This window comes from Curtobacterium sp. MMLR14_010 (assembly GCF_001865015.1).
Lineage (GTDB): Bacteria > Actinomycetota > Actinomycetes > Actinomycetales > Microbacteriaceae > Curtobacterium.
The window spans coordinates 17887-75557 of the sequence record NZ_MJGV01000090.1; the positions used below are offsets into that span (position 1 = coordinate 17887).

The 57671-nt window shown below is 72.1% G+C and carries 50 protein-coding genes and 1 tRNA gene (1 of these 51 running past the window's edge); 12 read left to right on the plus strand and 39 right to left on the minus strand.

The window, feature by feature from the left end; translation table 11 throughout:
* Positions 1 to 37 precede the first annotated feature (37 nt).
* Entirely contained in the window at positions 38 to 1360 is a 1323-nt protein-coding gene (locus tag BIU98_RS17170) for a threonine/serine exporter family protein (RefSeq protein WP_175481412.1), read from the minus strand.
* A gap of 204 nt (positions 1361 to 1564) precedes the next feature.
* Between BIU98_RS17170 and BIU98_RS17175 the strand changes: the two genes are divergently transcribed.
* Positions 1565 to 2665 carry a fatty acid desaturase gene (locus BIU98_RS17175; protein ID WP_071279288.1) on the plus strand — a complete coding sequence of 367 codons (1101 nt, stop codon included), beginning with the start codon at positions 1565 to 1567 and terminating at the stop codon, positions 2663 to 2665.
* A 161-nt stretch (positions 2666 to 2826) separates the two neighbouring features.
* Here the strand turns inward: BIU98_RS17175 and BIU98_RS17180 are convergent.
* The 7 genes from BIU98_RS17180 to BIU98_RS17210 all read right to left on the minus strand — a co-directional run bounded on the left by BIU98_RS17180 (position 2827) and on the right by BIU98_RS17210 (position 10031).
* Positions 2827 to 2903: transfer RNA gene (locus BIU98_RS17180), tRNA-Leu, on the minus strand.
* A 74-nt stretch (positions 2904 to 2977) separates the two neighbouring features.
* Entirely contained in the window at positions 2978 to 4447 is a 1470-nt protein-coding gene (locus tag BIU98_RS17185; RefSeq protein ID WP_071279290.1) for an NAD(P)/FAD-dependent oxidoreductase, read from the minus strand.
* Positions 4448 to 4489: 42 nt separating this feature from the next.
* Entirely contained in the window at positions 4490 to 5038 is a 549-nt protein-coding gene (locus BIU98_RS17190) for a DUF501 domain-containing protein (RefSeq protein WP_071279293.1), read from the minus strand.
* 83 nt (positions 5039 to 5121) lie between these two features.
* Positions 5122 to 5667: a septum formation initiator family protein gene (locus BIU98_RS17195; RefSeq protein ID WP_083393358.1), complete on the minus strand. Its 546-nt coding sequence runs from the start codon at positions 5665 to 5667 to the stop codon at positions 5122 to 5124.
* A gap of 634 nt (positions 5668 to 6301) precedes the next feature.
* Complete coding sequence (eno, locus tag BIU98_RS17200; RefSeq protein WP_071279296.1) at positions 6302 to 7594, minus strand: phosphopyruvate hydratase; 1293 nt, start codon at positions 7592 to 7594, stop codon at positions 6302 to 6304.
* Between the two features lie 98 nt (positions 7595 to 7692).
* Positions 7693 to 8946 carry a histidine--tRNA ligase gene (gene hisS, locus BIU98_RS17205; RefSeq protein WP_071279298.1) on the minus strand — a complete coding sequence of 418 codons (1254 nt, stop codon included), beginning with the start codon at positions 8944 to 8946 and terminating at the stop codon, positions 7693 to 7695.
* 290 nt (positions 8947 to 9236) lie between these two features.
* Positions 9237 to 10031, minus strand: a complete 795-nt coding sequence (locus BIU98_RS17210; RefSeq protein WP_071279301.1) for a MazG family protein — start codon at positions 10029 to 10031, stop codon at positions 9237 to 9239.
* Between the two features lie 133 nt (positions 10032 to 10164).
* Here BIU98_RS17210 and nhaA point away from each other — a divergent pair, with 133 nt between their 5' ends.
* Complete coding sequence (gene nhaA, locus BIU98_RS17215) at positions 10165 to 11343, plus strand: Na+/H+ antiporter NhaA (RefSeq protein ID WP_071279304.1); 1179 nt, start codon at positions 10165 to 10167, stop codon at positions 11341 to 11343.
* A 231-nt stretch (positions 11344 to 11574) separates the two neighbouring features.
* Here the strand turns inward: nhaA and mfd are convergent, their stop codons facing one another.
* The 15 genes from mfd to BIU98_RS17290 all read right to left on the minus strand — a co-directional run bounded on the left by mfd (position 11575) and on the right by BIU98_RS17290 (position 29799).
* Positions 11575 to 15174, minus strand: coding sequence for a transcription-repair coupling factor (mfd, locus tag BIU98_RS17220; protein WP_071279307.1), 3600 nt, complete (start codon positions 15172 to 15174; stop codon positions 11575 to 11577).
* Between the two features lie 118 nt (positions 15175 to 15292).
* The gene (pth, locus tag BIU98_RS17225) at positions 15293 to 15877 is read right to left on the minus strand and encodes an aminoacyl-tRNA hydrolase (protein ID WP_071279309.1); all 585 of its coding nucleotides are present in this window, start codon (positions 15875 to 15877) and stop codon (positions 15293 to 15295) included.
* Positions 15878 to 15909: 32 nt separating this feature from the next.
* On the minus strand, positions 15910 to 16542 hold the full coding sequence (locus BIU98_RS17230) for a 50S ribosomal protein L25/general stress protein Ctc (protein WP_071279312.1): 633 nt from the start codon (positions 16540 to 16542) through the stop codon (positions 15910 to 15912).
* Positions 16543 to 16816: 274 nt separating this feature from the next.
* A complete protein-coding gene (locus tag BIU98_RS17235; RefSeq protein ID WP_071279315.1) occupies positions 16817 to 17782 on the minus strand; it encodes a hypothetical protein in 966 nt (321 codons plus the stop codon).
* A gap of 40 nt (positions 17783 to 17822) precedes the next feature.
* Complete coding sequence (locus BIU98_RS17240; RefSeq protein ID WP_071279318.1) at positions 17823 to 18479, minus strand: response regulator transcription factor; 657 nt, start codon at positions 18477 to 18479, stop codon at positions 17823 to 17825.
* The gene (locus BIU98_RS17245) at positions 18476 to 19762 is read right to left on the minus strand and encodes a sensor histidine kinase (protein ID WP_071279320.1); all 1287 of its coding nucleotides are present in this window, start codon (positions 19760 to 19762) and stop codon (positions 18476 to 18478) included. Before BIU98_RS17245 ends, BIU98_RS17240 begins: the two co-directional genes overlap by 4 nt.
* Before the next feature lie 77 nt (positions 19763 to 19839).
* On the minus strand, positions 19840 to 20760 hold the full coding sequence (locus BIU98_RS17250; RefSeq protein ID WP_071279323.1) for a hypothetical protein: 921 nt from the start codon (positions 20758 to 20760) through the stop codon (positions 19840 to 19842).
* Positions 20761 to 20785: 25 nt separating this feature from the next.
* The gene (manD, locus tag BIU98_RS17255; protein WP_254788007.1) at positions 20786 to 22168 is read right to left on the minus strand and encodes a D-mannonate dehydratase ManD; all 1383 of its coding nucleotides are present in this window, start codon (positions 22166 to 22168) and stop codon (positions 20786 to 20788) included.
* Entirely contained in the window at positions 22165 to 23442 is a 1278-nt protein-coding gene (locus tag BIU98_RS17260) for a mannitol dehydrogenase family protein (RefSeq protein WP_071279326.1), read from the minus strand. Before BIU98_RS17260 ends, manD begins: the two co-directional genes overlap by 4 nt.
* Complete coding sequence (locus tag BIU98_RS17265) at positions 23439 to 24326, minus strand: sugar phosphate isomerase/epimerase (RefSeq protein ID WP_071279329.1); 888 nt, start codon at positions 24324 to 24326, stop codon at positions 23439 to 23441. The genes BIU98_RS17260 and BIU98_RS17265 overlap by 4 nt, the downstream gene beginning before the upstream one ends.
* Positions 24323 to 25543 (minus strand): Gfo/Idh/MocA family protein, encoded by a 1221-nt coding sequence (locus tag BIU98_RS17270; RefSeq protein ID WP_071279331.1) that lies wholly within the window; start codon positions 25541 to 25543, stop codon positions 24323 to 24325. Before BIU98_RS17270 ends, BIU98_RS17265 begins: the two co-directional genes overlap by 4 nt.
* Positions 25540 to 26376, minus strand: coding sequence for a sugar phosphate isomerase/epimerase (locus BIU98_RS17275; protein WP_071279334.1), 837 nt, complete (start codon positions 26374 to 26376; stop codon positions 25540 to 25542). Before BIU98_RS17275 ends, BIU98_RS17270 begins: the two co-directional genes overlap by 4 nt.
* 89 nt (positions 26377 to 26465) lie before the next feature.
* A complete protein-coding gene (locus BIU98_RS17280; protein WP_071279337.1) occupies positions 26466 to 27416 on the minus strand; it encodes a carbohydrate ABC transporter permease in 951 nt (316 codons plus the stop codon).
* Complete coding sequence (locus BIU98_RS17285) at positions 27413 to 28459, minus strand: carbohydrate ABC transporter permease (protein WP_071279340.1); 1047 nt, start codon at positions 28457 to 28459, stop codon at positions 27413 to 27415. The genes BIU98_RS17280 and BIU98_RS17285 overlap by 4 nt, the downstream gene beginning before the upstream one ends.
* A complete protein-coding gene (locus BIU98_RS17290) occupies positions 28459 to 29799 on the minus strand; it encodes an ABC transporter substrate-binding protein (RefSeq protein WP_071279343.1) in 1341 nt (446 codons plus the stop codon). The genes BIU98_RS17285 and BIU98_RS17290 overlap by 1 nt, the downstream gene beginning before the upstream one ends.
* A gap of 168 nt (positions 29800 to 29967) precedes the next feature.
* Between BIU98_RS17290 and BIU98_RS17295 the strand changes: the two genes are divergently transcribed.
* Both BIU98_RS17295 and uxaC read left to right on the plus strand, forming a co-directional pair.
* A complete protein-coding gene (locus tag BIU98_RS17295) occupies positions 29968 to 31026 on the plus strand; it encodes a LacI family DNA-binding transcriptional regulator (RefSeq protein ID WP_071279346.1) in 1059 nt (352 codons plus the stop codon).
* A complete protein-coding gene (gene uxaC / locus BIU98_RS17300) occupies positions 31023 to 32462 on the plus strand; it encodes a glucuronate isomerase (RefSeq protein ID WP_071279349.1) in 1440 nt (479 codons plus the stop codon). The genes BIU98_RS17295 and uxaC overlap by 4 nt, the downstream gene beginning before the upstream one ends.
* 123 nt (positions 32463 to 32585) lie before the next feature.
* Here uxaC and BIU98_RS17305 read toward each other — a convergent pair whose 3' ends face one another.
* A complete protein-coding gene (locus BIU98_RS17305) occupies positions 32586 to 33113 on the minus strand; it encodes a gluconokinase (RefSeq protein WP_071279352.1) in 528 nt (175 codons plus the stop codon).
* Between the two features lie 112 nt (positions 33114 to 33225).
* Between BIU98_RS17305 and gndA the strand changes: the two genes are divergently transcribed.
* A complete protein-coding gene (gene gndA / locus BIU98_RS17310) occupies positions 33226 to 34683 on the plus strand; it encodes an NADP-dependent phosphogluconate dehydrogenase (RefSeq protein ID WP_083393367.1) in 1458 nt (485 codons plus the stop codon).
* A 160-nt stretch (positions 34684 to 34843) separates the two neighbouring features.
* Complete coding sequence (locus BIU98_RS17315; protein WP_071279354.1) at positions 34844 to 35314, plus strand: BLUF domain-containing protein; 471 nt, start codon at positions 34844 to 34846, stop codon at positions 35312 to 35314.
* A gap of 17 nt (positions 35315 to 35331) precedes the next feature.
* On the opposite strand, the gene BIU98_RS17320 is transcribed toward BIU98_RS17315, so the two are convergent.
* A complete protein-coding gene (locus tag BIU98_RS17320; protein WP_139200817.1) occupies positions 35332 to 36015 on the minus strand; it encodes a hypothetical protein in 684 nt (227 codons plus the stop codon).
* Between the two features lie 123 nt (positions 36016 to 36138).
* Between BIU98_RS17320 and BIU98_RS17325 the strand changes: the two genes are divergently transcribed.
* Entirely contained in the window at positions 36139 to 37704 is a 1566-nt protein-coding gene (locus BIU98_RS17325; RefSeq protein WP_083393360.1) for a molybdopterin-dependent oxidoreductase, read from the plus strand.
* On the opposite strand, the gene BIU98_RS17330 is transcribed toward BIU98_RS17325, so the two are convergent.
* The 10 genes from BIU98_RS17330 to BIU98_RS17375 form a co-directional block, all read right to left on the minus strand.
* Entirely contained in the window at positions 37685 to 38530 is an 846-nt protein-coding gene (locus tag BIU98_RS17330; protein WP_368073051.1) for a putative protein N(5)-glutamine methyltransferase, read from the minus strand. The genes BIU98_RS17325 and BIU98_RS17330 overlap by 20 nt on opposite strands.
* Positions 38527 to 39504: a ribose-phosphate diphosphokinase gene (locus BIU98_RS17335; protein WP_071279358.1), complete on the minus strand. Its 978-nt coding sequence runs from the start codon at positions 39502 to 39504 to the stop codon at positions 38527 to 38529. Before BIU98_RS17335 ends, BIU98_RS17330 begins: the two co-directional genes overlap by 4 nt.
* Positions 39505 to 39589: 85 nt before the next feature.
* Positions 39590 to 41017 (minus strand): bifunctional UDP-N-acetylglucosamine diphosphorylase/glucosamine-1-phosphate N-acetyltransferase GlmU, encoded by a 1428-nt coding sequence (gene glmU, locus BIU98_RS17340; RefSeq protein WP_071279360.1) that lies wholly within the window; start codon positions 41015 to 41017, stop codon positions 39590 to 39592.
* Positions 41018 to 41479: 462 nt separating this feature from the next.
* On the minus strand, positions 41480 to 42859 hold the full coding sequence (locus BIU98_RS17345; RefSeq protein ID WP_071279362.1) for an MFS transporter: 1380 nt from the start codon (positions 42857 to 42859) through the stop codon (positions 41480 to 41482).
* 197 nt (positions 42860 to 43056) lie between these two features.
* A complete protein-coding gene (locus BIU98_RS17350; RefSeq protein ID WP_071279364.1) occupies positions 43057 to 44097 on the minus strand; it encodes an NAD(P)-dependent alcohol dehydrogenase in 1041 nt (346 codons plus the stop codon).
* Positions 44094 to 45566 (minus strand): ROK family transcriptional regulator, encoded by a 1473-nt coding sequence (locus BIU98_RS17355; protein WP_071279366.1) that lies wholly within the window; start codon positions 45564 to 45566, stop codon positions 44094 to 44096. Before BIU98_RS17355 ends, BIU98_RS17350 begins: the two co-directional genes overlap by 4 nt.
* An 8-nt stretch (positions 45567 to 45574) precedes the next feature.
* Positions 45575 to 46609 carry a sugar phosphate isomerase/epimerase gene (locus tag BIU98_RS17360; protein WP_254788009.1) on the minus strand — a complete coding sequence of 345 codons (1035 nt, stop codon included), beginning with the start codon at positions 46607 to 46609 and terminating at the stop codon, positions 45575 to 45577.
* A complete protein-coding gene (locus BIU98_RS17365; protein ID WP_071279368.1) occupies positions 46606 to 47703 on the minus strand; it encodes a Gfo/Idh/MocA family protein in 1098 nt (365 codons plus the stop codon). The genes BIU98_RS17360 and BIU98_RS17365 overlap by 4 nt, the downstream gene beginning before the upstream one ends.
* The gene (locus BIU98_RS17370; RefSeq protein WP_071279449.1) at positions 47688 to 48380 is read right to left on the minus strand and encodes a ThuA domain-containing protein; all 693 of its coding nucleotides are present in this window, start codon (positions 48378 to 48380) and stop codon (positions 47688 to 47690) included. Before BIU98_RS17370 ends, BIU98_RS17365 begins: the two co-directional genes overlap by 16 nt.
* Before the next feature lie 53 nt (positions 48381 to 48433).
* Entirely contained in the window at positions 48434 to 49615 is a 1182-nt protein-coding gene (locus tag BIU98_RS17375) for a Gfo/Idh/MocA family protein (RefSeq protein WP_071279370.1), read from the minus strand.
* Positions 49616 to 49712: 97 nt separating this feature from the next.
* On the opposite strand from BIU98_RS17375, the gene xylA reads away from it, so the two are divergent.
* The 4 genes from xylA (at position 49713) to BIU98_RS17395 (ending at position 54244) form a co-directional block, all read left to right on the plus strand.
* Positions 49713 to 50906 (plus strand): xylose isomerase, encoded by a 1194-nt coding sequence (xylA, locus tag BIU98_RS17380; RefSeq protein WP_071279372.1) that lies wholly within the window; start codon positions 49713 to 49715, stop codon positions 50904 to 50906.
* Positions 50899 to 52365 carry a xylulokinase gene (xylB, locus tag BIU98_RS17385; RefSeq protein WP_254788011.1) on the plus strand — a complete coding sequence of 489 codons (1467 nt, stop codon included), beginning with the start codon at positions 50899 to 50901 and terminating at the stop codon, positions 52363 to 52365. The genes xylA and xylB overlap by 8 nt, the downstream gene beginning before the upstream one ends.
* An 80-nt stretch (positions 52366 to 52445) precedes the next feature.
* The gene (locus BIU98_RS17390; RefSeq protein WP_071279374.1) at positions 52446 to 53435 is read left to right on the plus strand and encodes an acetylxylan esterase; all 990 of its coding nucleotides are present in this window, start codon (positions 52446 to 52448) and stop codon (positions 53433 to 53435) included.
* Positions 53436 to 53521: 86 nt separating this feature from the next.
* Positions 53522 to 54244: a VIT1/CCC1 transporter family protein gene (locus tag BIU98_RS17395; RefSeq protein ID WP_071279377.1), complete on the plus strand. Its 723-nt coding sequence runs from the start codon at positions 53522 to 53524 to the stop codon at positions 54242 to 54244.
* Between the two features lie 2 nt (positions 54245 to 54246).
* Here BIU98_RS17395 and BIU98_RS17400 read toward each other — a convergent pair whose 3' ends face one another.
* The gene (locus BIU98_RS17400) at positions 54247 to 54813 is read right to left on the minus strand and encodes a GrpB family protein (RefSeq protein WP_071279379.1); all 567 of its coding nucleotides are present in this window, start codon (positions 54811 to 54813) and stop codon (positions 54247 to 54249) included.
* Positions 54814 to 54841: 28 nt separating this feature from the next.
* Complete coding sequence (locus BIU98_RS17405) at positions 54842 to 55441, minus strand: TetR/AcrR family transcriptional regulator (RefSeq protein WP_071279382.1); 600 nt, start codon at positions 55439 to 55441, stop codon at positions 54842 to 54844.
* 106 nt (positions 55442 to 55547) lie between these two features.
* Here BIU98_RS17405 and BIU98_RS17410 point away from each other — a divergent pair, with 106 nt between their 5' ends.
* On the plus strand, positions 55548 to 56207 hold the full coding sequence (locus BIU98_RS17410; RefSeq protein WP_071279385.1) for an NAD(P)-dependent oxidoreductase: 660 nt from the start codon (positions 55548 to 55550) through the stop codon (positions 56205 to 56207).
* A 37-nt stretch (positions 56208 to 56244) separates the two neighbouring features.
* On the opposite strand, the gene BIU98_RS17415 is transcribed toward BIU98_RS17410, so the two are convergent.
* Both BIU98_RS17415 and BIU98_RS17420 read right to left on the minus strand, forming a co-directional pair.
* A complete protein-coding gene (locus tag BIU98_RS17415; RefSeq protein ID WP_071279388.1) occupies positions 56245 to 57174 on the minus strand; it encodes an SDR family oxidoreductase in 930 nt (309 codons plus the stop codon).
* A gap of 97 nt (positions 57175 to 57271) precedes the next feature.
* A protein-coding gene (locus BIU98_RS17420) for a helix-turn-helix domain-containing protein (protein ID WP_071279391.1) crosses the window boundary here: on the minus strand, positions 57272 to 57671 show its end. The gene runs 443 nt beyond the window's last position; the window shows 400 of its 843 coding nt (coding positions 444–843); its start codon lies beyond the right edge, outside the window — the gene reads right to left on this strand; it ends in the stop codon at positions 57272 to 57274.

Here is a 57671-nt window from a genome sequence, read left to right on the forward strand (position 1 = left end):
GGGGGGGGGGGGGGGGGGCGCGTGCGCGTGCGCGCCGTCAGTGCGTGGGGGCCGTGCGGGCGAACAGGCCCGGCAGCAGGCCACCGATCTTCGTGCCGACGCACAGGCTGACGAAGGTCGCGAGGGGCGTCGCCAGGGACTGCGGGTCGGCGGTGGCCACGGCGACCAGCCCGACGGTGCCCGGCACGAGCAGCAGGAACGCCGGCAGGAACGACACCGTCGCCGGGATCACCGGCACCAGCCGCTCCAGTCCACGGGTGGCGACGAACAGCACGGCCGCCGCGGTACCCGTCGCGACGACGCTCCCCACGAGCGGCGCCAGCCCGGACACGAGCGCGTACGCCCCGATCATGACCACGATCGAGGCGGCCGTGAGCTTCCACCCGGCGCCGAACACCAGGCCGATGCCGACCGCGAGCACCGCGACGGCCACCCACGACAACCAGTAGGCGGGCACCGACTCCCACCCGGCTCGGTCGGTCCCGACGCCGGCGACCTGCCCCACGAGCGCAGCGGACCGCGGGTCGACCCGCAGGCCGGTGACGGCGCTGCCCGCGGCGATCCCGGCGGCCATGAACCCGAGCATGATGAGCCCCTGCATCAGCCGCGCCGACCCGGTCACGATGTCGGCGGCGGTGAGCTCGAGGAGCGCGTTCGTGATGAGCGCGCCCGGCACGAACACGGCGACGGGGGCACACACGGCGAAGAGCGGGACGTGGTCGAAGCCGGTGCCGGCGGCGACGAGCCCGACGACCGCGGTCGACACGAACGCGGCGAGGAACGGCACGACGGCGACGGCCTCGCGGAACCGGCGGAGCAGCAGCCCGATGACCCCGACGACCGCGCCCACGCCGAGCACGACCAGGACGGCCCACCACGGGCAGCGGAAGACGACGGCGAGCCCGGCGGCGGTCAGGGCGTTCCCGGCGATCCACGGCAGCGGTGCCGGTGGACGGGTGTTCGCGCGGATGGCCCGGACACGCGCCGGGATCTCGGCGAGGGCGATCGACCCGCTCTCGAGCCCGAGGACCAGCCGGTTCGCCCGCGCCGCCTGCCGGAACGAGAGCTCGATGCCCTCGGCGTTGACGATCGTCGCCGAGCCCGTCGCGGTCTCGCTGACGATCACGAGTGCGGGCAGCACCCCGACGGCGAGTCCGGGGCCGATGCCTGCGGCCGCGCGTGCCTTCTCGAGGGCGGACCGGACGTCGGTGACGGAGCTGCCGGCGTCGAGCAGCAGGGCCCCGAGGGTGCCGAGGAGCATGCCGACGGGGACGGACTCGCCGTCGATCGTCTCGACGTGCGCCTCGGGCTGCCGGAGGACGCCACGGAGGTTCGCCAGTGCGCTGCCCAGTCCGACCACACCTGCATGGTAGCGAGGACCGGGGCCTGCGCCGACGGCCCTCCCGACGTCGCCACGAGGGGTCCCGACCCGGATGACCACATCACGCGGAACCGCCTCGCCCTTGACGGTCGCTGTCCAGGTTCGACCCCTAGGTTTCCTAGCAACCGCACACGCGGGAACTCGAGAGTACGGCCGAAGGGCTGTTCCTGATGGAAGCAGCCCATGTCTTCATCGACCCTGTACCGACCCACCACTCCCCGCACGCCGGGCGCCGCCTCCGGCACGTCCACGTACAAGGACCTCCTCGAAGAGGTCCGCGCAGCCGGGCTCCTGGAACGCCGTGTCGGCTTCTACTGGACCGTCTTCGCCGTGCTGGTCGCCCTCGTCGCAGCGTGCTTCGTCGCCGTCGCGATGCTCGGTGGCTCGTGGTTCCAGCTCATCCCGGCCGCCGTGCTCGGGGCGCTCTTCACGCAGTTCGCGTTCCTGTCGCACGAGGCCGCACACCGCCAGGTCTTCGCCTCGCGCAAGTGGAACGACAACGCCGGCCGCATCCTCGGCACCTTCATCGTCGGCCTGTCGTACACGTGGTGGATGAACAAGCACAACCGCCACCACGGCAACCCGAACACCATCGGCAAGGACCCGGACATCGCGCAGGACACGGTCTCCTTCATCGAGGAGGACGCCGCCCAGCGCCGCGGCCTGCTCCGCGCACTCACCCGCGTGCAGGGCTGGGCGTTCTTCCCGCTCCTCACGATGGAGGGCGCGAACCTGCACTTCCTCGGCGTCCGTGCACTCGTCACCGGCCAGCACATCAAGGGCTCCGGTCGCGACCGCATCATCGAGGGCATCCTGCTCGTCGCCCGCTTCGGCCTGTACTTCTGGGCGATCTTCACCCTCATGCCGTTCCCCGTCGCCGCCGCCTTCCTCGGCGTGCAGCTCGCCGTGTTCGGCGTCATGATGGGCGGCTCGTTCGCGCCGAACCACAAGGGCATGCCGGTCATCGCCGAGGGCGCCCGCATCGACTTCCTCTCCCGCCAGGTGCGCACCTCGCGCAACATCACCGGCGGGGTCTGGGCCGACCACCTCTTCGGTGGCCTGAACCACCAGGCGGAGCACCACCTGTTCCCGAACATGGCGCGCCCGAACCTGCGCAAGGCCAAGCCGATGGTGAAGGCCCACTGCGCCAAGCACAACATCCCGTACACCGAGGCCAGCCTCGGCAAGTCGTACGCGATCGTCGTCGCCTACCTCAACCGGGTCGGCCTCGCAGCACGCGATCCCTTCACCTGCCCCATGGTGACCGGCTACCGCCTGTACTGATCAACGACCCGAACTGACCAACGACCTGCACGACGAAGCGGCGCTGCCCCTTGGGGCGGCGCCGCTTCGTCGTTGCCGGAGACGGTCGGGTCCCGACCACCAACGGGCTGGAGGCTCCCCGCACGTCGCGAGTGGAGCCTCCAGTCCGCATGGACCGACGTTGGTACCCCCGGAGGGACTCGAACCCTCACCTCAGCGATTTTAAGTCGCGTGCCTCTGCCAGTTGGGCCACGGGGGCGAGTCGCATCAGCCTAGCGACGACGACAGGCGGCCACCGCGAGAGGTGACCGCCTGTCGTCGCTGCGCTCGGGACTACTTCGAGTCGGCCTTGATCGGCTCGGCGTCCTTGGAGACGTCCTCGGCCGGCGTGGCGTACGCCGGGCCGGCGGCACCGGCAGGGGTGCCCTCGGCCGGTGCTGCGGCGTCGACGGCCTTGGGCTCGTCGGCGGTGGCGGGCTTCGGGCGGGAGGCCCAGGCCTCGAACGCGGCACGCGGGGTCTCGCGGTCGTCGAGCGACGCGATGTCGCGGCCGAGGAAGAACCCACCAACCCAGTCGCTCACGACGCGGATCTTGCGCTCCCACGACGGCATGGCCAGACCGTGGTAGCCGCGGTGCGCGCCCCAGGCGAGGAAGCCCTTCATCGCGAACTTGCCGGACTGGAACACGCCGATGCCGACGCCGAGCCCGGCGACTGCACCGAGGTTCTCGTGCTTGTACTCGACCGTGGCCTCGTTGCGGAGCACCGCGACGAGGTTCTTGGCGAGCTGCTTGGCCTGGCGGACCGCGTGCTGGGCGTTCGGGACGCACATGCCGCCGACGCCACCACCGGTGAGGTCGGGGACGGCCGCGACGTCGCCGCAGGCCCACGCGTCGGGGATGATGGTGCCCTCGTCGACGATGCGCAGGTCGGGCTGGACGGTGATCCGGCCGCGGGGCTCGAGCGGGAAGTCGGTGCCCTTCACCATCGGGTTCGCCATGACGCCGGCGGTCCAGATGATGAGGTCGGACGGGATGGTCTCGATCGACTCGTCCTTGGCCTTGAGCTGGCAGACGCCGCCGACGGCCGACGCGAGCTGCGTCTCGAGGTGCACGGTCGCACCGCGCTGGGCGAGGTTCTCGAGCACCCAGTGCGAGGTCTCGAGGGAGACCTCGGGCATGATGCGCCCCATGGCCTCGACCAGGTGGAAGTGGGTGTCCTCGAAGGCGATCTGCGGGTAGCTCTTCAGCAGGTCGGTGACGAACGAGCGCAGCTCGGCGAAGACCTCGATGCCCGCGAAGCCACCGCCGACGACGACGACCGTCAGCAGGCGCTGACGCGCGGGGCCGGCCGGCAGGTTCGCGGCCTTGGCGAAGTTGGTGAGGACCTTGTCGCGGATCGCGGCGGCCTCTTCGATGGTCTTGAGGCCGATCGCCTCGTCCGCGACGCCCGCGATCGGGAACGTGCGCGAGACGGCACCGGCGGTCACGACGATCTGGTCGTAGGTCTCTTCCCACGGCTCGCCGAGCTCCGGCGTGATCGTGGCGGTGCGGGTCGCGTGGTCCACCTTCGTGACCTTCGCCGTGACGACGCGGGTCTTCTTGAGGTGACGACGGTGCGAGACGATCGCGTGGCGCGGCTCGATGGAACCGGCGGCGACCTCGGGCAGGAACGGCTGGTACGTCATGTACGGGAGCGGGTCCACCATGACGACTTCGGCTTCGCCCTGGCGAAGGTGCTTCTCGAGCTTCCAGGCGGTGTAGAAACCGGCGTAACCGCCGCCGACGACGAGGATCTTGGGCACGGGGGATGATCTCCTAGTGATGAGGGTTGGCCGGGAGTCTGGTCAGACTTCGCCGCCACCCGCCCCGACTCCGGCGTCTGCTCCCTCATCATACGCCCGGCATTCGCACCGGTCGGGCGACCAGGAGGCACGCTCGAGCGCCAGGTCGCCGATGGGGTTCACGCCGGGTCCGGCTGCGAGTGTGTGACCGACGAGGGCGTGCAGGCACTTCACGCGGACGGGCATGCCGCCAGCGCTGATGCCGTCGATCTCGTCGACGTGCTCGATGGACTCGCGGTCGGCGAGGTAGGCCTCGTGGGCGGCGCGGTACTGTGCCGCCGTCTCGGGGTCGTCGAGCAACGAGGCGAGTTCTGGCATGACGCCGGTCGCCTCGAGGGTGCTGACGGCAGCGGTGGCAGCCGGGTGGCACAGGTAGTACAGCGTCGGGAACGGGGTGCCGTTCGACAGCCGGGGCTTCGTCGCGACGACCGTGGGGTTGCCGCAGACGCAGCGAGCGGCGATGCCGACGACGTCACGGGCGGGGCGGCCGAGCTGGGCCGAGACCACCTGCACGTCGTGCTCGGTCGGCGGGTCGAACGGAGGGGTCGTCACGGGGACAAGAGGCTACCGGAGTTCCGGGGTGCTCCGCACCGGTGGTGCGTCCCGGTGGTGCGTGCCGTGCCGCTGCGGCCGGGTCAGCCCGCGCTCGTCGTGTCGCCGGTGCCGGAGACGTCGGGGGCGACGAGGTCCTGCTTCGTGTCCGTCGTCAGGCCGGACTCGAGCACGGACGACAGCATCGCCTGGACCCAGTCGACCTTCGGCGTCTGCACGCTCGAGCTCACCGGGGTGCCGGAGTCCGTCGTGGGGGCGTCGTCGCGGCGAGCACCGGAGCCCTCCCCCATCACGAGGAAGCTCTGCTCCCCCGGGTACACGTAGAGCAGACGGTCACGAGCCTGCGCCTCGATGTAGGCGGGGTCGTCCCAGCGCGCGACGTCCTTCTTCTTCTGCGCGACGTCGGACTTCTGCGCAGCGACCTCGTGCTGCTGCTGCGCGATCTGCTCCTGCTGCTGGATGAGCGTCCGGAGCGAGGGCGCGAGGACGACCACGAACAGCACGATGATCCCGAGCATGAGCAGGCTGAAGCCGGAGAAGCGGATGGACCGGTACCAGGGCTGTTCGGCCGTGGAGCCCTCGGGCATCGCGACGGGGACGCGACGGACGCGGGGCTTCTGGCTGGGCACGGTCCGACGATAACCCGGGCGCCGAGGCTCGGCACATCGGCGCGCGCGTGTCCCGCAGCCTCTCAGTGTCGGGCGGCGTGCACGTGCGCGTACGCGGCAGGCCCCTCGTCGAGACACCCCCGTCTGTGCGAGACACCCCTGTCCGCGCGAGACGGGCCCGTGTCCGTGCGAAACGGGCCCGTCTCGCCGATGCCGTCCTCCCCGCACTCCCCCACACACCCCCGTCCGTGCGAGACGCCCCAGTGTCGCCGGCCCAGTCCTCCCGACTGTTGGCCGGACGTCCCCGTCTGGACACGAGACACCCCTGTCCTCCTGAGACGCCCCCGTCTCGATGCGGAGCGGACGCGTACTCAGGCGCGAGACACCCCTGTTTCGTGTGAGACGCCCTCGAGCCCGTGAAACGCCGCCAGAATCGGCGGCGTCTCGGGAAGCTCGGGGCGTCTCACCGAGACACCGGCGTCTCGCCGCGCCCTGCCCGGCTCCAGCCCAGCCCCGGCTCCTGCCCTACACAGCCCCACCCCGCACAGCCCTGCGCGAGCAGTTGTCGCACGGAACGACGAGACGCCGCCCTCCGGAGTGGAGGACAGCGTCTCGGTGGAACGTCAGCGCGTCAGCAGTTCAGCGCGTCAGCAGCTCAGCGCGTCCAGAGCGATGCGGACCGCGGGAAGGCGGTACGCCCGGCGTAGACCGCGGCGTCGCCGAGCTCTTCCTCGATGCGGAGGAGCTGGTTGTACTTCGCGACGCGGTCCGAACGAGCCGGGGCACCGGTCTTGATCTGGCCGCCGTCGACCGCCACCGCGATGTCGGCGATGGTGGTGTCCTCGGTCTCGCCCGAGCGGTGGGAGAGGATCGCGGTCATGCCGTGGCGCTGCGCGAGGGACACGGCGTCGAGGGTCTCGGTCAGCGTGCCGATCTGGTTCACCTTCACCAGGATCGAGTTGCCGGCCTTCTCGTCGATGCCCCGCTGCAGACGCTTCGGGTTCGTGACGTAGAGGTCGTCGCCGACGATCTGCAGCTTGTCGCCGAGCTCGGCCGTCAGGTGGGTCCAGCCCTCCCAGTCGTCCTCGGCGAGGGGGTCCTCGATCGTGGCGAGCGGGTAGTCACGGGCCAGGTCCACGAAGTACTGCGTGAACTCCTGGCTCGAGAGCTGCTTGCCCTCGAACGTGTACTTGCCGTCGGCGAAGAACTCGGTCGACGCGACGTCGAGGCCGAGTGCGATGTCCTTGCCCGGCGTGAAGCCGGCCTTCTCGATGGCGGCGAGCAGGAAGTCCAGCGCGGCGCGGTTCGATGCGAGCTCCGGCGCGAAGCCGCCCTCGTCGCCGAGGCCGGTCGCGAGACCCTGCTTCTTCAGCTCGCCCTTGAGCGCGTGGTAGGTCTCGACGCCCCAGCGGAGGGCCTCGGAGAAGCTCTCGGCGCCGTAGGGCACCAGGAAGAACTCCTGGATGTCGACGTTGGTGTCCGCGTGCGCGCCACCGTTGACGACGTTCATCAGCGGCACGGGCAGCGTGTGCGCGTTCGGGCCTCCGAGGTAGCGGAACAGCGGCAGATCGGCCGAGTCGGCTGCGGCACGGGCGACGGCGAGCGAGGCGCCGAGGATCGCGTTCGCGCCGATGCGCGACTTGTTCTCGGTTCCGTCGAGCTCGATGAGCGCGGCGTCGACGAGGCGCTGGTCGGTGGCGTCGAAGCCCTCGAGCGCGGGGCCGATCTCGTCGAGGACGGCTTCCACCGCCTTGAGGACACCCTTGCCGCCGTAGCGGGCCTTGTCGCCGTCGCGCAGTTCGTACGCTTCGAAGGCGCCGGTGGAGGCACCGGACGGGACGAGCGCGCGCGACACGACGCCGTCGTCGAGGAGGACCTCGACCTCGACGGTCGGGTTCCCTCGGGAATCGAGGACTTCGCGTGCTCCTACGGCATCGATCACGGCCACGGGGTACTCCCTAAACGTTGCGGTTGTGGTGCTTGCGGATCGATCCTAGCGACGACCGGTGAACGGTTCCGCCGCTCCAGGTGACCACTGTGGACAAGTCAGGCCAGTGGACGGAACTCCACGCCCTGCAGCGTCGTGGTGTCGGCGTTCACGGTGGCGAAGGCGCCGAACCCCTGGGCGGCCAGGCCGGCGAGCTGGTTCTTCGTGTTCTTGGTGCGTCGTTCGAGCCGGACGCGCTGGTGGGAACCGAGTGCCTCGCCCTTGAGCGCGGCCAGGCGGACGGGGTCGACGTCCTTGTCGTACAGCAGCACGACGGCGTCGCTCGTGGCGGACTCGGGCAGGTCGACGAGGTCGACGAGTCGCTCGAACCCGAGCGAGAAGCCGACGGCTGGGACGTCCTGGCCGAGGAAGCGCCCGATCATCCCGTCGTACCGACCGCCACCACCGAGGCTGTAGCCGAAGTCGGGGTGCGCCACCTCGAAGATCGTGCCGGTGTAGTACCCCATGCCGCGCACGAGCGTCGGGTCGAAGCGCAGGTCGACACCCGGCAGCGCCGCACGGAGGCGGAGCAGGTCGTCGAAGGCCTCGGCGTCGAGCCAGTCCGCGCCGGCGGCGGTGTCCCAGTCGGCACGGGCCAGCTCCTCGATGGTCAACGCCAGCTCGGCCGTGTCGAACAGGTCCTGCCCGAGCATGTCGCTGAGCTCGGTCGCGACCCCCGTCGCACCGATCTTGTCGAGCTTGTCGATGGTGATGAGCGCACGCTCGGCGGCTCCGGGGTCGGTGATGCCCCAGGACGCGAGCATCGCGGTGAGCACACGGCGGTCGTTGATGCGGATCGAGGTACCGGTGACACCGAGCTCGTCGAGCGCTGCCGTCGTCGCACGGATCAGCTCGATCTCGGCGAGCTGGCCGGGCTCGCCGAGGACGTCGATGTCGCACTGCACGAACTGCCGGTAACGCCCCTTCTGCGGACGCTCCGCCCGCCAGACCGGCGCGATCTGCACCGCGCGGAACACCGTCGGCAGCTCGGCGCGGTGCGAGGCGTAGAACCGGGCGAGCGGCACCGTCAGGTCGAAGCGCAGTCCGAGGTCGACGAGGTCGAGCGGGGCCTCGGCAGCGTGCAGGTCCTCGGTCGTGAGCCCACGGCGGAGCACCCCGAACGCGAGCTTCTCGTTGTCGCCACCGAGCCCGGAGTGCAGGCGGGCGGAGTCCTCGACCACGGGGGTCTCGATCTCGTCGAAGCCGTGTCGCGCGTACACGCCGCGGATCACGCCGAGGACGTGCTCGCGCCGCGCCTTGTCCGCGGGGAGGAAGTCGCGCATGCCTCGGGGTGCCGTCACGGTCGTCGCCATGGCTCAATCCTGTCAGATCGAGCGATCGACTTGCGGAGCAATCGAACTGCTCATATGCTAGATTCAGAACCTCGGTTCGGCGGGTGCCTGATCCACTCACCGAACCGGTCGCGAGGGCACTGTGCTGCAATGTGCCCCGCGGTTCGAGCGGGCATCCCTGCCGGCGTCGCTCCCTGGCGATGCCGAGCGCCCGCTCGCGGGCGTCCTCCTTTTTCGGGTTAGGAGGACGCCCGCACTTCTCGCTCCAGCTGTCCTCGTCGCAGTCGTCGCGATGCGCACAGTCCGAGACGTCACGCCCCGTCCGCCACGCGCCCTTCGGCCTCGAGCATCGCCGCAGCCGCACGCAGACTCGCAACCGGATCGACTCCGGCACGCCGCGCCTCGGCGACCGAAGCGAGCATCCCGACGCCCCACGTCACGTCCGCACGCGGAGCCACCGCGTCACCGTCGTCCGGGACGACAGCGGCGCCCGCCCCCTCCGCGCGACCGGCACCGGCCTCGGCACCGGCACCGGCACCGGCAACCACGACGCGCCCCGCACCGGCCCCAGCGCCAGCGCCAGCACCGGCACCAGCCCCAGCCCCAGCCGACCCCACGACGGCGGCGACGACCGTGTCGGCGTCCCCACGTTCCTCCAGTCGTTCCAACAGCTTCACCGCCCGCTCCAACGGCGGCATCGCCCGCGGCACCCCGTCGAAGGCGCTCGTCCGCGTGGCCTTCTCGGCGGCCTTCGCCGCCCGCCACACGCGGACGACGTCCTCCACGGTGTCGGCGCGCTCGTCCCCGAACACGTGCGGGTGCCGTCGGGTCATCTTGTCGCGGGCGGTCGCGGCCACCTCGTCGAGTCCGAAGAGTCCCTCGTGCTCGGCGATCCCGGCGTGGAGCACGACCTGGTACAGCACGTCCCCGAGTTCCTCGCGCAGGTCCACCGGGTCGCCGTCCTCGATCGCGTCGACGAGTTCGTAGGCCTCCTCGACCGCGTACCGGGCGAGCGAGGCGTGGGTCTGCGCGCGGTTCCACACGCAGCCACCGTCGGGCGCGAGCAGGCGGTCGACGACGGCGACGAGGTCCTCCATGGCGGTCATCCGGCCATGCTCGCACGCCCCGACGACCCGGTCCCGTGGGCCGGAGCGGGCGTCAGGGGCCTTCGGTACACTGGCCGTGGCGTGTCGGGAAGTCTGGTCGACGGACCGTTTCCCGAACCCTCACGGAGTCCCATTGCTCGCGCTCATCCGTTCCCCTCGCTTCAGTGCCGTCGCCCTCCTGACCGCCGCCGTCCTCGGCCTCGTGCTCGCGAACACCCCGGCCGGACCCGGGCTCGAACACCTCCTCGACGTGCACGCTCCGTGGGGCGCCGTCGGGCTCGACCTCTCCGTCGCCCACTGGATCAGCGACGGGCTGCTCGCCGTGTTCTTCCTGCTCGTCGCGATCGAGCTGAAGCACGAGCTCGTAGCCGGGGAGCTCGCGAACCCGAAGACAGCGATCGTGCCCGCCATCGCCGCGGTCGGCGGGGTGCTCGTCCCCGCTGGCGTCTACCTCGCGGTGACCGCGGGCACCGCGTACACGCACGGGTGGCCGATCCCGACGGCGACGGACATCGCGTTCGCGCTCGGGGTGCTCGCGATGTTCGGCCGCGGGCTGCCGTCCACGATCCGGGTGTTCCTGCTCGCGCTGGCGGTGCTCGACGACCTCATCGCGATCGTCATCATCGCGGTGGTGTTCGCCCACGACACCGACTTCCTGGCGCTCGGCGGCGCGGCTGTCGTCCTCGTGCTGTTCTGGCTGCTGGGACGGATGCTGCGGCCGGGTCGGTCCGGACAGGGCTGGCTCATCGCGGGCATGGTCGTCCTCGGCCTGGTCACGTGGTGGCTCGTCTACCACTCGGGCGTCCACGCGACGATCGCCGGGGTCGCGCTCGGGCTCGTCCTGCCGCGGCGCCCCGGGCACACCCTGCACGAGCGGGTGGAGCCGTGGTCCAACGCGATCGTGCTGCCGGTGTTCGCGTTCGCCTCGGCCGCGGTGATGATCCCCGCGGTCGGCATCGGCGAGCTCTCCCCCACGTTCTGGGCCGTCGTGCTCGCGCTGCCCGTCGGCAAGGTGATCGGCATCACGCTGTTCGGCGCCGTCGCGACGCGGCTGTTCCGCGGGCCAGGGCGTCCGTCGCTGTCGTTCTGGTCGATCGTCACGGTCGGCGTGCTCGGGGGCATCGGGTTCACGGTGTCGCTGCTCATGAACGAACTCGCCTTCGCGAGCAACGACGAGATCGTCGACGAGGGCGTCCTCGCCGTCCTGGTCGGGTCCGGGATCGCGATGGTGGCCTCGGCCGTGGTCGTCAGCCTCAAGGCACGTCACCACCGCGCACGCCGCGAGCTCTCCGAGGCCGAGGCGACGGAGTAGCGCGGCGATCCGGGGCGTGGTCGGTCCCGACTCGGGACGACAAAGTCGAGGTCGTACGACGACAGTGATGTCGTTCGGAGTCGGGACGCGGGCTACGGGCAGGAACGGGGCAGGAACGCGCGCGGGCTCCGGGAACGGGGGCGCGGCGGACAGCACCACCCACCGGACGGGAGGCTCGGGGCGGGCTGGCACCGAGCCTCCAGTCCGACGGCGGTGCCGGACCGCAGGCGGCTACGCCGCCGGGGCCTCCGCGGGGGCGGCTGCACCGTAGACCGCGGTGAGGATGCTCTCGACCCACTGGATCAGGGCGTCGTCGGGCAGGGCCAGGTCGTGCGGGCGCGGCACCGGGATGCTCGACGCGTTCTGCTGCGGGAACCACTTCGCGCCGGGGAACATCCGCTTGAGCCGGACCTGCGACGAGTCGGCGAGCTCCTTGCCCGCGACGCGCAGGTTCGAGCCCATGACCACGACGTCGGACAGGCCGACCTGCTGCGCCATGCGGCGGAGCCGAGAGACCTCGACCAACGTCTGCACGGGCTGCGGGGGCGTGCCGTAGCGGTCGGTGAGCTCGTCGAGCACCATGTCGATCGCGTCCGTCTGCGCCGTCGGAGCCGAGGCGGCCGAGAGCTTCTGGTAGGCCTCGAGACGCAGGCGCTCGGACTCGACGTAGTCCTCGGGGATGTGGGCGTCGACGGGGATCTCGAGCCGGAGCTCGGTCTGCCCCTCGGCGACGTCCCCGCGGAACTGCGAGACGGCCTCGCCGATCATGCGGAGGTAGAGGTCGAAGCCGACACCTGCGATGTGGCCGGACTGCTCGCCGCCGAGCAGGTTGCCGGCGCCGCGGATCTCGAGGTCCTTCATCGCGACCTGCATGCCAGCGCCGAGCTCGTTGTTGGCGGCGATGGTCTCGAGGCGGTCCTGCGCGGTCTCGGAGAGCGGCTTGTCGGCGTCGTAGAGGAAGTACGCGTAGCCACGCTCGCGACCACGACCGACACGGCCGCGGAGCTGGTGGAGCTGCGACAGGCCGTACTTGTCGGCGCGGTCGATGATGAGCGTGTTCGCGTTCGCGATGTCGAGGCCGGTCTCGATGATCGTGGTGGACACCAGGACGTCGAAGCGACGCTCCCAGAAGTCGACCATGACCTGCTCGAGGGCCTGCTCCGACATCTGCCCGTGGGCGACGGCGATGCGGGCGTCCGGCACGATCTCGGCGAGGTGCGAGGCGACCGACTGGATGTCCTTCACGCGGTTGTGCACGTAGAACACCTGGCCCTCGCGGAGCATCTCGCGCCGGATCGCCGCGGCCACCTGCAGGTCGGACTGCGGGCCGACGAACGTCAGGATGGGGTGGCGGTCCTCGGGCGGGGTGGCGAGGGTCGACATCTCGCGGATGCCCGTCACGGCCATCTCGAGCGAGCGCGGGATCGGCGTCGCGGACATCGCCAGGACGTCCACGTTGGTCTTGAACTTCTTGAGCTGGTCCTTGTGCTCGACGCCGAAGCGCTGTTCCTCGTCGATGATGACCAGGCCGACGTCCTTGAACTGGATGCCCTGCGAGAGGATCCGGTGTGTGCCGATGACGATGTCGACGGTGCCGTCCGCGAGGCCCGCGATGGTCTCCTTGGACTCCTTCTCGGTCTGGAACCGGCTGAGCGCGCGGAGGTGCACGGGGAACCCGGCGAAGCGCTCCGCGAAGGTCTCCATGTGCTGGCGGACCAGCAGGGTGGTGGGGACGAGCATCGCGACCTGCTTGCCGTCCTGCACGGCCTTGAACGCCGCACGGATCGCGACCTCGGTCTTGCCGTAGCCGACGTCGCCGGAGAGCAGGCGGTCCATCGGGATCGGGCGCTCCATGTCGCGCTTGATCTCGTCGATGGTGGTGAGCTGGTCGGCGGTCTCGGCGAACGGGAACGCTTCTTCGAGCTCGCGCTGCCACGGGGTGTCCGGGCCGAACGCGTGGCCCTTCGACGCCATGCGCGCCGAGTAGAGCTTCACGAGGTCGACGGCGATGTCGCGGACGGCCTTGCGCGCCTTGCTCTTCGCCGCGGACCAGTCGCTGCCGCCCATCTTCGACAGGCTCGGGGACTCGCCGCCGACGTAGCGGGACAGCTGGTCGAGCTGGTCGGTTGGGACGAAGAGCTTGTCGCCCGGGTACCCCCGCTTCGACGGTGCGTACTCGAGGACGAGGTACTCGCGCTGCGTCTTCACCGCGTTGCGGCCGCCGCTGGAGACCTCTCGGGAGACGAGCTCGACGAACTTGCCGATGCCGTGCGTCGCGTGCACGACGACGTCGCCCGGCCTGAGCTGCAGCGGGTCGACGACGTTCTTGCGGCGGCTCGCGAGCTTCTTGACGGTGCGGGCACCCTGCTGGGCACTGCGGCCGTAGAACTCGGCCTCGGACAGCACCGTGATGCGGGGATCGGGGATGGAGAACCCCTGCTCGACGACCGCGGCGGTGACGACCGCGACGCCGGGCTCCGGCGGCCCGGTGACGAGACCGATCCGAGCGGCGACACCGGCGTCGGCGAGCACCTGCACGGCGCGCTCGACGAGGCCCTGCCCCTGCGCGGTGACGACGACCGCCCAGCCGTCGTCGGTGAGGGCCTTGACGTGCGCGACGGCACCGTCGGCGCTGCCCGCGAAGCTCGGGACGGCGTCGGCGCGGACCCGGACGTACTCGCCGGCCTCGGCGACGGCGTCCGTGTCGGAGAGTGGCTCGTCCTGCCCGCTGTCGAACGGGGAGATCGTCCACCAGGTGCGCTGTCCCCGCGTGCGCTTCAGCAGCGGCACGGTGAGGAAGTTGCCGGCATCGAGGTCGATCGGCGCCTGGGCCCCGGCAACCGCGGCGCTCCACGCGGCCTGCAGGAACTCCTGGTTGGTCTCGGCGAGGCTGTGCGCACGACCACTGACCCGCTCGGGCGAGAACACCGCGATGGTGGCGCTCTCGGGCAGGTAGGTGGTCATCGGCACGAGCTTGCGGACGAGGGCCGGGGCGAGGGACTCCATGCCCTCGACCGGGATGCCCTCGGCGACCTTGGCCAGCATCTGCGACAGGCTCGGGAACTCGTGCAGCATCTCGCGTGCCCGCTGCCGGACGTCGTCGCTCAGCAGGAGTTCGCGCGAGGCGGTCAGCTCGACGCTGTCGAGGTCGTCCTCGGTCGAGCGCTGGTCGGCGACGGAGAAGGCCTTGATGCCGTCGATCTCGTCGCCGAAGAAGTCGACGCGCACGGGGTGGTCGGCCGTGGGCGGGAAGACGTCGAGGATGCCACCGCGCACGGCGAACTCGCCGCGGCGGGTGACGAGGTCGACGCGGGCGTAGGCGAGGTCGACGAGCTGCCCGGCGATGGCGGCGAGGTCGTTGCCGCGCGAGGCCGTGCGGAGCACCACGGGGCTGAGCTCGGTCAGGTTGTCGGCAATCGGCTGCAGCGCGGCGCGGACGCTCGCGACGACGACGGTCGTCGGGCGGTCGGCTCCCGCGGCGGCGGCGTCCTGCCAGCGCTGCAGGGCGCGGAGGGTGGCGATGCGCGTGCCGACCGTCTGCGCGCTCGGGCTGAGACGCTCGTGCGGCAGGGTCTCCCACGCGGGGAACTCGAGGACCTCGGCGTCGGGGAGGTAGCTCGACACGGCGCCGCGCACTGCCTCGGCTTCACGACCCGTGGCCGTGATCACGAGGACGCACTGGGGGCCCTTGCGCTCGGCCATGAGGGCGCCGAGCAGCGGCACACGCAGGCCGTCGACGACCGAGAAGTCGGCGTCACGAGGAGCGGCGCGGAGGACGCGATCGAACGCGGAGGCGCGCGAGAGCGCAGGGATGATGCCCGAGATCGTCACTCAGGACATGGTACCGGCCAGGTCCGACAGCGGTCGCGGCGTGCGCGACCAGCGAACGCCGGGACCGGCGAGCTGCCCGACAGGACGCCGCGTCCGAATGTGCTGTGGTGTCCGCTCGTCAGGACGGGGCGTGGACGCGCTGCTGCGCGGCGACCAGCCCGAGGTCGACGATGGCCTCGACCGCGTCGGCTGCGTCGGCCAGCAGGTTCGGCAACGTCTTCTTCTCGGTCGGCGAGAAGTCGCGCAGGACGTGGTCGGCGGGGTCCTGGCGCCCGGGGGGACGGCCGATGCCGACCCGCACGCGGGCGAACTCGTTCGTGTTCGTCGCCTTGATGACGTCGCGGAGCCCGTTGTGCCCGCCGTGACCGCCGGAGCCCTTGAGGCGGACGGTGTCGAACGGCAGGTCGAGCTCGTCGTGGATGACGATGAGGTCAGCCGGCGTCACGCTGTAGAACCCGAGGACCGAGGAGACCGGTCCCCCGGAGGTGTTCATGAACGACCCCGGCTTCGCGAGCACCAGGCGAGGGCCACCCGGCACCAGCCGCCCCTCGGCGACCTGGTTCGGGGTCTTGTGCTTCCTGAACGTCGCGCCCATCCGGGCAGCGAGTTCGTCGAGGACCATCTGGCCGACGTTGTGGCGGTTGCCCGCGTAGTCGGGCCCGGGGTTCCCGAGCCCGACCACGACGAACGAACGATCTGCCATCAGCGTCGACCAGATGTCTCTACGGGTGCTGCCTACTCGGAGTCGACCGGGGCGGAGCCGCCCTCGGCACCGGCCTCGGCGCCCGCCTCAGCGGAGGCCTCGTCGGCTGCCTCGTCGTCAGCGGTGCCACGCGGGGTGACGATCGCGACGACGAGCGCCTCGGGGTCGGTCTCGAGCTCGGCGCCCTCGGGGAGCTCGAGCTGCGACGCGTGGATCTGCGTGCCGTCCTCGAGGCCCTCGACGTCGACCGACACGTGCTCGGGGATGTCCGTCGCGAGGACGAGCAGCGAGACGGTGTTGAGGTCCTGCACGTGGATCGTGCCGGCGAAGGACTCGCCCTCGATGACGACGGGGACGTCGACGGTGACCTTCTCGCCACGGCGGAGGACGACGAGGTCGATGTGCTCGATGATCTGACGCACCGGGTCACGCTGGACGTCCTTGACGAGGGCGAGCTGCGCAGCGCCCTCGATGTCGAGGTCCACGACCGCGTTGGCGGTACGGACGAGCAGCATGGTCTCGTGGCCCGGGAGGCTCACGTGCTGCGGCTCGGTGCCGTGCCCGTAGATGACCGCGGGGATCTTGTCGGCAGCGCGGAGCTTGCGCGCAGCGCCCTTGCCGAACTTGGTGCGGACTTCCGCTGCGAGCTTGGTGTAGTCGGCCATGGTGCCTCCTGGTCTCGGGGACGACACCGGAGTGCCGGCATCGTGGGGTCTGTGGTGTTGCAACTCGAACGCGTGCACGCGTGAGGAACGGTCCCAGAGTCTGGCCGGATCTCCCACTGCGTCGATCACGGCCGCGCGTACGCGGCCCTCGCCGAAGTCGACCACCAGCGTACCAGTCCCGGCCCGGGCGTGTCGGCCATCGCCGTGCTGCCGGGCACGGAACGGACGGGAGGCTCGTGGCGGCGCCGCCACGAGCCTCCCGTCCGTCAGGTGGTCAGTCGACGTCGGCGGGCGCCTCCGGCGCGAGTCGCTGGATCGTCCGGTCGAGCCGCCGGTCGACGACGAGCTGCTTCGGCTCCGCTGCGCGGAGCACGGCGGCGTCGGTCGCGGTGACGTGCAGGAGCCGGTCCCACTCGGCGTCGTACAGGGCCTGCCGGTAGCCGGAGGACTCCTGGCAGGCGACGTCGCGTCCGGCGATCGCGACCTCGGCGTCCTGCACCGGCGTCGACCCGATGTCCGTGCCGAACTGCCGCCGCATGGTGTCCGAGGGCATGTCCGCCGGGCTCGCGGGCAGGTCCTGGACGCGCGACGGTGCCATGCAGGTCCGCCACTGAGCTGCCGCGGTCACGACGGCGGCGTCCTGCTGGGCGGCCGCCGCGGCGACGGAGGTCAGGGCCTTCGCGGTCATCGAGGCGGACTGCTCGGTGCCGTCCGCGTCGGCCAGCCCGAGGGTGCGGTAGCCGTCCTGGAAGCACCGGTCCACCGCCGTCTGCGACGCGGTCGCGAACGCGGCGTTCCGGTCCGGGTCCTGACCCCACACCCGGATGCCGTCCTCGTTCGCCCCGGCGGTCGAGGGCCCGTGGTAGCCACGGGTCCGTGCGAGGTCGGCGTCGAGCGGCCGCGTCCACGAGAGCGCCGGCGCCGGGTTGCCCCGCTCGGGCGTCTCGTCCGCGTCGGAGAGGGCGTCGAGGCCAGCGGCGGTCGCCCAGGGCACCGGGAAGTCGATCCCGGCCCGGCGGAGGCACGGCTGGACGACGAGGTTCTCCGTGTAGTCCTGCTTCCGGACGCCGGGCTGGGCCCAGCCGTCGAGCGGCATCGCCCAGGCGTCCTGGTCCTGCTCGACCGACGGTCTGACCGCGACGTCGACGGGTTCGGGCAGGCCGTGGACGACCCCGGCGCCGAGGCCGATGACGACGAGGGCGAGGGCGCCGGTCTTCGCGATGCGGGTGGTGAGCTGCATGGTTCCCCTGGGTTGTGGCGGTGGCGCTGGCGCTGGGGCGTCAGGCGCGGACGAGGCCGCGTTCGTGTGCGGTGATGACGACCTGGATGCGGTTCCGGAGCCCGAGCTTCATGAGCACCGAGCGGACGTGGCTCTTCACGGTGGCCTCGCTGAGGAACACCGACGCGGCGATCTCGGCGTTGGTGAGGCCCTTCGCGACGAGGAGGAAGACCTCCCGCTCGCGGGCGGTCAGGGCGTCGAGCACCTCGTCGCGACGGTCCGTCCCCACCGGGGTGCCCTGCGCGCGGAGCAGGTCGAGCGCCTCGGCCTCGGTGGGTGCCGGGCGGCCCTCGTGGACGTCCCGGATCGTGGCCGTCACGACCTCGGGCAGCGCGTCCTTCGTCAGGAACGCGGCGGCTCCGGCCCGCAGGGCGGCGAGGACCGCGTCGTCCCGGCGGATCGTCGTGAGGGCAATCACGCGCGGTCGGTCGCCGTCGCGCTCCCCCAGTCGCCCGAGCGTCTCGATGCCGTTCAGCACCGGCATCCGGAGGTCGAGCAGCAGGACGTCCGGGTGCTCGGTGTCGCAGAGCTCGAGGGCGGCAGCACCGTCCCCGGCCGTCCCCACGCAGGTCATGTCGTCCTGGGCGTCGACGAGCATCCGCATGCCCGAGGCGAACAGCCGCTGGTCGTCGACGACCCCGACCCGGATCGCGGTCATCGTGCGGCCTCGCGTCCGGCGGGTGCAGCCTCGCGTCCGTCGGGTGCGGCCTCGCGCCCGGCGGGCGCGGTCCGCGCGGCCGCTGTGGCCGGTCTGCTCGCCGGGACCCACCCGGTCACGACGAACTCGTGCTCCTCGTCGCCGGTGCCGGCGCGGAGCCAGCCACCCGCCAGTCGGGCGCGTTCCTGCATGCCGACGATGCCCGTCCCGACGCCGTCGAGCACGACGAGGGGCGCAGCACCCCGTGACGTCACCACGATCCCGAGGCCGGGGCCGCGCCAGTCGAGGACCACCCGGGCGCTCGCGGTCCGGCCCTGGTGCTTGAGGACGTTCGTCAGGCTCTCCTGGACGATCCGGTGGACCGCGGCGGCCACGCCGGGGAGCACCTCCGCCGGGACGCCGTGCTGCTCGAAGACCGCGTCCATGCCGAGCTCCCGCATGTCCGCGACGAGCGGTGGAACGTCCGACAGGTCGTGCCGGGCGTCGTCGCCCGCGCCCTGGATGCGCTCGACGAGCGCGCGGACGTCCCCGAGGGCAGACCGGCTCACCTCGGCGATGTCGCGGAGCGCGGTCGCCGCGTGCTCGTCCCGCACCGCGATCGCGGCGGCCCCCTGGGCCTGGGAGACCACGACCGCGAGCGAGTGCGCCAACGAGTCGTGCACATCGCGGGCGATCCGCGCACGCTCCTGCTCGGCGTGCAGCTCCACGGTCGTCACCTGGGTCTCCCGCTCGGCCTCGACGACCCGGACCCGTGCCAGACCGATGCGCCACGTCGCGCCGATCGCGACCCCGACGGCCCAGCCGATGCCGCTCGCTCCCGCCAGGGACAGCGCGATGAGCACGAGGTTCGTGCGGGTCCCGGCCGTGGAGGCGACCCAGTTCGCCCAGACGTCCGGGTCGGCGACCGTCGGCACCACCATCGCCCACGCCGCCCCGACGCTCGACACGGCGAGCGCCGGGACCGCGAGCCACCGGAGCAGGTCCGAACGTCCGGCACCGACGATGCCGACGACGATCACGATGGCCAGGTACTCCGGCCAGGTCGTGGACGTCGGGCGGTGGAGCAGTCGGGCGGCCTGCAGCAGCGGCACGGCGACGACGAGCCCGAGGGCCGTCGAGGGCATCCAGGCCGCCAGGCCGATGGCGACGGCGAACGCCGAGACGACGACGACGTGGTCGGCGAGTCCGGAGCGGCCGGCCTCCGCGACGATCCAGAGCACGAGGTAGACGACGCCGGTGGCGGGTGCCAGGAGGTGTCGGAACCGGCGGAGGAGGGTGGTCATGTCGCCGAGCGTATGGGGACGCTCGGGCGGTCAGCGAGCCGTGGGCGGGGTTTTCATCCGAGGTGATGAACGGGTGGTCAGCGGCCCAGGGAGCGGCGGTGCTCCTGGGCGGCGGCGAGGAGGTCGCGCGCGCGGTCGCTGGCCGTCTCGGCGTCGTCGCGGGAGCGTTCGAGCCGCTCGACCTCGGCGGTGGCACGTTCGAGCTCGCGCGCGAGTTCGGCGCGGCGCTCCTCGGCCGTCTCGAGGTCGCGCGCGGCGGCGTCCAGCGCTGCGTCGGCGTCGCGCGACTCCGTCCGAGCGGCGGTCTCGGCCTGGCGGGCGGCGCGACGCTCGGCAGCGGGGTCGGCCCGTGGCTCGTCCGGCTCCTCGGGCTGGTCCGGTCCGGACTGGTCCGGTTCGGGCGGCCTGGAGGCTCGGCGCGGCTTCCGCGCGCGTCTCCCCTCCTCGATGTCGATGGGTGGGGCACCGCTGCCCGACCAGGCATCGGGGACCGCGTCCGGCACGGCGAGGGCACCGTCGAGGTCGACGTCCTCGAAGCCGACGCTCTCCAGGGGCTGCACGAGGAGTCCCGAGCGGACGGCGGCCCCGGCGTGTGGGTCGGCCATCGCGGCCTCGATCGTCGCGCGGACCTGGTCGAGGACGGCCGCCGTGGCGGGGTGGCCGGCGTCCGATGCCAGGTCCGCCCCGGCCTGCGCCAGGGCCCGCACCACGCTCGTCCGCTGGCGACGGAGGGCGCTGATCTCCTGCGGGTCCGCGTTCGCCTGGGCCTCGCGGAGCGACGGACCGAGGTCGACCGCCTCGTCGAGGGCCTGCTCGTTCGCCAGCAGGTCGACCACCCAGGCAGCGGGAGCCGGCTTCCGGAGCTTCCCGATCGCCGCGGCGGTCTCACGGTCGTCCGTGCGCATCGCCCGCTGTCGGGCGGTCCGCTCGGCGACGAAGTCCGCCGGCGCGACGAGCAGGAGCTCGCGGGCGACCCCTGCGAGCGTGTCGATGTCCACGCTCGCAGAGGCTACCCGGGGCGCCTCACCAGTCGTGGACGGTGCCGTCGGCCAGGCGGTTGAACGGCAGGTAGGCCTGTTCGTAGGGGTACTTGCCTGCCTCGTCGACGTCGAGCGACACCCCGAGGCCGGGCTCGTCGCCCGGGTGCAGGTACCCGTCGGTGAACGTGAACGTCTGGCGGAACACCTGGTTCGTGCGGTCGCCGTGCTGCATGTACTCCTGGATGCCGAAGTTGTGGATCGCGAGCCCGAGGTGCATCTGAGCCGCGAGCCCCACCGGCGAGATGTCGGTCGGCCCGTGGAACCCGGACTTGACCTGGTAGAGCGCGGCGTAGTCCATCGTCTTCTTCAGCGGCGTGATCCCGCCCATGTGCGTCACGGCACCGCGGACGTAGTCGATGAGCTGGTCGCGGATGATGTCCTTGAAGTCCCAGATCGTGTTGAAGACCTCGCCGATCGCGAGCGGCGTCGTGGTGTGCTGCCGGACGAGCTTCAGGGCCTCCTGGTTCTCGGCGGGGGTGCAGTCCTCGAGCCAGAACAGGTCGTACGGCTCCAGGGACTTGCCGAGCTTGGCGGCCTGCAGCGGGGTCATCCGGTGGTGGCCGTCGTGCAGGAGCGGCAGCTCGGGGCCGAACTCGTTGCGGACGGCCTCGAACACGGTGGGCAGGTGGCGGAGGTAGGCCCGGGTGTCCCAGTCCTCCATCGCCGGGAAGGCCCCGCGCTGCGCGGGCTCGAAGTCGTAGCGGACGCCGGCATTGCCCTCGGTCGTCCGGTTCGACGCGATGCCGTAGATCGACTCGAGCCCGGGGACGCCCGTCTGCACGCGGATGGAGCGGTAGCCCTCCTCCTGGTGCGCGCGGATGGAGTCGAACAGCTCGGGGAGCTCCTTGCCCGAGGCGTGTCCGTACGCCATCAGGCCGGTGCGGGAGGCGCCGCCGAGCAGCTGGTACAGCGGCATGCCCGCGACCTTGGCCTTGATGTCCCAGAGCGCCATGTCGACGGCGGCGATCGCGGCCATCGTCACCGGGCCGCGGCGCCAGTACGACGAGCGGTAGAGGAACTGCCAGGCGTCCTCGATGCGGCTGGCGTCGCGCCCGATCAGCAGCGGGACGACGTGCTCGGAGAGGTACGCGGCGGCGGCGAGTTCCCGCCCGTTGAGCGTGGCGTCGCCGAGGCCGGTCACGCCGTCGGCGGTCGTGATCTTCAGCGTGACGAAGTTGCGGTCCGGGCTGGTCACGATGACCTCGGCCCGGTCGATCAGCTGCCGGCGGTCGGCACTGGCCCACGTGTCGGGTCGCCCGGCGGTGGCGTCGCCGCTGCGGCCGTCCGTCGCGCCGGGCACGGGGGCGGCGGGGTTCGTCGTGGTCGTCGCGCTCTGGCCGGGGGCGGCGTGGGTGGCGTCGGTCATGCGTTGACTCCTTCGTCGGAGGGCTGGCGGGCTGCTGCCGCGGCGGTGCGGATGCGGTCGGCCGCGGCGGTGACGGCCGCGACCACGGGGGTGGTGTCGAGGTCGGGCGCGACGACGGCCAGGACGTCGTGCACGTCCGAGCCTGCTCCGGGTGCGCCCGGGTCGTTCACGAGGTCCGGCTGCGTGGTCACGTGCAGCCACCACGCGGCGAGGAGGGTCGCCGCTCCGGGACCGATGCCGGCCGCCGGGTCACGGTCGAGGCGGTGCCGGACGACGTCGACCACGCGCACGGGCAGCTTCTGGGAGCCGCCGGACGCGATCTGCGCGAGGGTGTGCCGGATGCGCGGGTTGGCGAAGCGCTCGACGAGGGCCGCGCGGGCGTCGGCGACCTGGTCAGCGGGCAGCGTGAGCTCCTGGGCGGCCTCGTCCCAGAGGTCCTCCACTGCGGAGCGGCACACGGGGTCGGCCATCGCCCGCTCGACGGTCTCGTGGCCGAGGAGCAGTCCGAGGTAGGCGAGCAGGGAGTGCGACCCGTTGAGGAGCCACAGCTTCCGCTGCTCGTACGGGGTGACGTCGTCCACGACACGGACGCCCGCGGTCTCCCATGCGGGGCGCTCCCCCGCGAAGGCGTCCTCCACGACCCACTCGGTGAAGGGCTCCGTGACGACGGGCAGCCGGTCGCCGTCGAGGGCTCCGGGCAGCGCGGCGAGCGCCGCGACGTCGTCCTCGGTCGTCGCCGGGGTGATCCGGTCGACCATCGAGCTCGGGAACGTCACGGTGGCGTCGATCCAGGCCTGGAGGCCCGGGTCGGTCACGGCGTCGCGTACGGCCTGCCGCAGGACCTCGCCGTTGTGGGTGAGGTTGTCGAGGCTCATGAGCGTCAGCGGCCCGGCGTCGGCACGTCGACGGGCGTCGAGACCCCTGACGAGGCGTGCCGGGACGTCGGAGCCCTTGCGGTACCCCTGCTCGGTGACGGTCAGCGTCACGACGGTCGTGTCCGGCGACGCGAGCGCCGCCGTCCACGCGGCGTCGTCGCTGCCGGGGTGTGCCGCGACCACGACGTCGACCACCTCGGCGGTGTCGCCGTCCGCCGCGCGGGTGACGAGCGTGTAGTGGCCGTCCTGCGCGGTGAGCGCCTCGGCCACGGCGGGCGAGCGGCCGGTGAACGCCGTGATCCCCCACGCCTGCCCCGACGCGTGCTGGGTGTACCAGGCGAGGTGGGCGCGGGCGAAGGCACCGATGCCGAGGTGGACGATGCCGGGTCGACGGCTCACGCGCTCACCGGTACGAGAGACCGCAGGTACGCGAGGTTGTCGGCCGTCCGTTCTGCCAGGGGCAGGTCGGTGGAGAAGTCCTCGATCGTGACCCAGCCGTCGTAGCCGAACGCCCGGAGGTCGTCGAGGTACTCGGACACCGACGCCTGTCCGGTGCGGAGCGGCGCCCACTCGTGCTGCCAGGTGCTGCTGCCGTCGGCCCGGGTGTCGCCGGTGTCGACCCAGCGGGCGTTCTTCACGTGCACGTGCGCCAGGTACGGGCCGAGGAGCTCGAACGCGGCGAGGTGGTCCTCGTGGCCCTCGATGACGAGGTTGCCGAGGTCGTGGATGATCCCGACGTGCTCCGGGTCGAGGCCGTCGACGAGCCGCAGGGCCGCCGAGGCCGACGGCGTGATGGTCATGTGGTGCAGCTCGACCAGGGCCTTGACGCCGAGGTCCGCCGCACGGGACACCGCCCACTCGAGGTCGGCGCGGGTGCGGTCGAACAGCTGCGGGTAGGTCTCGCCGGTGCGGGTCTTCTCCTGCCGGTAGACGGGCATGCTGATCCGCACCTGCCCCGCGCCGAGCTCGCTCGTCACGCGGAGCATGGTCTCGACGCCGTCGTGGTCGGCGGCCTGCTGGTAGCCGCCGATGCCGGAGTACTCGAGCCCGGCGCCGTCGGTGGTCCTGGCGATCTCCCCGACCTGGTCGGTGATGCCCGTGTACTGCCAGGTCGCGTTGTTGCCGGCCCAGAAGGCACGCTCGGCGGGCACCGTGGTGCCGTCGGCGGGACGGTCGTCGACGATCCGCCACTCGATGCCGTCCCAGCCCTGCGCGGCGAGGGTCTCCGCTGCCTGCGCCGGGGTCCAGTCGGGGGTGGACGCGGTGAACACGGAGAACTTCATCGTGCTGCTCCTTCTGCTGCTGCGACGGGCGAGGCGTGCACGACGGGCACGACGTCGTCGTACCGGCCGTCGATGACGTCGTCGATCCGCACGGGCTGCCCCAGCGTCGCACTGACGTAGAGGCCGCGGACGGTGGCGAGGGACACGAGGGCGTCGTCGACGGTGACGCCCGGGTCGCGACCGGTGCGGATGGCGTCGACGATGTCGTCGTACTGCCGGCCGTGCCCGGCGAGGAAGTGCTCGGGCTCGGGTGGCCCGCCGACGACGTGCTCGGCGGGGACGACGTCGGACTTCTGGTCGACCGGGTCGGCCACGGCGGTGGTGTTCGCGCTCGCGGCTGCCGAGGCCAGGGCGGCGGCGTCGGGGGCGACGTGGAAGTAGCTGAGCTTGTCGTCGTCGACCACGGCCGACCCCTGCGTGCCGTACACGGCGTAACGGGCGGAGAGGCCCGGGTACGCGGCGGTCGTGCAGTGGATGACCCCGAGCGCCCCGGTGTCGAAGCGGACGGTGGCGACGGCGGTGTCCTCGACCTCGATCCGGTCGTGCGCGAGCAGCCCGATCTGCGCGGAGATCTCCACCGGGCGCCCGAGCGTCCACACGAGCAGGTCGACGGTGTGCACGCCCTGGTTCATCACCGCGCCGCCGCCGTCGAGGTCCCAGGTGCCGCGCCAGTCGCCGGAGTCGTAGTACCCCTGCGAGCGGAACCACGCCACGCTCGCGACACCCGAGGTCACCCGGCCGAACCCGCCGCCGTGTGCCGCTCGGGCGACCGCGACGGATGCCGGGTCGAAGCGGTGCTGGCTGATGACGCTGACGACCAGCCCGCGTTCACGGGCGGACGCGGCGAGCGCGGCGATCTGCCGGGCGCGGGGCATCGTGGTGTCGAGGGGCTTCTCGATCACGACGTGCTTGCCGGCGGCGAGCGCCGCCTCGGCGAGCTGGACGTGCATGCCCGACGGGGAGCAGATCGCGACGACGTCGATGTCGGTCTGCGCGATGGCGTCCTCGATGGTGGCGGTGGTGAGGGGACGCGGCGCCCCCGAGGCCTCGATCTCGTCGGCGGCACCGGTGGCCGCGGTCGGGACGGCGTCGACGAGCGCGACGACGTCGAGTCCGGGGTTCGCGAGGGCGACGCGGGCGTGGTGGCGGCCGATGACGCCGGCGCCGACGACGGCCAGGCGCAGCGGTGCGGTGGTGCTGGTGGTGTCTGCGGTCATCGCAGGGTCACTCCGATCTGGTCGGTGAGGGTGCGGAAGGCACGGCCGGCGCGGCCGAACGCCGCGGGGCCGGAGAACCCGCCGAGGGCGTTGACGTCGGTCAGGTGCGGTTCGAGCGAGGCGTAGCCGGAGTACCCGGCGTCGCGCAGCGCGGTGAGCGTGAGCAGGAGTTCGCCGTCGCCCTGGCCCGCGGGGACCACGGACGAGTCGGCGGCGACCGCGTCCTTCACCTGCAGGTAGTCGACGTACGGCGCGAGCTGCTCCCAGCCGTCGGTGAACGGCCGGACCCCGCACTGCACGTAGTTGGCGTTGTCCCACGCGAGTCGGAGGGACGAGGACCCGACGCTCTCGACGACGTCGAGCACCCGGGAGGGGACGTCGCCGTAGATGTCCTTCTCGTTCTCGTGCAGGAGCGTGACGCCTTCCCGCGCGGCCAGGTCGGCGAGGGCGCGCATCCGCACGAGGACGTCGTCGCGGACGCTCTCGGGGGTGCGGCCTGCGAAGTAGAAGGAGAAGATGCGGATGTTCGTCGTGCCGAGGGCGTGCGCGGCGGCGATGGCGCGACCGAGCCGGGTGACCTCGTGCTCGACGGGTTCGTCGACCGACACCTTGCCGATCGGCGAGGCGATGGCGGACACGGTCTGCCCGCGCTCCTCGAACACCCGGTGGAGCCCGACGAGCTGGTCGTCGTCGAGGTCGACGACGTTCACCCCCCAGGCGCTGCGGACCTCGATCGCGCTGGCGCCGAGCGCCTGCAGGACCGCGACCTGGACCGCGGGGTCGGCGTCGATCTCGTCGCCGAACCCGGAGAGTTCCCAACTGAGCTGGGGCATGGCATTCCCTTCTTGGTGACCTGGTGAGCAGCCTGGACCGGCGGGGCGGACCCGCGCCGGGCCTCCAGGCTGTCTGTGGAGAACTCGCGCTACTTCACGGAGCCGGCGGTGAGACCACCCACGAGGTAGCGCTGGAAGATCAGGTAGAGGGCGACGACCGGCAGGGCGCAGACGATGGAGGCGGCCATCATCTGGCCGTAGATCGGCACCGCGCCGCCCTCCTGGGTCGTGCCGAGCACCTGCAGGACCACGGCGACCGTCCTGGTGTTCGGGGTCGTCATGATCGTGGAGAACAGGACGTCGTTCCAGCCGAGCAGGAAGGCGAAGATCGCGGACACGACGATCCCGGGCCAGGACAGCGGCAGGACGATCCTCGTGAGGATCTTCGTCGAGGACGCGCCGTCTATGCGGGCCGCCTCCTCGAGCTCCTTCGGCAGCCCGCGGAGGTACGTCACCATGACCCACGTCGAGAACGGCAGGGCGAACGTCAGGTAGGTGACGAACAGGCCCCAGCGGGTGCCGATGACCTGCACGCCCGTGGCGCTCGCGATGTTGGCGAAGACGACGAACACCGGCAGCAGCAGGAGCGTGCCGGGGATCGACTGCAGCGCGAGCAGGCCGCGGAGGAACGTCAGCCGGCCGAGGAACCGGAAGCGGACGAGCACGTAGGCCGTCGACACGGCGAGCGCGGCGCTGCACACGGCGACCGCACCGGCGGTCAGGATGCTGTTGACGAGCCCCTGCCCGAGCGCGACCGTCGACCAGATCTCGGCGTAGTTGGCGAGGGTGAACTCGGACGGGAAGTACTCGCCGCGGGCGACCGCGACGTCGGAGTTGACCGAGCCGAAGACGATGTAGAGCACCGGGACGGCGATGAACGCGACGATGACGGCGATCACGGTGACGAGCAGCCAGCGCGGCAGCAGTCGGGTGACGTCGGTGTCGTACGGACGCTTCTGCCGGCGGCCACCGCGTGGAGCCGTGATGCTCTCGGTGAGCGTGGCGGTCGGACGGGTCCTGGTGGTGCTGTACCCGCTCATGCGCGTGCTCCCTCGATGTCGGCGGCGGTCGGGGCGGCGAGCACGGCGCGGTCGGCACGGCGCTGCTTCCGGTTCGGACCCGCGTCGTCACCGGTGTCGAGCTGGACGGCCCGCAGGTAGACGAAGAGCGGGATGGCGACGATCACGAGCGAGCAGATCGCCATCGCGGCGGAGAGTCCGAAGCGGAACGACTGGAAGCTGGCGATGTACGTCAGGACGGGCATGACCTCGACGCTCGAGGGCAGCGGGATGCCGAACAGGACGAACGGCAGCGTGAAGTTGTTGATGTTGTGCAGGATCGAGATGATCACCGCCAGGCTCAGCGGACCGCGCAGGTACGGGAACACGACGTCGCGGAGCTTGATCCACCAGGTGGCGCCGTCGAGCGAGGCGGCCTCGTGCACCTCGAGGTCGACCGCCTGCAGCCCGGCGAGGGACAGCAGGTAGACGAACGGCCAGCTCGTCCAGACCATCACGCCGGCGAGGGCCCAGTAGGACGCCGAGCCGTTCAGCCAGAGCACGTCGGTGTGCAGGACCGAGTTCACCACGCCCTGCGGCTGGAGCATCGTGCGGAAGAACGTGCCGACGACGAACGCCGGGAGCACGTAGGGGATCAGGTAGACCGACCGGACGAGTCCGCGGCCGCGGAACCGGTTCTGCGTCGAGATGGCGGCGGCGACCCCGATCGGGACGGTGACGGCGGTGACGAGCACCGCGAGCGACACCGAGATCCAGATGGAGTGCAGCAGCGGCGAGTTCGTGAAGGCCTCGGCGAAGTTCGCGAACCCGACGAACGGAGCGCTGAACCACTGCCGGAGCGTGTACTGGTCGAGGTCGAGCATCGCGATGAAGAACCCGACGAGGAGCGGGACCACGATGATCGCGAGCATGAGGAGACCACCGGGGAGCAGCATCCAGAGGGGACGTTCCCGCTTGTACAGCGGGGTCGTGCCGTGGGGGCGGACCGGGCGGTGCCCGTCCGTCCGCCCGGGTGCGGACTCGGTGCGTGACTGCGTGTCGGTGCGTGGCTGCGTGTCGGTCATCACAGCCCTCCGTTCTTCTGCCGGTCGAGCGTGGCCTGGGCGTCCCGCTGCGCGTCCTGCAGGCGCCTGCGGAGCTGGTCGTCGGTGACCTCGCCGCGCTTGAGCGACGGGATCGACTGCACGACGACGTCGACGAGCGCGAGCTGGATGTCCGACCACGCGCCGGTGAAGGCGGTGGGCTTGGACAGGCGGCCGGCGTCGATGATGGGCTTGAGCTGGGGGTTCTCCGCCGCGAGCTGCGCGGCGGCGTCCACGTTCGTGGGCAGGTTGCCGAACAGGTCGTAGTACTCGAGCTGGGCCTTCTTGGTGCTCAGCTGCTTGATGAACGTGAACGACAGGTCCTGCTTGGTGCCGTAGTCGGCGACGACGAAGTTGTCGCCGGAGAGGATGCTGGCGGCCTCGATGCCACCAGCCGGGCGCGACGTGGCGCCCGGTGGCACGGTCGGCAGCAGGGCGAACGCGTACTTGCCGTCGACCTTGGTGCCCTTGAAGGAGTTGATGGCGGTGGTGGTCGTCATCGGGAAGAACGCGGCCTTGCCCTCGGTGAACTGCGCGAGGGCCTGCGCGTTGTTCCACCCGATCGCCGACTCGTCCACGACGCCGTCCTTCGTCACCCAGTCGAAGTACGTCCGGTAGGCCTGCTGCACGGCGTCCGCGTCGAGCTCCGCCTTCGAGCCGTCGACGATCGTGTTGCCGGCGTTCTGCGCCATCCCCCAGATGAACTTCCACGGGTCGAAGCCGTCGGCGTAGGCGATCGCCAGACCGTGGCGGTCACCGGTCGTGGTGGCCTTCGCGTCCGCGGTGAGCTGGTCCCACGTGGTCGGCATCTCGGTGATGCCGGCCTGGGCGAGCAGGTCAGTGTTCACCGCCATCACGAACGGCCGGCTGGCGAACGGGATCCCGATCTGCTTCGACGCACTCGGGCCGGAGATGCCGAACGACGCCGGGTCGAACTGGTCCTTCCCGCCGATGGCATCCCACTGCTCCGTGCCCATCCGGACGAAGGCGCCGGTGGCGTACGCGGTCGGGGTGAAGGTGGTGCCGATCGCGTAGACGTCCGGGCCCTGGCCGGAGATGACGCTCGTCTGGATGGCGGTCAGTTCCTCCTGTGCAGAGGAGTACGTCTCCCACTGGACGTCGGCTCCGGTGGTGCGCTTGAACTCGGCAGCGGTCTCCTGCTGCCACTGCTTGCGTTCCTTGGGGTAGGTCGTGTCCGCGCCCATCATGACGCGGAGCGTGTTGGGGTCGTCGCCGCTGCCGTTGACGATCGCGCATCCCTGGAGGGACAGCGTCGCGAGGGCGACCACGACCACGGAACCGATCAGGGTCCGTGTCTTCATGGGGGTTCCTCCTCGAGCCTCCCCCGAGCGGCGCTGCTCGGGGTGTCACCGGGGCGAGCCGGCTGACGACCACTGTCGCGCGGGTGGCAACATGCGGCAACCGGTTGCCACTTGTTGCCAGACCGGCCTAGCGTTCGGGACACGCAGCAGCACACCAAGGAGGTGCACGTGACCGACACCGACGCATCCCGCCGCGTCACGATCCGTGACGTCGCCACCGCCACGGGGGTCGCACCGTCGACGGTGTCCCGCGCCCTGTCGCTCCCCGACCGTGTGAACCCCGTCACGCAGCAGCGCATCCAGCAGGCCGCCCGCGACCTCGGCTACGTCGCGAACTCGCAGGCCAGGGCCCTGACGTCCGGCAGGACCCGGGCGGTCGCGGTCCTGGTCTCCGACATCACGAACCCGTTCTACTTCGACGTCATCCGGGGCACGCAGCACCAGCTCGCGGCGGCCGGGTGGACGCAGCTGCTCGTCGACACCGAGGAGTCCGCCGACGCCGAGATGGCCGCCCTCAGCGCGGTGTCGACGAAGGCCGACGGCGTCGTGCTCACCGCGTCGCGCCTGTCCGACGCGCAGATCGCGAAGTTCGCCGAGCGCACCCCGCTCGTGGTGGTCAACCGCCGCCCGGCCGGGGTGCCGTCCGTGCTCATCGACACCCCGGGCGGCGTCGAGCAGGCCGTGCAGCACCTGGTGTCGCTCGGGCACCGTGACGTCCTGTACGTCGCGGGGCCGGACAGCTCGTGGTCGAACGAACGCCGCTGGCGCGCCCTGGTGCGCGTCGCGAAGCGCCTGGACGTCCGCGTCGCCCGCATCGGTCCGCACGCCCCGTTCGTCGACTCCGGTGCCGCCGCGGCCGACGCCGCCGTGCACACGGGAGCGACGGCGTGCATCGCCTTCAACGACCTCATCGCGATCGGCATGCTCGGCCGCCTCCGGGAGCGCGGCGTCCGCGTGCCCGAGGACATCAGCATCGTCGGCTGCGACGACATCTTCGGCGCCGACTTCTGCAACCCACCGCTCACCACGATGACGTCGCCGATCGAACGGGCCGGCCGCGTCGCGATCCGGATGCTCCTCGGTCGGCTCGGTGCCGTCCCGGCCGACGAGCTCCCCGGCGAGCACATGAGCGGCGCCGTCGCCCTGCCGACCCACCTGACGGTGCGCGAGTCCACCGGGCCAGCGCCCGCCACGCCGTCCACGCCGTCCTTCCCGAGGAGTCGATGATGACCACCACCGCCCCGCGCACCCTGGCCCCGCACCCGGACCGGCTGTTCCCCGCCGACCCCGCCACCAGGACCATCGCCCGCACCGTGTACGAGGCCGTCGCCTCCGCGCCGATCATCTCCCCGCACGGGCACGTCGACGCGGCCCTGATCGCGGACGACCAGCCGTTCGCCGACCCCGCCTCGCTGCTGATCACGCCGGACCACTACGTCCTGCGGCTCCTGCACGCGAACGGTGTCGGACTGGAGGCGCTGGGTCGCGCCGATCTGTCGGGAACCGGCACCGTGCCTCCTGGCCGTGCCATCTGGCGGAACCTGGCGGAGCACTGGGACGACTTCCTCGGCACGCCCGTCCGGTACTGGTTCGAGACGGAGCTGCACGACGTCTTCGGGCTGACGGAGCAGCCGTCGGCCGCGAACGCGGACGCGCAGTACGACCACATCGCGGGCCTGCTGCAGCAGCCGCAGATGCGGCCGCGCGCCCTGTTCGACGCCTTCGGCATCGAGGTCCTCGCCACCACGGACGCCCCGGACGTCGACCTCGCCGCGCACGCTCGCCTGGCCGCCGACCCCGGCTTCCGCGGCCGGGTGGTCCCCACCTTCCGTGCGGACGCCGTCTTCGACCCGTCCCGACCGGACTGGAGGCTCGTGGTCGCGTCCGTCGGCCAGGCCGCCGGCATCGACACGGGCACCCACGACGGGCTGCTCGCGGCACTCCGCGCACGCCGGCAGTACTTCATCGAGCACGGTGCGACCGCGACGGACACCGGGGTGCTCGACGCCGGGTCGACCCCGCTGTCGCCGTCGGAGCGCGCGCGGATCCACGCGGCCGCGCTGCAGGGGCCAGCCGGGGTGACCGCGGCGGAGGCCGTGGCCTACCGGCACGACATGCTCTTCCGGTGGGCCGAGATGAGCGTCGACGACGGCCTGGTGATGCAGCTGCACCCGGGGATCATCCGGAACCACCACACGCCGACCGCCGACCGGTTCGGGCCGGACACCGGGCACGACCTGCCCGCGGTCGGCGCGTTCACCGAGCCGCTGCGGCCGCTGCTCGAGGCCTTCGGCACCGCACCCGGCTTCCACCTGGTGCTGTTCACCGTCGACGAGACCGTGTTCTCGCGGGAGATCGGCCCGCTCGCCGGGTTCTACCCGGCCGTGTACGCCGGGGCGCCGTGGTGGTTCATCGACACCCCCGCGGCGATCGGACGCTACCGGTCGGCGGTCACCGACTCGACGTCGTTCACGAAGACGTCCGGGTTCATCGACGACACCCGGGCGTACTGCTCCATCCCCGCGCGGCACGACATGGCGCGGCGGGCCGATGCGGCGTACCTGGCGTCACTCGTCGTCACGCACCAGGTGTCGGAGGAGGACGCCGTGCGCACCGCGCAGCGGATCGTGTCCGACATCCCGCGGGCGACGTTCAAGTTGTAGGGGGCGGCTGCCGGGGGGCGCTCCGCTCGTGGTGCTGGGTTGACCACTCGGTGCGGCGCCGTCGTGGCGCACGGGGTGGTCGAGCTCGCACGGGGCTGCCTCGCCAGGGCGGCGTCGGCCTCGTCAGGGCAGGAGGGCGAGGATGCGTGCGACCGTCTCGTCGACGGTTCCCTGGATCGGGACGGCAGCGCCGGCCTCGTCCTCCGCGGGAGGCTCGAGCGTGCCGAACTGCGAGTCGAGCAGCGAGTTCGGCATGTACTCGTGGTGCCGGTGCGACTGCCGGTCCGCGATGAGCTCCCGCGACCCGTCGAGGTAGGCGATGAACAGCCCGGGCGCGCTCGCCCGCAGCCGGTCACGGTAGACGCGCTTGAGGGCGGAGTTCGCCATCACGCAGCGCTTCCCCGCGGCCTCGACCTCGGCGATGCGGGCGGCGCAGGCGTCGAGCCACGGCCAGCGGTCCTCGTCCGTCAGGGGCGTGCCCTGCCGCATCTTCTCCTTGTTGGACGCCGGGTGCAGGTCGTCGGCGTCGACGAACTCGGCGGCTTGCCCACGGTCGTCCAGCGCCGTCGCGAGGGCCGCGCCGATCGTGGACTTGCCGGAGCCGGAGACGCCCATGACGAGGACGGGCGGGCGGGTCGTCTGGTCGCTCATGCCTCCACCGTATGGGCTTCAGCGGCTGTTCTCCCCAGGTTGCCGCAACTGTCGGGCAGTCCCAGCGCGGCGGACGTAGCGTGGGCGAAACGTGACGACGAAGGAGATCCTCGTGGCAGACAGCAACGGTCAGGCGAACATCGGTGTGGTGGGGCTCGCGGTGATGGGGTCGAACCTCGCTCGCAACCTCGCTTCTCGGGAGGGCAACACGGTCGCGGTCTACAACCGCACCTACGCCCGGACCGAGGAACTGATGCAGGAGCACGGCGACGCCGGGTTCATCGCGTCGGAGGACATCGACGGCTTCGTGGCGTCGCTGTCGAAGCCGCGCACCGCGATCATCATGGTGCAGGCCGGCAAGGGCACGGACGCCGTCATCGGGCAGCTCGCCGAGCGGTTCGAAGCCGGCGACATCATCGTCGACGGCGGCAACGCGAACTTCCAGGACACCATCCGGCGCGAGCACGAGCTCCGCGAGCAGGGCCTGAACTTCGTCGGCACCGGCATCTCCGGCGGCGAAGAGGGCGCCCTGCACGGCCCGTCGATCATGCCGGGTGGCTCGGACGAGGCCTGGGAGACCCTGGGGCCGATCCTGACGTCCATCGCTGCGGTGGCCGAGGGCGAGCCGTGTGTGACCCACGTCGGCACCGACGGCGCCGGCCACTTCGTGAAGATGGTGCACAACGGCATCGAGTACGCCGACATGCAGCTCATCGCGGAGTCCTACGACCTCCTCCGCCGCGTCGGGGGCCTCTCCGTCGAGGACCTCGTCAAGGTGTTCGACGAGTGGAACAAGGGCGACCTCGAGTCCTACCTGATCGAGATCACCGGCGAGGTCCTCAAGCAGCAGGACGCCGACACCGGCAAGCCGCTCGTGGACGTCATCCGCGACGCCGCCGGCTCCAAGGGCACCGGTGTGTGGACCGTGCAGAACGCGGTCGGTCTCGGCATCCCGGTCTCCGGCATCGGCGAGGCGGTCTTCGCCAGGGCCGTGTCGTCGAAGGCGTCGCAGCGGGCCGCCGTCCAGAAGTCGGTGAAGAACCGGCCGTCGATCGCCGAGGTCCCCGACACCTTCGCCGACGACGTCCGCGCGGCGCTCTACGCGTCGAAGGTGGTCGCGTACGCCCAGGGCTTCGACCTCATCATCGCCGGCGCCAAGGAGTACGACTGGGACATCAACCTCGGTGACATGGCGAAGATCTGGCGCGGCGGTTGCATCATCCGCGCCCAGTTCCTGAACCGCATCGTCGAGGCCTACGACAAGGACCCGGAGCTCGAGTCCCTGCTCGTCGACCCGTACTTCGCCGACGCCGTGGCCGAGGGCGAGGCCGCCTGGCGTCGCATCGTCGGCATCGCGGCCGCGTCGGGCGTCCCCGCGCCAGGCTTCTCGTCCGCGCTGTCGTACTTCGACGCGCTCGCGTCCGACCGGCTGCCGGCGTCCCTGATCCAGGGCCAGCGGGACTTCTTCGGCGCGCACACGTACCAGCGCGTCGACAAGGACGGCACCTTCCACACGCTGTGGTCCGAGGACGGCCGCCGCGAGGTCGAGCAGGAGCCGTCGACCCACTGACCCGACCCCGATCGCGTCACCGAGGGCCTCGCCGTTGCGGGGCCCTCGGTGCGTCCTCCGGCCCTGCCGATCCGCGACTTCCGGATGTCGCCCGACCATCCGACTCGTTCAGCGGACGTCCGCGTTGACCCGACCCCGACGCCCGTTCCAGACTGCAGCCATGACCACCCTCGTGTCCCTCGTGTACATGTCCGTCGCCGCCGACGAACTCACCGATGCGGAACTCGTCGGCCTCCTCCGGGACGCCCGCCTGAAGAACGGTGCGCTCGGGGTCTCCGGACTCCTCGTGGCCAAGGGCGGCCGCTTCATGCAGGTGCTTGAAGGCCCGGAGTGGAGCGTCGAGGACCGCTTCGCCGCGATCAAGGCCGACCCCCGGCACCAGGACGTCAAGTCGCTGTCGGTGGAGCGCATCGACGCCCGCCGGTTCGACGGCTGGTCCATGGCGTTCGGCAACCCCTCGGACGCCGATGTCCGGTCCGACCCGGGTTTCAGCACGTTCCTCGAGCGCCGGTCCGGCCTGCCGAAGGAGCTCGCGGGCTCCCCCGCGGACTGGCTGCTGCGGTGGTTCCGCAGCCGCGACCTGCGTGCGGTGTCGGACGAGCAGGTGTCGCTGGCGCGGACGGCCGCCTGAGCAGCAGCTCCCGCACGTCACGCGACGATGCGCTCCCGCGCCAACTCCGCGACGAGGCGGTCGAGCTTCGGCCCGCGGCCGAGGACCCGCCGCGAACCGGGCGCCGTCCGGACGAAGAACGTCGCGACGGCCGTCGTCTCGTCGGGCCGGACGTAGTGCACCGCGACCGCGCAGCCCAGACGGCCACCGGGACCACTCGCGTCCTCGAGTCCGACGTGCATGACCCGGCTCCACCGGACCACGAGCAACCGGGTGGCCCGACGCTCGTCGAGCTCCCAGAGCGAGGCCTCGGTCGCGCCGAACGCCCACGTCACGCGGGCACCGAGCGGGACCTCGGGTCGGGTCTCCTCGACCGTCAGCCGGAGCTCGGCGGTGGGAGCGGCCGGCACCAGCCACACCGTCGGGTCGATCCGTCGGATGGCCATGGCGAGCGACTCGTCCTCGCGGCGCCGGCGGTGGCCCTGCATCCGGAGGAGCCCGGCCAGGACGACCCCGACCCCGAGGGCGATGACGACCACCTCGGCGATGCCGAACACGGTGAGGTCGGCGTCCGGCGTCCGCGACACCACGACGATCCTGGCGACCAGGAGGGCTGCCCACACACCGACGATCACCCATCGGATCAGGGCGAGGCGACGGAGCGGCGACATCCGCTGCCGGGCGCGACCATCCCGCGGGACACGGTCGGGTCGCCTCAGCACGTCCCGATCCTCGCACGGTCCGCCGGAGAACCCCACCGACCACCCGTGAACACCCGGCGACCCGCTCAGGTGGGACGAGCCTCCACAGGCGGTGCACTCAGCGTGCGGCCGTAGCATCGGCCGGTGCCCACCAGTCGAACGACCCTGCGTCCGCGCCTGGCCGCGGCCGCGGCCGGCGTCGTCGCCGCGCTCGCCTTCCTCGCCGTCGCCGAACTGTGCGCCCTCGTCCTCGGCGGTGCCGGCAGCCCCCTCGTCGCGGTCGGGTCCGCGGTCATCGACCTCGCGCCCGGCGGCGCGAAGGACCTCATGGTCGCGCTGTTCGGCACGGGCGACAAGGTGGCGCTCTTCGTGCTGATGGCGGTGCTCATGCTCGCAGTCTCGGCCGGCGCCGGGATCCTGGAGCTCCGCCGACCGCCCTTCGGCGCGCTCGTGTTCGCCATCGGTGGGGCGCTGTCGCTGCTCGCCGTCACCACCCGGTCCGGCTCGGGCACCTGGGACGGCGGCCCGTCGGTCCTCGGGGTGGGTGCGGCCGTGATCGTCGTCCGCGTGCTCGTCGAGCGGCTGCGGACCTGGCGGTTCGCGGCGGCGACCCCGACCAGGACCGACGGACCACTGCCGGAGCGCCGGTCGTTCCTCGTCTGGACGGCGGCACTCGGAGTGGTCTCGATCGTGGCCGGCGCGGGCGCGCGACTGGGCACGGCCGGCATGCAGCGCGCCGCAGCGGCCCGGCGCGCCATCCGCCTGCCGGCACCGGTCAACGCAGCGCCCGCGGTCCCGGCAGGTGCCTCGCTCGACGTCGAGGGCATCACCCCCTACGTCACCCCGAACGCCGACTTCTACCGGATCGACACCGCGCTCCGGGTGCCGTCGATCGACCCCGCGGACTGGTCGCTCCGGGTCCACGGCGCGGTCGAGCACGAGATCACCCTGAGCTGGGACGACCTCCTCGCCCTGCCGCTCGAGGAGCACATGGCGACGTTGAGCTGTGTGTCGAACGAGGTCGGGGGCGACCTCATCGGCAACGCGCTCTGGCTCGGCCACCCGATCCGGACGCTCCTCGCCCGCGCCCGCCCGACCGGGGACGCCGACATGGTCCTCTCGACGAGCGAGGACGGCTTCACCGCGGGCACGCCGCTCGACGTCCTGCAGGACGAGAACACGAACGCGCTGCTGGCCGTCGGCATGAACGGCGACCCGCTGCCCGCGGAGCACGGCTTCCCCGTCCGGATGGTCGTCCCCGGGCTGTTCGGCTACGTCTCCGCCACGAAGTGGGTGGTCGACCTCGAGGTCACGCGGTTCGCCGACGCCCAGGGCTACTGGACCCCACGCGGCTGGTCAGCTCGTGGCCCGGTCAAGCTCGAGTCGCGGATCGACACCCCGGCGAACGGCACCACCGTGGCCGTCGGCGACCGGGTGGCGATCGCGGGGGTCGCCTGGCATCCGCACACCGGCGTCAAGGCCGTGCAGGTGAAGGTCGGGTCGGCGGACTGGCAGGACGCCGAACTCGCCGACTCCGTGTCCTCGGACACGTGGCGGCAGTGGGTCCTGCGGTGGACGGCGACGGCCGGCACGCACGACGTGCGGATCCGGGCCGTCGGTGCCGATGGTCAGGTGCAGACGAGTGTGCAACGTCCGCCGGCGCCGAACGGCGCCACCGGGTGGGACACGATCACGCTGACGGCGCGCTGAGGCCGGTCGGACCAGCAGCGCCGGCAACCGCGGCGGCGGCAGCACCGTCGGCCGCGGCGACTGCCACCACGCACGTGCCGTCGACCTCGTCGTCGTGCTCGACCCGAGCCGCGAACCCCGCAGCCGCGAACACCGCGACGGAGTCCGACGCCTGGGCCGACGACACCTCGATGACCACGGCGCCGCCCGGCCGGAGCCACTCCCCCGCGCCGGCGGCGATCCGGCGGTGCAGGTCGAGGCCGTCCCCGCCGCCGTCGAGCGCCACGCGGTGCTCGTGGTCGCGGGCCTCGGCGGGCATGGTGGCGATGGCGTCGGTCGGGACGTACGGCGCGTTCACGGCGATGACGTCCACCACCCCGCGGAACCGGACCGGCAGCGGTGCGAAGAGGTCGCCGGCGACGACGATGCCGCGGTCGCCGATGTTCTCGGCGGCGACGTCGACCGCGTCGGGGTCGATGTCCGACGCGACGAGGTCGAGTGCGCCGACGCGTCCGAGCAGGGCGACGGCGATCGCTCCGGCGCCGCAGCACAGGTCGACCACGCGGTCGTAGCGGTGCAGCAGCCGTGCGGCCTGCTCGACCACGACCGTGGTGCGGGTGCGCGGGACGAAGACACCCGGTGTGACCCGGACGCGGTGGCCGTCGAACGCGGCCCACCCGAGGACGTACTCGAGCGGCTCACCGGCGACGCGGCGCTGCACGACCGAGCGGAGCCGTGCCGGGTCGCCGTCGCCGGCCGCCAGCAGCAGGTCGGCCTCGTCCTCGGCGAAGACGCTCCCCGCCGCCCGGAGTCGGGCGGCGAGGGCGTCACGGGCGGGGTGGATCAGGCTGCACCGTCGAACATCGACGTCACCGAGCCGTCGTCGAAGACCTCGTGGATCGCGCGCGCCAGCAGCGGGGCGATCGGCAGGATCTCGAGACGGTCCCAACGCTTCTCGACTGGCACCGGCAGGGTGTCGGTCACGACGACGCGGTCGATGAACTCGCTCTGCAGCAGTTCGGTGGCCGGGTCGGAGAACACAGCGTGCGTCGCGGCGACCACGACGCCGATCGCCCCGGCGGCCTTCAGGGCCTCTGCGGCCTTGGCGATGGTGCGGCCGGTGTCGATGAGGTCGTCGACGAGCAGGCACCAGCGACCGGAGACGTCACCGACGATCTCGTGCACGGTGACCTGGTTCGGCACGAGCGGGTCGCGACGCTTGTGGATGATGGCGAGCGGTGCGCCGAGCTTCTCCGACCAGATGTCGGCCACGCGGACGCGGCCCATGTCCGGGGAGACGACCGTCAGCATCGACGGGTCGAGGATCGCCTTGAAGTGCTCGAGCAGGACCGGCATCGCGAAGAGGTGGTCGACGGGGCCGTCGAAGAAGCCCTGGATCTGCGCGGCGTGCAGGTCGACGCTCATGATGCGGTGCGCGCCGGCGGCCTTGAACAGGTCGGCGACGAGTCGGGCCGAGATCGGCTCGCGCCCACGGCCCTTCTTGTCCTGCCGCGCGTACGGGTAGAACGGCGCGACGACCGTGATGCGCTTGGCGGAGGCCCGCTTCAGCGCGTCGACGATGATGAGCTGCTCCATGAGCCACTCGTTGATGGGCGCCGTGTGCGACTGGATGACGAAGGCGTCGCACCCGCGGACCGACTCGTCGAAGCGGACGTAGAGCTCGCCGTTCGCGAAGGTGCGGGCGTCGGTGGGGACGAGTTCGACGTCGAGCTCGTCAGCGATCTGTGCAGAGAGCTCAGGGTGGGCTCGACCCGAGACGAGGACGAGTCGTTTCTGGCCGGTCGTTTTGATTCCGGACAAGTGCCGTACTCACTCCCTGGCCCCGCGGGGCCGTGTCCGGACCCGTTGCCGGGCCCTCGTGTGACGGCGGGTGGCCGTCAAGGTGTCATGCGCCTCGCGCGCGCCGAGCCGCCTCGGCCGCCGGCGTGCCGGGTCGGTGTTCCTGGACCCAGTCGTCGGTGTTGCGCTGAGGGGCGTAGCTGATCGCGAGCGATCCGGCAGGGACGTCCTTGCGGACTGTCGTCCCTGCACCCGTGTACGCCCCGTCCCCAATCCTAACCGGGGCGACGAACACGTTGTGCGAGCCGGTGCGGACGTTCGACCCGACCTCGGTGCGGTGCTTGTGCACGCCGTCGTAGTTCGCAGTGATCGTGTTGGCCCCGATGTTCGAGTCCTCGCCCACCTCGGCGTCACCGATGTAGGACAGGTGCGGGACCTTGCTGCCCCGCCCGATCCGCGCGTTCTTCGTCTCGACGAAGGTGCCGATCTTGCCCTGGTCGCCGAGGACCGTGCCCGGCCGCAGGTACGCGAACGGCCCGACCGAGGCGCCGTCGCCGATCACGGCGAGCGTGGCGTCGACGCGGTTGACCGTCGCCCCGACACCGACCTCGGTGTCGCGGAGGGTCGTGCCCGGGCCCACGACGGCTCCGGCAGCGATGGCGGTCGCACCGATGAGCTGCGTGTCGGGGAGGATCTCGGCGTCCGCCTCGATCGTCACGTCGAGGTCGATCCACGTCGAGGTCGGGTCCTGGATGGCGACGCCGGCGAGCTGGTGGCGTCGGACGATCCGGTCGTTGAGCACCCGGGCCGCGTCGGCGAGCTGGGCACGGTCGTTGATGCCGGCGACGAGCCACGGGTCCGGCAGCGTCACGACGTCGATGCGCCCACCGCGTGCCTGGATCAGGGCCGGGGCGTCGGTGATGTACATCTCGCCCTGGGCGTTCTGGGTCGTGATCGACGGCAGCACCTCGCGCAGGTGCGTCACGTCGAACGCGTAGATGCCCGCGTTCGTCTCGGTGATCGCGCGCTGGTCCTCGGTCGCGTCCTTGTGCTCGACGACCCCCGCGAAGGCGCCGTCCGCATCGCGCAGGATCCGCCCGAGGCCGGTCGGGTCCGGCGCGATGGCGCTGACGAAGGTGACGGCGTTGCCGGCCACGCCGTGGGCGTCGACCAGCGCGCGCAGGCTCGGCCGGTCCAGCAGCGGGACGTCACCCGAGAGCACGATGACCGCCCCGTCGAACCCGGCGGGCAGCGCGGCGACCGCGACCTCCACGGCGCGTCCGGTGCCCGGGACGTCGTCCTGGTCCACCACGATCGCGTCCGGCATGCGCTCGGACACCTCGGCGGCGACACGCTCGCGCTCGTGCCGCACCACGACCACGACGTGCTCCGGCGCGAGCGACTCGGCCGTGCGCAGGACGTGCGCGACGAGCGGCAGCCCGGCGAGCCGGTGCAGCACCTTGGGCGTGGAGGACTTCATGCGTGTGCCCTGCCCGGCGGCGAGGACGACGACGGCGATCCGCTGGTCGGTCATGTCCCCATCCTGGCCCACCCGGCCAGCGCGCACCAACGCCACCACCCACCGGACGGGAGGCTCGCCCCGCGTCCGGCACCGAGCCTCCCGTCCGGTGGCCTGCCGCTCCCCGGCAGCGACACCGTCGAGGTCGTACGACAGCGGTCTTGTCGCGCAGTGTCTGGGCCCGGGGTCGCCGCGACAACGTCGAGGTCGTACGACAGCGGTCTTGTCGTTCCGAGTCGGGAAGGGTGCGGTGAGACGCATCGACCGCGTGCGCATGTTCCGACACCGCACGCGTCGAACGACCGCCGCCGTGTCGGCAGATGCGTGCGCATGTGCGACAACGTCGAGGTCGTACGACAGCGAGTTTGTCGCGCAGTGCCTGGGCCCGAGGGAGCCGCGACACCGTCGAGGTCGTGCGACAGCGAGTTTGTCGTTCCGAGTCGGGCAAGGGCTCCGCGCGGCGTGCACGCCCGCGGGTCAGGCCGCGGCGGGGACCCGGGGCTCGGGCTTGACGAAGGCCATCAGCACCAGGCCGGCGACCAGGACCACCACGACGCCGATGATCCCGAAGCGGGTGGACCCCCCGACGGTCACGGCGAGGCCGAACATCGCGGGGGCGATGAACGACGCCGCGCGGCCGGTGGTGGCGTAGAGGCCGAAGAGCTCACCCTCGCGGCCGGGCGTCGCGAGCCGCGTCAGGTACGAGCGCGAGGACGCCTGCACCGGCCCGACGAACACGCACAGCGCGAGCCCGAGCACCCAGAACCCGGCGGGCGCACTGCCGACGAAGAGCACCGTCGTCCCGCACACCGCCAGACCGACGAGCGACACCATGATGAGCGCGCGGGAGCCGTAGCGGTCGTCCAGCCGGCCGGACGCGAAGGTGGCGATGCCGGCGACGATGTTCGCGGCGATGGCGAACAGGATGACCTGGGACGCGCTGAAGCCGAAGACCTGCGCGGCGATGATCCCGCCGAAGGTGAACACCGCGCCGACACCGTCGCGGAACACCGCGCTGGCCACGAGGAACGCCAGGACGTTGCGCCGCTCACGCCAGAGCCGGGCGACGTCCCGCCCGAGGTCCCGGTACGCGGACAGCAGGGTGCCGGCGCGGGCGGGGTCGCGCTCGGCCTCGGGCACGACGAGGAACAGCGGGATCGAGCTCACGGCCAGCCAGACGGCGGCGATGCCGATGGCCACGCGGACGTCCCACTGCCCAGAGGCGACCGTCGCGGGCAGGTCGAGCAGGCCCGCCGTGTCGCCGGCGCCGAAGTCCTGGATGCAGAGGACCAGGAGCACGACGAGCAGCACGATGCCGCCGAAGTACCCGGCGGCCCAGCCGATCGCCGACACGCGGCCGGTCGTGCGCCCCGGGGCGACCTGGCTGAGCATGGCGTTGTAGCCGACGCACGCGATCTCGTACGCGACCGTCCCGATGCCGATGAGGGCGGCGCCGAGCACCAGGAGCGGCTGGCTCGGGGCGACGAAGACCATCGCGCCGATCGACAGGGCGACGCCGATCGTGGCGACGAGCACGGAGCGGCGACGGTGGCCGGAGGAGTCCGCCAACCGGCCGACCGCGGGAGCGACCAGGGCGACGACGATGCCGGCGATCGTCAGCGCGGTCGAGACGACGGTGGCGTTGTGCGCGAGCTGGTCCTGGACGGCCTGCTTCGCGGCCGCGGAGGAGTCCTCGGCCGCGACGAGCGCCGGGTCGACGAACGCGCGGCTCGCCAGGTAGGTGCTGAACACGAAGGTCGTGACGACGGCGTTGAACGCCGCCGATCCCCAGTCCCAGAGCGCCCAGGAGACGAGGGCGCGACGATCGGTGCGCTGCGGCGGTGGAGCGACGGTCATGCGCGAACCGTAGCGCGTCCCGGTGGCGCGGGGGTGGCCCCGGTCCGGGGCGCGCGCCGGACGGGAGGCTCGGGGCGGGCTGGCACCGAGCCTCCCGTCCGGTGAGTGGTGCGGCCACCGATCGAGGGAGCAGGAATCGTCGGGTGCGTTCAGGCGACCCGACGATTGCTGCTCCCTCGACGGCGTGGGTGGGCGCGTCAGGCTGCGGGGACGCCGCCGGGGTAGACCACGGACTTCAGGGAGTCGGGGTCGGTGTCGCTCTCGAGGGCCTCGCGCACGTCGTCGAGGCCGAAGCGCCCGGTGACCAACGAGTCGAGGTCGATCTGGCCGGAGGCGACCAGCTCGATCGCGACCGGCCACGTGCCGGTGTAGCGGAAGATGCCGGTGACCGTGACCTCGAGGTTCTGGATGTGCTCGACGGGCAGGCTCATCTCGGAGTTGCCGAGGCCGACCAGGACGGCGGCGCCGGCGGGTCCGACGGCCTTGATGCCGTCGGAGACCGCGCGGGGTGCACCGCTGGCGTCGATGAAGGCGTCGACGGGGACGATGTCGGACGCGACCGACACGACGGTGGGGTCGACGACCTCGGTGGCACCGTAGGACAGTGCCCGCTCACGCCGCTCGGCGACGAGGTCGCTGACGACGATGCGGCTGGCGCCGAAGGCCTTGGCGGTCTGGGCGCAGATGATGCCGATCGGACCGGCACCGGCGATGAGGACCGAGGAGCCGGGGACGATCCGCGCTTTGCGGACCGCGGCGATGGCGACGGAGAGCGGTTCCAGGAGGGCGCCGGCCTCGAACGACACGGAGTCGGGCAGCGGGTGGGCGAACTCGGCCTCGATGGTGACGTACTCGGCGAAGGCGCCGTCGACCGGCGGCGTCGCGTAGAAGCGCATGTGCGGGCAGAGGTTGTAGCGGCCGGCCAGGCACTGAGCGCAGCGGTGGCAGGGGCGCTGCGGCTCGACGGCGACGCGCTCCCCGATGCGGGCGGCGTCGACGCCCTCGCCGACGGCGGTGATCGTGCCGGAGAGCTCGTGGCCGAGGACGAGGGGCTCCTCCACGACGAAGTCGCCGATGCGGCCGTGGCGGAAGTAGTGCACGTCGGAGCCGCAGACGCCGACCGCCGCGACCTGGACGAGCACGTCGCCGGGGTCGACGGCGGGGACGGGGCGGTCCTCGACGGTGAGGGCGTCCTGGCCCTGCAGGACGCTGACGCGCTGGGTGTCGGTGGTGCTCATGCGGTGCTCGCTCTCTGGTGCGTGGTGGCGACCCGGGTGGGGTGGCCGGTCGGGTCGGTGTCGGCGGCCCGGGTGGGGTGGCCGGTCGGGTCGGTGTCGGCGACCCGGGGCGGGTGGCCGGTCGGGTCGGTGTCGGCGACCCGGGCCGGGTGGCCGGTCGGGTCGGTGTCGGCGACCCGGGTGGGGTCGTCGAGGAGGTCGCGGAAGCCGATCTCGGCGGCTCCGCGGAGCAGGACGTCCCGGCCGAGGGCGGCGGGGACGATGCGGACGCGGTCGGCCATGGCGGCCATCGACTGCTCCCGCACGGCGGTGACGATGCGGTCCCCCACGTGCCCGAGCAGCACGCCGAGGAACCCACCGAGGACGACGACCGCGGGGTTCACGGTGTGGATGGCGTTGCGGAGCCCGGTGGCCAGCGCTGCCACCTGCCGGTCGACGACGCGCGTGATCGCGGATGGCCCGTCGGGGAGCGCTCCGGCGTCGGCCGGCGTCGCGGTGTCGGCCCGCGCCGCGTCCTCGGCCAGCGCCGCCGCGAGCGCCTGCAGGTCGTCGGCGGGGACCCCGGTGACGGCGACGAGCGCCGCACGGGAGGCCTCGGTCTCCAGGCACCCGATCGCGCCGCAGTGGCAGCGGATGCCGTTCGCGGCGACGAAGGTGTGGCCCATCTCGCCCGCGTACCCGTCGGCACCGTTGAGCGGTCGGCCGGCGCTGATCACGCCGCCACCGATGCCGCTCGCGCCGCCGTTGAGGTAGATGAGGTCGCGGACGCCCCGGCCGCTGCCGTACAGGTGCTCCGCCCGGGCACCGAGGTTGGCGTCGTTCGCGACCCGGACGGGGTGCCCGGTGGCGGCGGCGAGGGGTTCCGCGAAGGGCTCGTCGCGCCAGCCGAGGTGCGGGGCGTACCGGACCAGGCCGTCCTCGACGCGGACCGTGCCGGGGATCGCGACGCCGATGCCGACCAGGCGGAGGCCGACGAGCTCCTCGTGCAGGCCGTCGAGCAGGGCGGCGACGAGCCGGACGGCCTCGTGGGCGGTGGGTCGCTCGGCGGTGTGCTCGGTGACGCGCACGCGGATGGAGCCGTCGAGGCCGACGAGCGCCACGGTGACGGCGTCGATCTCCACGGTGACCGCGGCCGCGACGACGTCAGCGGAGGCGCGGACGGTCGGGCTCGGTCGACCGCGGCCGGTGCCGGGCGCGGGTGCCGGTGTGGTGCCGGCCGACAGCGAAGCGCCGGTTGCCGTCCTGGCCCCGGCCCCGGCCGCCGTCGCGTCGCCGCCCGCCCCGGCGGCCGCACCGCCGTCCAGGTCCTCCCCCACCAACCCGAGGTCGACGAGCTCCCCGACCAGCGCCAGCGTGGTCGAGCGGTTCAGGCCGGTCAGGCGGGTGAGGTCGGCCCGGGTGAGCGGGCCGTCCTCGTGGACGATGCGGAGCACGCGGGCGGTGTTCCGCCGGGGGACGTCGGTCGGCACGCGGAGCCTCAGCGCGACCGGGAGAACGCGGCGTCGAACGAGGCGTCCGGCGGTGCGATGGTGCCGAGCCGCCGCACGAACGCCAGCGCCTCGGGACCGCCGACGAGCCGGTCCATGCCCGCGTCCTCCCACTCGACGCTGGTCGGCCCGGTGTACCCGATGTGGTTCAGCACGCGGAACACCCGTTCCCAGGGCACGTCCCCGTGTCCGGCGGTCACGAAGTCCCAGCCCCGGCGCGGGTCGCCCCACGGCAGGTGGCTGCCGAGGCGTCCGTTGCGACCGTCGAGCTGCTTCACCGACTCCTTGCAGTGCACGTGGTACACCCGGTCGGCGAAGTCGAGCAGGAAGGCGGCGGGGTCGAGGTCCTGCCAGACGAAGTGCGACGGGTCGAAGTTGAAGCCGAACGCGGGGCGGTCGGCGAAGACTTCCAGGGTCCGCTTGGCCGTCCAGTAGTCGTAGGCGATCTCGGACGGGTGCACCTCGAGCGCGTACCGCACCCCGACCTCCTCGAACACGTCGAGGACCGGTGACCAGCGGTCGTGGAAGTCCTGGTACCCGGCGTCGATCATCGCGGGTGGCACGGGCGGGAACCCGGCGACGGTCTTCCAGATCGAGGACCCGGAGAACCCGGTGACGGTGTCGACACCGAGCGCGGCGGCGGCACGGGCGGTCCACTGCAGCTCCTCGGCGGCGCGCTGTCGGACGCCCTCGGGGTCACCGTCGCCCCACACGTGCGGCGGCAGGATGTCCTCGTGCCTGGCGTCGATCGGGTCGTCGCACACGGCCTGTCCGACCAGGTGGTTCGCGATCGTCCAGACGCCGAGGCCGTTCTCCCGCAGGATGCGCTGCCGGTCGGCGACGTACGCCGGGTCCGTGGCGGCGCGCCGGACGTCGAGGTGGTCGCCCCAGCAGGCGATCTCCAGGCCGTCGTAGCCCCACTCCCCGGCCAGTCGCGCGACCTCCTCGAACGGCAGGTCGGCCCACTGTCCGGTGAACAGCGTGACCGGACGGGAGGCTCGCCCCGCGTCCGCCACGGCACTCACCAGGACTCCGGTCGGGTTCCGGCGGCCACCGGGGCCGGTCGGTCGACACGCGACCCGACGGTCACGACGGTGTGGTCGCGGCCGGCGGTGGTGATCGCCTCCATCACGTCGAGGACGTGGAACGCGAGGTCGCCGGAGGCCCGGTGCTCGCGGTCGGTCTCGACGGCCCGGGCCAGGTCGGACAGCCCGTACCCGCGGCCGGCGTCCTGGTACCCGGCGCCCACGGGCAGTTCGCGCCATTCACGGTCGTCCGCGGTGGCGATGCGCACCGGGTCGGAGAACCGGTTCGGGTCGGCCACCTCGAGGGTGCCGGCGGTGCCGTACACCTCGAAGAGCGGGCTCTGGGTGGCCCAGACCTCGAACGACAGCGTCACGGTGGAGACCACGCCGCCCTCGTGCTCGAGGATCGCGACGACGTGGGTGTCGACGTCGACCGGCAGCACGGTGCCCGCGCCAGGACCGTTGGCGATCGTGCGCTCCCGGGTGGACCGGGTCGTGCTGCCGCTCACACGGACGACCGGGCCGAAGAACGTGACGAGGCTCGTCAGGTAGTACGGGCCCATGTCGAGGAGCGGACCCCCGCCCGGCTGGTAGTAGAAGCCGGGCGCCGGGTGCCAGAGCTCGTGGCCGGGGGCACTCCACGACACCGCGGCGCCGAGCGGGGTGCCGATCAGGCCGTCGTCGAGCGCGGCCCTGGCGGTCTGGATCCCGGTGCCGAGGACGGTGTCGGGCGCGCTGCCGACCCGGAGCCCGGCGGCGCGGGCCTGCTCGAGCACCGGGGTGGCCTCGGCCGTCGAGAGCGCCAGGGGCTTCTCGCCGTAGACGTGCTTGCCCGCGGCGAGCGCCCGCCCGGCGACGTCGGCGTGTGCGGCCGGGATCGTCAGGTTGAGGACGACGTCGACGTCGTCGTGCGCGAGGAGCTCGTCGACGCCGAGCGCCAGGACGCCCTGCTCGGCGGCGACGGCCGCGGCACGCTCGGTGTCGAGGTCGGCGACCGCGGTCAGGCGGAGGTTCGGCAGGCTCGGGAAGTGCTCGAGGTACTGCTTGCTGATGTTCCCGACGCCGACCATGCCGACGTTCATCGTGCTGCCCACAGGAGTCCCCTCTCGATGATGGTGCGGACGGGCTCGGACTCGACGATCTCCACCCGGTGTCCGGGGGCGGAGACGAAGACACGGCCCTTCCCCCACTGGCGGGTCCAGATCGCCGGCGCGGTGACCGGCCGGTTCCAGGCGTCCCACGGGCGGGCGTCCTGTGTGGTGGTCGCGAGCACGTCGTTGTACTCGTCGCTGAGCACCCAGTACTGCTCGGTGACCAGGTCGAAGTCCTCGATGCCCTGGGTGATCGGGTGCTCGTGGCCGAGGTCCGTCATGTGCACGGTGTACGGCACGTAGTTGTCGGACTGCTCGCCGATGCGCTCGTCGGGGTGCTTGCCCGCGTGGTGGGCGAACTGGCCGCCGATCATGTGCAGGTAGTCCGCGTTGGAGCGGTAGGCGTCCGCGATGCCGCCGTGCCAGCCGGCGAGCCCGGTGCCGGCGAGGACCGCGCGCTGCAGGCCGGCGAACTCGTCGTCCGCGATGGTCGTCATGGTGTTGACCTGCACGACGAGGTCGACCTCGGCCATCACGGCGTCGTCGGCGTACACGGCGGTGGAGTCCTCGACGCGGACGTCGAAGCCGTTGTCGCGGAGGAAGGGGATGAAGACGTCCGTGGTCTCGACGGGTTGGTGTCCGTCCCATCCTCCGCGGACGACGAGTGCGTGGCGTGCCATGGTGCCCTCCTGGTGGGCTGTGGTCGTGGGGTCGGTCGCGGTCGTGTCGTCGGTCACGGGACGGCCGTCCAGCTGCTGCCGTCGGCGGCGCTGCGTTCGACGGCGTCGAGCACGCGCTGCACGTGCAGACCGTCCTCGAACGACGGCGACGGGTCGGTGCCGCCCGTGATCGCGTCGACGAAGTCCTTCACCTGGTGGCTGAAGGTGTGCTCGTACCCGATGAGGTGCCCGGTGGGCCACCAGGCCGCCATGTACGGGTGCTCGGGCTCGGTGACGAGGATGCGTCGGAAGCCCTGCTCGCCCGCGGGGGCTGACGACTCGTACAGGCGGATCTCGTTCATCGACTCGAGGTCGAACTGGATCGCACCGGTGGACCCGGAGACCTCGAGGGTCAGTCCGTTCTTGCGTCCGGTCGCGTAGCGGGTGGCCTCGAACGTGCCGATCGCACCGTCCGCGCTGCCGCCGGTCAGGCGTCCGAGGAAGAACGCGGCGTCGTCGACGGTGACCTGCCCGCGTTCGGTCGAGGCCGTGCCGGAGAGTCCCACGCCGTCGGCCAGCAGGGGGCGTTCGTGGACGAAGGTCTCGAGCGTGCCGGACACGGTCGACAGCTGTGCGCCCGTGACGTGCTCGGCGAGGTCGATCGCGTGCGCACCGATGTCGCCGAGCGACCCGGAGCCGGCGAGTGCCTTGTCCAGCCGCCACGTCATCGGGCCCTCCTCGTCGGTCAACCAGTCCTGCAGGTACAGCGCGCGGACCTGGCGGACCGTCCCGATCCTCCCGTCCTGCACCAGCTGGCGTGCGAACGCGATCGCCGGAACGCGGCGGTAGCTGAACCCGACCATCGCGCGGACGCCGTCCTCGCGCGCAGCGCGGGCGGCGTCGACCATCGCCTCGGCCTCGTCGACGGTGTTGGCGAGGGGCTTCTCGCAGAGCACGTGCTTGCCGGCCCGCAGCGCGGCGATGGCGACCTCGACGTGCGAAGAGCCGGGCGACACGATGTCGACCACGTCGATGTCGGGGTCGGCCACGACGGCACGCCAGTCGGTCGAGGCGCGCTGCCAGCCGTACTGCGCCCGGGCTGCTTCGGTCCGGTCGGGATCACGTCCGACGACCACGGTCATCTCGGGTTCGGCGTCGAGGGGGAAGAACCGGGGCGCCGTCCGCCACGCCTGTGAGTGCGCGGCTCCCATGAAGCCGTGCCCGATCATCGCCACCCGGAGGGGTCTGCGTGTCATCCGTTCGCTCCTTTGCGATCACGTGCTTGCCACGATCCACCCTACCGCTTATGTTGGGCGCGGCAACATTTTGTTCGACGACGAACGGTGACACACCATGGCGACGACGCCCACCCGCGAAGACAAGTTCTCCTTCGGTCTCTGGACCATCGGATACAACGGCTCGGACCCCTTCGGCGGTCCGACACGACCCCCGCTCGACGTGGTCGAGGGGGTCGAGAAGCTCGACGAGCTCGGGGCCTACGGCCTCACCTTCCACGACGACGACCTGTTCGCGTTCGGTTCGACCGACGCCGAACGACAGAAGCAGATCGACCGCCTCAAGGGCGCGCTCGAGTCCACCGGCATCATCGTGCCGATGGTCACGACCAACCTGTTCTCCGCCCCGGTCTTCAAGGACGGCGGCTTCACCTCGAACGACCGTCAGGTCCGCCGGTTCGCGCTCCGCAAGGTCTTCCGCAACGTCGACCTCGCCGCCGAGCTCGGCGCGAAGACGTTCGTCATGTGGGGTGGCCGCGAGGGCGCCGAGTACGACAGCGCCAAGGACGTGCAGGCCGCGCTCTCCCGCTACAAGGAGTCGGTCGACCTGCTCGCGCAGTACGTCACCGACAAGGGCTACGACATCCGCTTCGCGATCGAGCCGAAGCCGAACGAGCCCCGCGGCGACATCCTGCTGCCGACGCTCGGCCACGCGATCGCCTTCATCGACACGCTCGAGCGCCCCGAGCTCTTCGGTGTGAACCCCGAGGTCGGCCACGAGCAGATGGCGGGCCTGAACTTCACGGCCGGCATCGCCCAGGCCCTCTACTCGGGCAAGCTCTTCCACATCGACCTCAACGGTCAGCGCGGCATCAAGTACGACCAGGACCTCGTCTTCGGTCACGGCGACCTGCAGAACGCGTTCTCACTCGTCGACCTGCTCGAGCACGGCTCTCCCGAGGGCGGCGTCGCGTACGACGGCCCGCGCCACTTCGACTACAAGCCGAGCCGCACCGAGGACTTCTCCGGTGTCTGGGACTCCGCCGCCGCGAACATGCGCATGTACCTGCTGCTCAAGGAGCGCGCCCAGGCCTTCCGCGCCGACCCCGAGGTCCAGGCAGCGCTCGAGGCCTCCAAGGTGCCCGAGCTGAGCACGCCGACGCTCAACGAGGGCGAGACCTACGACGCGTTCCTCGCCGACCGTTCCGCGTACGAGGACTTCGACGCCGACGCGTACTTCGGTGGCAAGGGCTTCGGCTTCGTCCGGCTCCAGCAGCTCGCACTCGAGCACCTGATGGGCGCTCGTGGCTGACCTGGTGGCAGGGGTCGACTCGTCGACCCAGTCCTGCAAGGTCACGATCCGCGATGCCGTCACCGGCGCCGTGGTCCGTGAGGGTCGTGCGTCCCACCCGGACGGCACGTCGGTCGACCCCCGCCACTGGTGGGACGCCCTCGGCACCGCGATCGCGGACGCCGGCGGGTTCGACGACGTCGCCGCCGTCGCGGTCGCCGGCCAGCAGCACGGCATGGTCGCGCTCGACTCCGAGGGTCGCGTCGTCCGCGACGCCCTCCTCTGGAACGACGTCCGCAGCGCCGACGCGGCCGCGCAGATGGTCGAGGAACTCGGCCGGGAGGCCTGGGTCGCCCGCACGGGACTGGTCCCGGTGGCCTCGTTCACCGGCACGAAGCTGCGCTGGCTCCGCGACGCGGAGCCGGAGAACGCAGCCCGCGTGGCAGCGGTCGCGCTCCCCCACGACTGGTTGTCGTGGCGGCTGCGCGGCTTCGGCCCCGCGGACGAGAGCCCGAACGGACCGGACCTCGACGCCCTCGCGACCGACGGCTCCGACGCCAGCGGCACGGCGTACTGGGACCCGGCCCGCAAGGCCTACGACGCCGAGCTGTTCGAGCTCGCGCTCGGTCGGCCGATGCGCGTCGCCGGTGACGGGTCCACGGACGCCGTCGTCGTGCCCCGCGTCGTCGCTCCCGACGCCGTCATGGGCACGCTCGACGCCGACGTGACCCTGCCGGGCGGCGCCGTCGCCCGCGCCGGCCTCAAAGTCGGGGCCGGCACCGGCGACAACGCCGGCGCGGCACTCGGCCTCGGGCTCGGCCCGGGCGACGTCGCGGTGTCCCTCGGGACCAGCGGGACCGTCTTCGGCGTCACCGACACCGAGCTGGCGGACCCGAGCGGGACCGTGGCGGGCTTCGCGGACGCGACGGGGGCGCGCCTCCCGATCGTCACGACGCTCAACGCGGCCCGCGTGCTCGAGGTGATCGGCGGCCTGCTCGGCGTCGACCACGGTGAGCTGGGTCGACTGGCGCTGGCGGCGCCGGCCGGGGCCGACGGCCTCGTCCTGGTGCCGTACTTCGTCGGCGAGCGCACGCCGAACCGTCCGGACGCCACCGCGTCCCTGCTCGGGATGACCCCGGCGACCACTGACCGGGAGCACCTGGCGCGGGCGGCGTTCGAGGGCATGCTCTGCGCGCTCGCGGACGGCCTGGCCGCCGTCGAGGCGACCGGCGTCACCGTCGAGCGGCTCCTGCTCATCGGCGGGGCCGCGCGCAACGAGGCCGTCCGGACCATCGCGGCGCAGGTGTTCGGTCGCGACGTCGAGCTGCCGGAACCCGGCGAGTACGTCGCCGCCGGTGCCGCACGCCAGGCGGCGTGGGCGCTGACCGGCGCACTGCCCGCGTGGGACATCGCCACGACGACGGTGCCCGCGGACCCGCGACCCGAGGTGCTCGAGCGCTACCGCGACGCGGTGCGCTGAGCCCTGCACCACCCGATCCCCGTGCCCCCGGTGCCGTCTCGACGGCACCGGGGGCTCGATCGTCCCCGGAGGACACCACCATGCCGTTGACCGACCTGCCCCTCGACGAACTCCGCGACCACCGTCCCACCATCCGCCGACCGGAGGACTTCGACCGGTTCTGGGCCGACACCGTCGCCGAGGCCCGCGCTGCCGGTGGAGACATCACCCCGACCCTGGTGCCCGCTGACACGCCCGTCACCGGGCTCGTGGTCGAGGACCTGACCTTCCCGGGCTTCGCGGGGGACCCCGTGCGTGCCTGGGTCACCCGACCGGTGGATGCCGAGGGCGACCTGCCCGTCGTGGTCGAGTACCTCGGCTACAACGGCGGACGCGGTCGACCCGGGGAGCGGGTGGCCTGGGCCCTCGCCGGGTACGTCCACGTCGTGATGGACACCCGCGGCCAGGGCAGCGGGTGGGGCGGCGGGGACACCCCGGACCCACACGGTGCCGGCCCGCACATCGGCGGCTGGATGACCAGCGGCATCGAACGGCCCGACGACCACTACTACCGGAGGGTCTTCACCGATGCCGTCCGACTGGTGGATGCGGTCCGCACGCTCCCCGGTGTCGATCCGGACCGCATCGCCCTGACCGGTGGCAGCCAGGGCGGCGGCATCGCGATCGCCGCAGCCGCGCTCGTCGAGGCCCACGTCGGACCGCTCGTCGCCGTGATGCCCGACGTCGCGTTCCTCTGCGACTGGGAGCACGGAGCGCTCGTCGCGGTGAGCGACCCGTACCAGGAGCTGGTCCGCTACCTGGCCGTGCACCGGGACGCGGCCGAGACCGTGTGGACGACGGCGTCCTACCTCGACGGGGTGAACTTCGCGGCCGGGATCACCGCACCCGCGCTCTTCTCCGTCGCGCTCATGGACGAGATCGTCCCGCCGCGCACCACCTTCGCGGCGTACAACGCGCTCGGCTCCACAGACCGCGAGATCGAGGTGTACGCGTACAACGGGCACGAGGGCGGCGGCTTCCGGCACTGGGAGCGACAGGTGGCGTTCCTGCGGGCGCACGACCGGGGGTAGGTGAGGCTGTCCTCACCTGGAAACCCCAGGTCAGGACAGCCTTGCCTGGCTGGACAGGCGCGCCGTCCGGGTGTTTGCTCGTCCGCATGGCAACCACGACCGTCCCCGCACTGCCCGCCCTGTCACCGGCGGAGTCGACGAGTGCCGCGCGGCTCAACTGGCTCCGTGCCGGCCTGCTCGGCGCGAACGACGGCATCGTGTCCGTGGCCGCCGTCGTCGTCGGTGTCGCGGGGGCCGGCGTCGCGATCGGCCCCGTGCTCGCCGCCGGCGGAGCAGCGCTGGTCGGCGGCGCCGTGTCGATGGCCCTCGGCGAGTACGTCTCGGTCAGCGGTGCCCGTGACGCGCAGCGGACCGGCCAGACCGAGGCGGCAGCCCGACGCGCCGCGGTGGCGCAGCAGCACGACGACGTCGCCGCCGCGTACCGGGCGCTCGGGGTGTCCGAGTCGGTCGCGGCCTCGGTCGCCGAGGAGCTCGCACGCCCCGAGGTCCGGGCGGCGTGGACGACCGCCGAGGAGCGCGCCGCCGCCGACGAGGTCGTGAGCCCGTGGCGTGCCGCCTGGGTGTCCGCGGCGACGTTCGTCGTCGGCGGGCTGCTGCCCTTCCTGGCGACCGTCCTGGCGCCGGCGTCGAGTCGGATTGCCGTGGTCGTCGTCGCCGTGCTGCTCGCCCTGGCGGCCACCGGTGTCACGGGAGCGGTGCTCGGCGGCGCGCGTCGTGGGCGCGCTGCCACCCGGGTGGTCGTCGGCGGGGCGCTCGCGCTGGCGGCGACGTGGGTCGCGGGGATGCTGCTCGGGGCGCACGCCCTCTAGGGTCAGCGGCCCGCGCGCGCTCGAGTCGTGATTGCCTCGATCACCTCGGTCTTGGCGTCCGCGTAGTCGTTCATGTCGTCCCACTGTCGGCGGAACAGCTCCCGCTTGGTGTCCTCGTACAGGGCCCGGTCGGCAGCGTCGGACCGGAGCCGGTCGCGGAAGAGCAGGTAGTCCTCGACCGCGCGGGCGCCGTGCTCGTAGACGTGCACGTGGACGGTGCGCTCCGTCGTCCGGACCAGCCGGTGGCCGGGCTCGCGGACGCGCAGCACGTACCCCGCCACCAGCAGCGGCTCGACGTGGTCCTCCTCGGCGGTGATGTCGTCCACCGTCACCAGGACGTCGACGATCGGTTTCGCCGCGAGCCCCGGCACGGCCGTGGACCCGATGTGATCGATCCCGACGGACCCAGCACCCGCGCCGAGCGCCTGCCGGATCCGATCCCGGTGCTCGACGAACACCGCAGGCCAGCGCTCGTCGTACGGCAGCAGGTCGACGTGCACTGCCTCAGGTCCGCCGATGATCTCGACCGTCGTCACGTCCGGGCGTCGTCGACCGTCGCGGTGTCCCATGCCGTCATCCTCGCAGGCAGGGTGGCCCTCAGTGCCGCGTGACGACCCGGCCGCCGAGCTCCGAGTCGAGCAGCATCGCCATCGCCTCGGACACCAGGACGTCACCCTGCGCACGGGCGATGCGACCGGACGCGACGAGCGCCGCGATCCCCTGCATCGTCGCTCCGAACAGCATCTTGAACGTGTCACGCCCGGTCTCGTCCGCGTCCGGTCCTGACGGGCCCATCGTGTCGTCGAGCGCGCCGAACAACCGGCCGGCGGCGTCCTGCACGGCTCCGGGTCGTGCACTCGTCTTGGCGGCGAACATCAGCTCCATCAGCGCAGCGTCCTCGATGGCGAAGTCGACGTAGGCCTCGGCGACCCGGTCGAAGCCCACCCGGGCCGACGCAGCGCCGTCGAGGGCGGACCGCACCGCGCGCGTCAGCCGGTCGAAGCCGCGCTCGGCGAGTGCGTCGAGGAGTGCCTGCCGGTCGATGAAGTGGCTCCGCGGTGCACCGTGGCTCACGCCTGCCTGGCGGGCGAGCTCTCGGAGCGACAGCCCGTCGGTACCGGTGGTGCGGAGCATCGACTCGGCCTGTTCGAGCAGGACGGCTCGCAGGTTCCCGTGGTGGAACGGCCGCGTCGTCATGCGCCCAGCCTACGAGGAAGTAGGCATTGACTCCTTTCTAGACAGTGACTACTTTGAGTTGCGGGCAGGGACTGCCCGTCAGGCACGACCGACGACAGGACGACCGATGGACCAGCAGAAGACCTTCCTGGTGTTCGGCGGCACCGGACAGACCGGGCAGCACTTCCTCCGACTCGCCCTCGAGCAGGGCCATCGCGTCCGAGCCCTCGCCAGGACCCCCGCGAAGCTCACCCGGACACACCCCGACCTCGAGGTCGTCCCCGGGTCCGTCACGGGCGAGCTCGACCTCGATGCACTCCTCGACGGGACCGACGCCGTCGTGGCGATGCTCGGCGACGTCGTGGCACAGCGCGACCGGCAGGTCAACACGGAGTTCGTCCGGCGTCTCGTCCCCGCGATGCGACGCCAGGGCGTCTCTCGCTTCCTGTACCAGGCAGGCGGACTGAGCGCCCCTCCCGGCGAGCGCCTGTCCCCGGCGCTCCGAGCGGTCCGCGCCACGATCGCTCGCGGGTACATCGGGCAACACGAGGACAACGAGGCGGTCATGCGGTACCTGAGCACCGACGCCGACGACCTGGAGTGGATGGTGCACCGCGCGGGCATCGGGTCGGACGGGCCCTCGAAGGGCACGCTCCACCGCTCGGGCAAGCGCATGAGCATCGGCACGTTCTCCGACTGCGCCGACTACACCCTGCGGACGGTGCTCGACGACTCCGCGATCCACACCTGCGACCCGAGCAGCTACCGGGCAGCGAGCGCCGCCTGACGCGTCCCCGGCGGAGCTCGGCTGACCGCGGACGGCCTCAGCGCCCGACGCGGACCCCCGTCAGCTCCTCGGACACGTCCCACAGCCGCCGAGCGGTGTCCATGTCCGCCAGCGGCGCCCACATCGGCAGGAGTGTCGGCGGACCGCCCGCCGTGCGACGTGGACCCCAGAACTGGTCGCCAGCGGCGTCCGGGGACGTCGCCGCGACGATCGCCGGCTGCGCCGCGCTCTCGACCGTCCCCACGACCCGGAGGCGTGAGAGCAGTCCGATGAGGCGACGTGCGGCCGAGACGCGGTCACGACCGAGACCGGGCTGCGCTGCCAGGAGGTTCGTGGGCGAGATGCCGGGGTGCGCGAGGTTGCTCGTGATCCCCCAGCCCGCGGCCGTGCTGCGCGCGTCGAGCTCCCGCGCGAACAGCCCGACCGCGATCTTCGACGCCTGGTAGGCACGCATCACGGCGTAGGCGTCACGGGCGTTGAGGTCGTCCAGGTCGATGGACCCGCTCCGCGCCGCGACGCTCGTCTGGTGGGTGACGCGGGCACGACCGGCCCGCAGCAGGTCGAGCACCCCGAGGGTGAGCGCGAAGTGCCCCAGGTGGTTCGTCCCCATCTGCAGCTCGAAGCCGTCCCGGGTCTCCTGACGCCGCGGCGGCTGCATCACCCCCGCGTTGTTCACGAGGAGCCCGATCGGCCGACCCTCGGCGCGCAGGGCGTCCGACAGCGCGGCGACCGACTCGAGCGACGACAGGTCCAGCGGGAGCGTCCGGACGCTGGCGCCCGGGACGGAGCTGCGGATGCGGTCGGCGGCTCGTGCCCCCTTCTCCGCTGACCGGACCGGCATCAGGACCTCGGCGCCGGCGCGGGCCAGGCGCGTGGCGATGACGTGCCCGATGCCGTCACTGGCACCGGTGACGACGGCGAGGGTGCCGGCGAGGTCAGGGACGGGGTGGATCGGTGTTCTCGGCATGGGGTTCCTTCGACGTCGGACCACCGGGCCGGTGGTGGCACCATGCTGCGCGCCTGCTCGCCGCGCATCCAGGACCCGTCGGTCCACGGCTCCGGGATCACCCCTCGGTCAGCTCCTGATCGCCGAGGACCGCCAGCAGCCGGAGCCGCCCGTGGCTCTCGCTGCCCGGGACAGCCGTGTAGACGAGCAGCCGGTGCGACTGCTCCGGGTCCAGGAGCGTCTGGCAGGAGAGCTCGACGGTGCCCACCGACGGGTGCCGGAAGCGCTTGACGTCCGGCGGTCGCACGCCCACCTCGTGCGCGTCCCAGACCGCTCGGAAGCCCCCGTGGTCGCGGAGCGCGTCGACCATGCCTGCGGCGCGCGAGCCCGGTCCGCGCAGGGAGACGAGCTCGCGGAGCCCGGCTGCGTACACGCGGGAGAGCTGGCGTCGCTCGGACTCCGAGTACGGCTCCTGCGCCTCGGGTTCGGTGAACCACCGGTAGCCCAGGCTTCGTGCG

Excerpts from the sequence above, each read along its gene's own strand:
- BIU98_RS17175 (WP_071279288.1), top strand. The coding sequence starts at position 1,565 with ATGTCTTCATCGACCCTGTACCGACCCACCACTCCCCGCACGCCGGGC.
- hisS (WP_071279298.1), bottom strand. The coding sequence starts at position 8,946 with ATGGCGACGACCGTGACGGCACCCCGAGGCATGCGCGACTTCCTCCCC.
- BIU98_RS17210 (WP_071279301.1), bottom strand. The coding sequence starts at position 10,031 with ATGACCGCCATGGAGGACCTCGTCGCCGTCGTCGACCGCCTGCTCGCG.
- pth (WP_071279309.1), bottom strand. The coding sequence starts at position 15,877 with ATGGCAGATCGTTCGTTCGTCGTGGTCGGGCTCGGGAACCCCGGGCCC.
- BIU98_RS17230 (WP_071279312.1), bottom strand. The coding sequence starts at position 16,542 with ATGGCCGACTACACCAAGCTCGCAGCGGAAGTCCGCACCAAGTTCGGC.
- BIU98_RS17235 (WP_071279315.1), bottom strand. The coding sequence starts at position 17,782 with ATGCAGCTCACCACCCGCATCGCGAAGACCGGCGCCCTCGCCCTCGTC.
- BIU98_RS17240 (WP_071279318.1), bottom strand. The coding sequence starts at position 18,479 with ATGACCGCGATCCGGGTCGGGGTCGTCGACGACCAGCGGCTGTTCGCC.
- BIU98_RS17245 (WP_071279320.1), bottom strand. The coding sequence starts at position 19,762 with ATGACCACCCTCCTCCGCCGGTTCCGACACCTCCTGGCACCCGCCACC.
- manD (WP_254788007.1), bottom strand. The coding sequence starts at position 22,168 with ATGACCGACGCCACCCACGCCGCCCCCGGCCAGAGCGCGACGACCACG.
- BIU98_RS17265 (WP_071279329.1), bottom strand. The coding sequence starts at position 24,326 with ATGAAGTTCTCCGTGTTCACCGCGTCCACCCCCGACTGGACCCCGGCG.
- BIU98_RS17270 (WP_071279331.1), bottom strand. The coding sequence starts at position 25,543 with ATGACCGCAGACACCACCAGCACCACCGCACCGCTGCGCCTGGCCGTC.
- BIU98_RS17275 (WP_071279334.1), bottom strand. The coding sequence starts at position 26,376 with ATGCCCCAGCTCAGTTGGGAACTCTCCGGGTTCGGCGACGAGATCGAC.
- BIU98_RS17280 (WP_071279337.1), bottom strand. The coding sequence starts at position 27,416 with ATGAGCGGGTACAGCACCACCAGGACCCGTCCGACCGCCACGCTCACC.
- BIU98_RS17285 (WP_071279340.1), bottom strand. The coding sequence starts at position 28,459 with ATGACCGACACGCAGCCACGCACCGACACGCAGTCACGCACCGAGTCC.
- BIU98_RS17290 (WP_071279343.1), bottom strand. The coding sequence starts at position 29,799 with ATGAAGACACGGACCCTGATCGGTTCCGTGGTCGTGGTCGCCCTCGCG.
- uxaC (WP_071279349.1), top strand. The coding sequence starts at position 31,023 with ATGATGACCACCACCGCCCCGCGCACCCTGGCCCCGCACCCGGACCGG.
- BIU98_RS17305 (WP_071279352.1), bottom strand. The coding sequence starts at position 33,113 with ATGAGCGACCAGACGACCCGCCCGCCCGTCCTCGTCATGGGCGTCTCC.
- BIU98_RS17315 (WP_071279354.1), top strand. The coding sequence starts at position 34,844 with ATGACCACCCTCGTGTCCCTCGTGTACATGTCCGTCGCCGCCGACGAA.
- glmU (WP_071279360.1), bottom strand. The coding sequence starts at position 41,017 with ATGACCGACCAGCGGATCGCCGTCGTCGTCCTCGCCGCCGGGCAGGGC.
- BIU98_RS17345 (WP_071279362.1), bottom strand. The coding sequence starts at position 42,859 with ATGACCGTCGCTCCACCGCCGCAGCGCACCGATCGTCGCGCCCTCGTC.
- BIU98_RS17350 (WP_071279364.1), bottom strand. The coding sequence starts at position 44,097 with ATGAGCACCACCGACACCCAGCGCGTCAGCGTCCTGCAGGGCCAGGAC.
- BIU98_RS17370 (WP_071279449.1), bottom strand. The coding sequence starts at position 48,380 with ATGGCACGCCACGCACTCGTCGTCCGCGGAGGATGGGACGGACACCAA.
- BIU98_RS17375 (WP_071279370.1), bottom strand. The coding sequence starts at position 49,615 with ATGACACGCAGACCCCTCCGGGTGGCGATGATCGGGCACGGCTTCATG.
- xylA (WP_071279372.1), top strand. The coding sequence starts at position 49,713 with ATGGCGACGACGCCCACCCGCGAAGACAAGTTCTCCTTCGGTCTCTGG.
- BIU98_RS17390 (WP_071279374.1), top strand. The coding sequence starts at position 52,446 with ATGCCGTTGACCGACCTGCCCCTCGACGAACTCCGCGACCACCGTCCC.
- BIU98_RS17395 (WP_071279377.1), top strand. The coding sequence starts at position 53,522 with ATGGCAACCACGACCGTCCCCGCACTGCCCGCCCTGTCACCGGCGGAG.
- BIU98_RS17400 (WP_071279379.1), bottom strand. The coding sequence starts at position 54,813 with ATGGGACACCGCGACGGTCGACGACGCCCGGACGTGACGACGGTCGAG.
- BIU98_RS17405 (WP_071279382.1), bottom strand. The coding sequence starts at position 55,441 with ATGACGACGCGGCCGTTCCACCACGGGAACCTGCGAGCCGTCCTGCTC.
- BIU98_RS17410 (WP_071279385.1), top strand. The coding sequence starts at position 55,548 with ATGGACCAGCAGAAGACCTTCCTGGTGTTCGGCGGCACCGGACAGACC.
- BIU98_RS17415 (WP_071279388.1), bottom strand. The coding sequence starts at position 57,174 with ATGCCGAGAACACCGATCCACCCCGTCCCTGACCTCGCCGGCACCCTC.